We start from the raw sequence: 53121 nt of genomic DNA, 5'->3' as shown, positions 1-53121 counted from the left end.
TTGCCAGTTTTGCCGGCCATGCTTCAATCTGGCTGGGCGTCAGCACGATGGTAATGGAAAGGCACCTGAGCGGCCTGCGCGACACCCTCCAAGCGATGGAGCGCTTGCATCAGCAAAGCTACATCAGCACGGCCACCTTAAATCGCCGCAACTCTTCGCCGAGCGCCGGCATCTGCTCAGCCAGTTGGATGCCCACCTGCTGAACTCCACTCGCCTGCGTGGTCAGCCCAGCCTGGGCGATCACCCCAAACTGAAGACAGCTCTGGGTATTTCCAACCGAAGTCTGGTACATCACTGGGACAAGGCCGGTGCACCGGGACAGATACCCGGTTATGCCACGCATGTAAATGCCACCAGCCGTGCTGTTCAGTATATGAAAACAGGCGGTTATATCGGTATTGGCATTGGCGGCGTGTCCTCGGTGCTGGCTATTCAGGAGGTGTGTAACAGTGGCTCCGTAGCGGCTTGCGAGAAGATCAGGTTTACTGAAGGGGGGAAATTCGGGCTGTCCACCGCTGGTGGTTTTATTGGTGGAAGGATAGCCCAATCTGCCAGCGCTCCGATCTGCATGGCGCTTGGTGCCTCTACAGGTGTAGGGGGTGTCGCCTGTTTCGCGGCCATAATCGGGACTGGAACATGGGTGGGTACGATTGCCGGTAGTCAAAGAGGAGAGGCCGTAGGCGAGACATTGTATAAGACCGTGCAGCCATGATTAGCAATTGGCCCGTCTGGGGGTTTCTCATTTTTAACGGTGGGCCATTTCTGCTTGGAATTTTGAGTATGGGCTACAGTCTGTACCTGAGCCACCGCCACTTGGACGCTATAAAGGAAGCATTGAAGAACAGCCGTTATATTTATATTTGGGGGCCGAGCCTGGGGAATCGAGGCTGGGTTTGGTCTCTTTTGGAAATAGCAAAAATCACCGGAATGATTATGATGCCAAAATCATCCATTCGCGTCGGTGAGTTGGACCCTGTCGATCTTAAAAACTTCCCGCTTCACCTTAAACGGCTACTGAAAATTAAATCAGTGATGCTGGTGGGGAGTGCTGTTTGGCTGATGATTGCATACGTGCTGACGAAATTTGAGTAACTGGATGGAGGACTGCTCAAAATTGAAAACCGTCCGCTGAATGGCAAGGCCGACCTTGATTCCCAGTTTACTGGTCGGGCCTCAACCTGCCTGGCGCCGGCTCGAACAGCAGGGTGTCGGCGGATCAGAACAGCCGGGCGAGCAGTGCGGTGACGGCGGTCTCGACCCGCAGGATGCGTTCGCCAAGTTGGACCGGTTGCAGTCCGGCCTTGCCCAGCAGCTCGATCTCGTAGGGAATCCAGCCGCCTTCCGGACCGATGGCCAGAGTCACCGGCTCGTCCAGGCCGCGTGGGCAGGAGGGGTAATCACCGGGGTGGCCGACCAGGCCGAGGGTGCCCGCGCTGATGGCCGGTAGACGGTCTTCGACAAAGGGCTTGAAGCGCTTCTCGATGACAATTTCCGGCAGCAGGGTGTCGCGGGTCTGCTCCAGGCCGAGGATCAGTTGCTCGCGAATCGCTGCGGGCTCAAGGAAGGGCGTCTGCCAGAAGCTCTTTTCCACCCGGTAGCTGTTCACCAGCACCACTTTCGGCACACCGAGGGTGGCAACGGTCTGGAACACCCGCCGAAGCATTTTCGGGCGCGGCAGGGCGAGAATCAGGGTCAGCGGCAGTTTCGCCGGCGGCGCTCGATCCAGGATCACCCGCAGCTCGGCCTCGCTGGCGTCCAGGCGCAGCACCTCGGCGCTGCCCATCAGGCCGCCGATACGTCCGACCCGCAGGTTGTCGCCCACCGCCAGGCGATGGACCTCCTGCATATGGGTCAGGCGCCGGTCGCGCAGCACGACGAGGTCGGCCGCAATAAAATCGGCCTCCTCCAGCAGCAGCAGGTTCACGTCAGCGGGGCGGGCGGCTGGGCGTCACTGTCGGCAGGCTCTTCGTCGCTGCGTTTGCGAACCAGGCCACCGAACAGGATGCCGATCTCGAACAGCAGCCACATCGGTACCGCCAGCAAGGTCTGTGAGAACACATCCGGTGGCGTCAGGATCATGCCGACCACGAAGCAGCCGATGATCACGTAGGGGCGGATCTTCTTCAGGTATTTGACGTCGACCACGCCGATCCACACCAACAGTACCACTGCCACCGGGATCTCGAAGGCCACGCCAAAGGCGAAGAACAGGGTCATGACGAAGTCGAGGTAGCTGGTGATGTCGGTCATCATCTCCACGCCAGCCGGGGTCGCGGCGGCGAAGAACTTGAAGATCAGCGGGAACACCAGGTAGTAGGCGAAAGCCATGCCGGTGTAAAACAGGACGATGCTCGATACCAGCAACGGCACGGCGATGCGCTTTTCGTGCTTGTACAGACCCGGCGCGATAAACCCCCAGATCTGGTGCAGGATCACCGGGATCGCCAGGAACAGCGAGACCATCATGGTCAGTTTGAGCGGCGTCAGAAACGGTGACGAGACATCGGTGGCGATCATCGTCGCCCCGGCTGGCAGGTACTGGCGCAGTGGCGTGGAGACAAAGGTGTAGATCTGCTGGGTGAAGGCGAACAACCCGGCAAAGATCAGGAAGATCACCGCGACACAACGCAGCAGACGGGTGCGCAGCTCTGTGAGGTGCGAAACCAGCGGCATGTGCTGGTCGTTTTCCGGAATATCGCTCATGGGGCTCGCGGCGGCAAAGTAGGGTCATGAGAAGCTGGCGCACTGGGCGTCGGCGCGGGAGTAACGGTCTCTACCTGCGTCGGCGGATCGCCCGGCAATGGCTCGGCTGGCGGCGTCGGCATGGCCGCAGGGTGAATCGTCTGCGGGGCGACCGGCGGCAGCGGATTCGCCGGTTCCTGGAGCGGTGAGAGGATCTTGCGGGCTTCCTGCTCCAGGGACAGGATGTGTTCGTTGTGCAGTTGCCGGCGAATTTCGTCGGCACCGATTTCCCGTTCCACTTCCTGCTTGATCGCGTTGAAACTGCGTTTCAGGCGCCCGACCCACAGGCCCGCGGTGCGCGCCGCACCTGGCAGACGCTCGGGACCGAGGACCAACAGGGCGACGAGGCCGACGAGCAGCAATTCACTGAAGCTGATACCGAACATTAGGCAGTGCTCACGAGTGGTTGCGAGGCTCTTCTACTTTCTGCGCCTGCACGTCGATGGTGTGCGGCGTGTTCTGTTGGGCAGTAGCCTGTGGCTGTATCGGCGCGGTTGGCTGGGCGACCGGCGGTACTGCCGGCTCGGCAGGTTTTTCGTCGTCGTTCATGGCCTTGCGAAAGCCCTTGATCGATTCGCCGACATCGGTGCCCAGGTTCTTGAGTTTCTTGGTGCCAAACACCAGCACGACGACAACCAGGATGACGATCCAGTGTTTCCAGTCAAAAATGCCCATGGTGCTGCTCCTCTCTAAAAGTTGTTCAGGCGGACGGACGCGAGGCTTTCTCGGCGTGTCCGGACAATCCGAAGCGACGGTCCAACTCATCCAGCACGGCCTGCGGATGCTGCCCCAGTTGGGCGAGCATGACCAGGCTGTGGAACCACAGATCGGCGGTTTCGTAGATCACCTCGCTGCAATCGCCGCTGATGGCGGCGTCCTTGGCGGCAATGATGGTCTCGACCGACTCTTCGCCGACCTTCTCCAGAATTTTGTTCAAGCCCTTGTGATACAGGCTGGCGACGTAGGAGCTGTCGGCGGCGGCGCCTTTGCGCTCCTCCAGCACCTGGGCCAAGCGGGTCAGGGTGTCAGTCATGTTCAGTGTCCAGCTGTGTAGATGCTGTGTGGGTCCTTGAGGACCGGGTCGACCGTCTTCCAGCCGTGGTTTTCATAAACGCGGTAGAAGCAGCTCTGGCGGCCCGTATGGCAGGCGATATCGCCGACCTGCTCGACCATCAGGACAATCACGTCGGCATCGCAGTCCAGGCGCATTTCATGCAAATGCTGTATATGGCCGGACTCCTCGCCCTTGCGCCACAGTTTGCCACGCGAGCGTGACCAGTAGATCGCCCGGCTTTCGCGGACACTCAGTTGCAGTGCCTCGCGGTTCATCCAGGCCATCATCAGTACGCGCCCGGTCTTGTGATCCTGGGCAATGGCCGGCACCAGGCCGTCGCTGTCCCATTTAATCTCGTCCAGCCAGTCTTTCATCTTCGACTCCGACAACCGGGTCCGACCTGCGTGGTCGGGCCTCGGCGAATGAACAGTTTGCCAGCCGGCGGCCTCACTGGCTATCGGCGCACGACCAGATACAAACCAATGGCCACCATGATCGCCGCCGGCCAGTGCCCCAACTCGTGCAGCGGCCCGCCAGCGGCCAGGAATGCACCGCCGCCCAGGTGCAGTGACCCGATCAGGCGCAGCGGCCAGTCGTTCTTGCGCTTTTTCCAGGTCGGTTCGGGATCGGCGGCGTGAGGTTGCGACAGGCGTTCGAGCAGGTCGCGGGTCATGTCGGCCAGGTGCGGCAGTTGCTCGACCTGGCTGTGCAGGTTGCCCAGCAGGGCTTTGGGGCTGACCCGCTCGCGCATCCAGCGTTCGAGGAACGGTTGGGCGGTGCTCCACAGGTCCAGGTCCGGGTATAACTGGCGACCCAGGCCTTCGATATTGAGTAAGGTCTTCTGCAACAGCACCAGCTGCGGCTGAACCTCCATATTGAAGCGTCGCGCGGTTTGGAACAGTCGCATCAGCACCTGGCCGAAGGAGATGTCCTTCAGCGGCTTCTCGAAAATCGGCTCGCAGACGGTGCGGATGGCGGCTTCGAACTCGTTGAGTTTGGTGTGTGCCGGCACCCAGCCTGAATCGATGTGCAACTGGGCGACGCGCCGATAGTCACGCTTGAAGAAGGCGAACAGGTTGCGTGCCAGGTAATCCTGGTCCTGCGGGGTCAGGCTGCCGACGATGCCACAGTCGATGGCGATGTACTGCGGGCGCCACGGATTGACGGTGCTGACGAAGATGTTGCCGGGGTGCATGTCGGCGTGGAAAAAGCTGTCGCGAAACACCTGGGTGAAGAAGATCTCCACACCGCGCTCGGCGAGCATTTTCATGTCGGTGCGCTGGTCGGCGAGGGTCGCCAGGTCAGTGACCTGGATGCCGTGGATACGCTCCATTACCAAAACTTTCGGCCGGCACCAGTCCCAGTAGACCTGGGGCACGTACATCATGTCCGACCCTTCGAAGTTGCGTCGCAGTTGGCTGGCGTTGGCGGCCTCGCGCAGCAGGTCGAGTTCGTCGTAGATGGTTTTTTCGTAGTCGCTAACCACGTCCACCGGGTGTAGCAGGCGCGCGTCGGCGGAAACCCGCTCAGCGGCGCGGGCGAGGATGAACAGCCAGGCCAGGTCCTGGGCGATGATTGGCTTGAGGCCGGGGCGGATGACCTTCACCACCACTTCCTCACCGCTTTTCAGCTGGGCGGCATGCACCTGAGCCACCGAGGCCGAGGCCAGCGGTTCGATGTCGAAACGGCTGAAGACCTCACTGATCTTCTTGCCCAGTTGCGACTCGATCAGTGCCACGGCTTTTTGTGGGTCGAATGGCGGTACGCGGTCCTGCAACAGCATCAGTTCGTCGGCGATGTCCTCGGGCAGCAGGTCGCGGCGGGTCGAGAGAATCTGCCCGAACTTGATGAAGATCGGTCCCAGGTCTTGCAAGGCCAAGCGCAGCCGCGCACCTCGGCTCACTTGCGGTGGCTTGCGCGGGAACCAGCGCCACGGCAGGGTGAAGCGCAAGGCCAGGAGGAACCAGGGCAGGGGTAACTCGAACAGCAGGTCATCGAGACGGTAGCGGATCACGACGCGCTGGATGCGCAATAGACGGCGGACGGCAAGCAGCTTCATGCGTTATCGCTGGAGTCGAGGGATTGGGAGAGGCGTTCGAAGCGCGCCTCGAGTCGTTCTAAATCTAGCTTGATCTGGTCGAGTTCGGCGAAATGGGCTTCGGCTTCGTGCTTGCCGACCAGGGCGCGGGACTCTTCACTGAGGTATTCGGCGAGGTTCTGGTTGAGGCTGGCGAACCCCTGGCGGTACCAGTGGGCCCGGCTGCGCAGGTGAGCGCTGATCAATTGCGTGGCCACGGGCCCCAGCCAGCGCGAGAGTTCGTACTCCCAGTCCAGTTCCAGGTCCTGCAGCACCCCGGCGAGTTCAAGCAGCACTGCGCTGTCGCCTTCCAGGTGCACATCCGGACCGTGCAGGACCGCGCTCTTGTCCCTGCTCAGGGCCAGGTTCAACAGGCTCGTGGTCGGTGCGCGCAGAATGCAGTCGGCGTCGACGGCCCAGTGGGCGGCCAGCATCAGGCCCTCATTGCCAGGCAGGATAAACAACTTCAAGGCCGGGCTGTCGACCTCGATGACCTTGCCGGCCAGGTGCCCGAGCCGATCCAGGGCGGTGCTGTCCAGACGCAGCACCCGGTTGAGGCCGCGTTCGACACCGGCAAGCAGGCCGCTGAGCACCATCAGGGCTTGATGCCGCGATGCAAGGCGACGATGCCCGCAGTCATGTTGTGATAGGTCACGCGGTCGAAACCGGCCTCCACCATCATCGACTTCAGGGTTTCCTGGTTCGGGTGCATGCGGATCGATTCGGCCAGGTAGCGATAGCTTTCCGAGTCATTGGTGATCAGCTTGCCGGCCAGGGGCATAAAGGCGAACGAATAGGCGTCGTAGACCTTGGACATCAGCGCGTTGGTCGGCTTGGAAAACTCCAGTACCAGCAGGCGTCCGCCTGGCTTGAGTACCCGCAGCATGGAGCGCAGGGCGTCTTCCTTGTGGGTGACGTTGCGCAGGCCGAAGGCGATGGTCACGCAGTCGAAATGGTTGTCCGGGAACGGCAGCTTCTCCGCGTCGGCCTGGACGAACTCGATGTTACCGGCCACACCGAGGTCCAACAGGCGGTCACGGCCGACCTTGAGCATGGAGGCATTGATGTCAGCCAACACCACTTGGCCGGTGGGACCTATCAGGCGCGAGAATTTTTTGCTCAGGTCGCCGGTTCCGCCAGCGATATCCAGCACCCGGTTACCGGTACGCACGCCCGACAGTTCGATGGTGAAGCGCTTCCACAGGCGATGCATGCCGCCGGAGAGCACGTCGTTCATCAGGTCGTATTTGGCCGCGACCGAGTGAAACACCTCAGCGACTTTTTCCGCTTTTTGGCTTTCCGGCACGTTCTTGAAGCCGAAGTGGGTGGTGGGTTCGGCATCGCTGCCTTTGCGCTGATCAGTCATATCGCTGTCACCAGAAGAGAATGCGGGCCATTCTAATCCCGGTGGCCGGCTTTGTCTTGGCAAAGGCGGAATGTAAGTATAGTGGGCCACCGGGACCGATTGACCCAGCTTGATTCAAAACCGGCCCGGCGTATCTCTATAGAACAGGAATCAACCGATGGCCCGGATTAGTGTCGAGCGTGCCCACCACCTTGGTCTGGCAGGCGCTCGTGAGAAAACTGCAGTGTTGGTGCAAAAACTGGCCGAGCAATATGGCCTGGCGCCTCGCTGGTCGGGCGATACCGTGAGCCTCAAGCGCTCCGGCGTCAGCGGTGAAGTGCGGATCGCCGAGGATCGGATCAACGTGGATGTTGAGCTGGGCCTGTTGATGTCGGCCTTGAGCGATACTATCAAGGCCGAGATCGAGAAAGCATTGGACAAGGCGTTGGCCTGAGGCTGGCACGCCGCGCCGCCAGGGTAAGCGCACGGTTAGGGTGTCCATTCTAATTTTTCTGATTACGTTGTGCATGGCCCCCAATTTCTGTGGGCAGTTCCTCCAACCGTATTTCGCGTGAGGCGCACCATGGCCAAAGTCAGTCTGAAGAAAAAAACCGAGGTTCAGTCCAGCGCTCTGGCTGACGCGAATGTCTATGCCCGTAAGCTCTGGTTGGCGGGCCTTGGGGCCTATGTCAAGGTCGGCAGGGAAGGCGGCGAGTATTTCAGCGAGCTCGTGAAGGCCGGCCAAAACTTTGAAAAAAAAGGGAAAAAGGTTGTTGCTGCGAAGCTTGAGGCCGCCAATAGCCAGATCGACAACGTGCAACACGATGTCAGCCGTCTCAGGGGCAAGGTCGAAGTGCAACTGGACAAGGTGTCGAAAGCTTTCCACAAGCGTGCCGCCAGCGTCTTGAATCGCATTGGAATTGTGTCTAAACATGACGTGGAGACACTCTCTGCTAAGCTCGATGAGTTGGCGGCGTTGCTTCAACGTGTCTCGCGTAAACATTAAGGAGAACGGGATGGCTGGCAAAAAGAATACTGAGAAGGAAGGCAGCTCGTGGATCGGGAAGGTTGAAGAGTATTCCCGCAAAATCTGGCTGGCTGGTTTAGGTGTGTACTCGAAGATCGACAGTGACGGCAGCAAGCTCTTCGAGACCCTGGTAAAGGACGGCGAGAAGGCCGAGAAACTGACCAAGAGTGCCGTAGGTAAAACCGCCGAGGCCGCCAAGGGCTCCGCCAGTTCGGCCAAGTCGCGCATCAGCGGTGTCAAGGATCGCGCACTGGGTAAGTGGGATGAACTGGAAGAGGCTTTCGACAAGCGCCTCAATAGCGCCATTTCGCGTTTGGGCGTGCCCAGCCGCAATGAAGTGAAGGCGCTGCACAGTAAGGTCGAGACCCTGACCAAGCAAATCGAGAAGCTTACCGGTCAGGCCTTGACTGCGACCGCGTCGAAAACGACAGCCGCCAAGCCCGCGGCGAAAACGGCGGCCAAGCCACTGACCAAGGCTACGGCCAAATCTGGCGCCAAGCCTGCGGCGAAAACTGCGACGGCCAAAGCCGTGACCAAGCCGGTGGCGAAAGCGGCGACCCAGTCAGCGGCCAAAACGGTCGCTGCGAAAGCTGCCGCCAAGCCGACGTCCAAGTCAGCAGCAAAACCTGCCGCCAAGCCGGCTGCGGCAAAAAAGCCCGGCGCAGCCAAGCCGGTTGTCGCACCGACCGCGAACTCGGCAACCCCGACCGCTCCCACCGCTCCGGTTGTCGCACCGGCTCCATCAGGATCCACCCCGCAACCCTGAGTCGTGGTTCGCTGAACCAGAAACGCCCGGCCTGTGAAGGTCGGGCGTTTTCGTTTGTGCATTGCGATTTGCGTCCTCTGTCGGTCAGCCGCCGCGACCGAGCCCACGCTGTTTCTTACCGTCACTGGCGATCTTCGAGATACCGCAATGCCATCTGCTCCGTCACCTGCCTGGCCGGGGGCTGTAAATGGGGCGCCGTCAGCATCATGATCGAATACACCACCCAGCGCACCTCGCCTTCGCGTCCGAGAATCCGTTGATAGTCCAGCGAGAACAGCAGCGTCAGGGTGATTTGTTCCACCAACTGCCCCAATGCCTGGGTTTCACTGACCAGAAAGCCCTGGGCTTTCAGGCGCGCCAGCAACGAAGCCAGGGTCCGCTTGAGCGCATTGAGCAGGTTGCGGATGCCTTTGGCCAGTCTGGGCAGGCGGCCCGCAAGGTTGGAGAGGTCCTGGAACAGGAAACGGTAGTGAGCCAGGCGCTCGACGATCAGGTGCAGGAAGAACCAGTAATCCTCGGGCGCCAGTTCGACATCCGCCGGCGGGTCCAGCAATGGTGTCAGCTCTTGCTGGAAACGCTCGAACAGGCCGAGCACCAACGGCTCCTTGCCATGGAAGTGGTAGTAGAGATTGCCTGGGCTGATCCCCATTTCATTGGCAATTTCCATTGTCGAGACATTGGGTTCGCCTTTCTGGTTGAACAATTGCAGCGCACATTCAAGAATCCGATCGCGGGTTTTCATCCAGTCTTCTTAGGTCGATCCGACAGTTTTTCGCGACTGCCGGCCGCCGTGTCCAGTGATAGTCAACGCACTCGCACATAGGTGCCGGGTGCCGCTTCCATGGGGGGATAGTTCGGGTTGCCTGGCCTCATCCGAGTTTCTTCCAGGGCGCCGGAACGGGCCTGAATCCACTCTAGCCATTGCGTCCACCAGCTACCCGCTACCTGCTTGCCATCGTAGTACCAGGCCCGCGGATCGCCGCCGAGCTGCGGGTTGTCGATATAGTTGGCCTTTGGGTTATCCGGCGGATTGAGGATGCTCTGGACATGGCCGCTGTTGGACAGCACGAAGCGGCGTTCGCCACCCAGTAGCAGGGTCGAGCGATAGACCGCCGCCCATGGCGTGATGTGATCGTTAATGCCGCCGACGCTGAAGCTGTCGACCGTGACCATGCGCAGGTCGATGGGCGTGCCACAAACTTGCAGGCCGCCGGGATGACACAGCGGGTTGTGCTTGAAGAAATCCAGCAGGTCGCCGTGCAGCGCGGCTGGTAGACGGGTGTTGTCGTTGTTCCAGTAGAGAACGTCGAAGGCCGGCGGTTCCTTGCCCAGCAGGTAGTTGTTGATCCAGTAGTTCCAGATCAGGTCGTTGGGCCGCATCCAGGCGAAGACCTTGGCCATGTCCCGGCCATCGAGCACGCCTTGTTGATAGGAGCGGCGCCGGGCGGCCTCGAGAGTCTGCTCGTCGGCGAACAGCATGGGCGGGCTGTCGAGCCGGCCGTCGAGCAGGCTGACCAGATAAGTGGCGCTGGAGACCCGGTGCAACTGCCGCTTAGCCTGCAGATGACCCTGCAGGGCGGCAATGGTCAGGCCGCCCGCGCAGGCGCCCATTAGGTTGACCTCGCTGCTGGCGGTGATCGCCCGGCAAACGTTCAAGGCCGCTTGCGCCGCCTCGACATAGGTCGATAGGCCCCATTCGCGGTGTCGTGCATCCGGGTTGCGCCAACTGACCACAAAAACCTGCAAGTCATTCTTCAGGGCGTACTGCACAAAGCTGTTGGCTGGGCTGAGATCGAAGATGTAGTACTTGTTGATTTGCGGCGGCACGATCAGCAAAGGCTTCGCGTACTGCTTCCGGCTCATCGGGCGGTACTGGATCAGCTCCAGCCATTCGTTGCGAAAGACCACCGAACCCTGAGTAGTGGCCACGGTCTTGCCGACTTCGAAGGCGTGCTTGGTGACCTGGCTGGGCAGTCCGTCGTTGTGCAGCAGATCGTTTATCAGGTGGCCGAAGCCGCGCACGATACTGCTGCCGCCGGAGTTGAACAGTTCTTTGACCGCCAGCGGGTTAAGCAGAGTGTTGGACGGTGCCACCGCGTCGTTGAGCAGGGCGCAGATAAAGTGCGCCCGGGCCCGGTCGTCGTGGCTCATCTGGCTGTCGTCGATCCATTGTCGGACCTGATTCTGCCAGGCCAGGTAGGCTTGCAGGCTGCGTCGGTAGAACGGGTTCAGGCTCCATGCCGGATCGGCGAAGCGCGGGTCTCGGGGGCAGGGTTTGTGCGGCGCTTCGCCAAGCAGCACTTTGCTCAACTGGCCACCCAGGGCCAGCGCATGTCGCACGGTATGTAGCGGATTGCGCAGGCCATGGCCAGCCACGCTGCGCAGGGTAGACAGCAGGTCCCGGCCACGCAGACCGGTAATCGCCCCCTGCGCGTTGCTGAACGCGGCGAGGGTGGGTAGCGAATCCATCACTGATTTGTCTCGCATGAGGCAACACTCCTTCGTCATCAAGCTATCAACCGATACATCTCACCAGGCCAACGATAGGGTTGACCCCGGCTTCTGTTGCACGCTGCCGGCGTCCTGCCGGAGGGTTTACTGTGAGTACTAGCGCCCTGTGTGGTGGGTTCTGGGAGCCAATGTCGGTGCCACCAGCCCCTGACCCGTGTTGCTGTTGCTCGCCAAAGCAGGCTATGACTGGTCACGGCGCCCTGGCCATGGGCTGTGGTCGCCGAACTAGCCGTACAGGCCACCGGCTCCCAGGCCGACCCTAAGTGTGCTTGAACGGCGCCGGTTGCGGGTGCATGACGGCCCGCAGGCGTTCTTCCTGGAGGAATTTCATGATGATGGGCGCCACGGCTTCGGCGCGGGTGATCAGAAACAAATGACCGTCATCGATTATGTGTAGCTGGGCGTTAGGAATGCGCCAGGCCAGCAGGCGCATATTGATCAGCGGAATCAGCGGATCGTCGTCGCCGGCCAGCACCAGGGTCGGCTGATGGATCTTGTGCAGCCAGTGAATGCTGGTCCAGCCCAGGCCGGCGAACAGTTGCCAGTAGTAGCCCAGTTTGCCCGCCGAACGCACCTGGGCCGCGTGTTCGGCGGCCAGGCGCGGGTCACGACGGAAGGCGCCGCCATACAGAGTCGGGGCGATGCGAATGACGTGGGACGGCTGGAGGTAGCGACGTGGGCTGGCCATATTCCACAGCACCTTGGGCTTGCCCGGAACCATGAAGGCGCCGGCGGCGGTGGCGGCGAGGATCAATTTTTTGCAACGCTCCGGGTAGTCGTAGGCGAACTGCTGGGCCAGGGCGCCACCCCAGGACACGCCCACCGCACTGACCTGGCCATAATCCAGATAGTCGAGCATGCGGGCGCTGAGTTTGGCCAGGCCGGGAAAGCGATAGGGGCGGCTCGGGGTGGAAGATCCGCCGACGCCGGGGACGTCGAAGGAAATCACTTCCAAGTCCGGGTCCAAGGCGTGGACGAACGGAAACACCAGCTCCAGGTTGGCGCCGATACCGTTGAAAATCAACAAGGGCGTCAGATGAGGCTTGCCAGGGCGAACCGCAGTGCGGATGGTTTGGCCATCCAGCTCGATGGTTCTGAAGATGAACGGTTGCGGCATGTTTGAAGCCCTGTGATGGAAGCTGCTTGGCTGATCCGACGCGGCCTCGGGTGATGGGGGCCACACCGTCCCTGTACCCTTAACGTTCGTGCACGTAGGTCCCCGGTGCCGCCTCGGCCGAAGGGTAGGCGTTGCTGCCCAGGCTGGTCGGTGGCTTCTTCAGCTTGCCCGAGCGCTCGGCCAGCCATGTCTGCCAGTAGAGCCACCAGGAGTCGGTGTGCTTGGTGGCATTTTCCTGCCAGTCCTCGGCCTGGACCGGCATTTCTTCGCTGGTCATGTAGCGTGACTTCGGATTGCCCGGTGGGTTGAGAATACTCTGAATATGCCCGCTGCTTGACAGCACGAACTCGACCTTGCCGCCGAATAGCTGAGCCGACTTGTAGCAGGACTTCCAGGGCGTGATGTGGTCGTTGGTGCCGGCCAGGGAGAAGATGTCGGCGGTGACTTTCTTCAGGTCGATCGGGGTACCGCACACTTCCAGGGCATCGGCGCGCACCAGCGGGTTGTTCTTGAACATCTCGATCAGGTCGCCATGGAACGCGGCTGGCAGACGGGTGGTGTCGTTGTTCCAGAACAGAATATCGAACACCGGTGGTTCATTGCCGAGCAGGTAGTTGTTGACCCAGTAGTTCCAGATCAGATCGTTGGGGCGCATCCAGGCGAAGACTTTCGCCATGTCACTGCCTTCCAGCACGCCGGCCTGGTAGGAATGGCGCTTGGCGGCTTCCAGGGTCTGTTCGTCGACGAACAATGCAACCTGGGTGTCGAGCGTGGTGTCGAGCACGCTGACCAGCAGGGTCAGGGAGCGGACCTTCTGTTCGCCGAGGGCGGCATAGTGGCCGAGCAGGGCGGTGCAGGTGATACCGCCGGAGCAGGCGCCGAGCATGTTGACGTCCTTGCTGCCGGTGATGGCGATGACCACCTCGACGGCTTCCTTCAGTGCCTCGATATAGGTCGACAGGCCCCACTCGCGCTGAGCCTTGGTCGGATTGCGCCAACTGACGATAAAGGTCTGCTGGCGACTGCGTAAGCAGAAGCGCGCCAGGCTCTTGTCCGGGCTGAGGTCGAAGACATAGAACTTGTTGATCTGTGGTGGGACCACCAGCAGTGGACGCTCATGCACCTGTTCGGTGGTCGGTCCGTATTGGATCAGTTCCAGCACGTCGTTGCGAAACACCACCGCGCCTTCGGTGGTCCCCAGGCTTTTGCCGACCTCGAAGGCGCCCATGTTCACCTGGCTCGGCATGCCGCCGTTATGTATCAGATCCTTGGCCAGATTCGCCAAGCCGTCGAGCAGGCTCTTGCCGCCGGTCTCGAAGAAGCGCTTGACTGCCGCAGGGTTGGCTACGGTGTTGGTCGGCGCCATGGCCTCGGTCAGCAGGTTGATGACGAAGTGCCCGCGGCTGATGTCTTGGGGCGAGAGTGAGCTGTCACCTATCCAGTCATGGAGCTCCTTGCGCCAGGCCAGGTAGGTTTGCAGGTAGCGTTTGTAGAGCGGGTTCTGGCTCCAGGCCGGATCGCGGAAGCGGCGGTCATCGCTGTCTGGCTGCAGGCTCGATTTGCCGAGCAGCACATGCTGGAGTTCGAGGCCGAAATGGGCGATGTGCCTGGCGCTATGGACGGGTTGCCTGATGGCTTGGGCTAACACCATGCGTGCGGAAGTCAGCAGGCCCTTTCTACGCAAACCGACGACGGGGTTCAGGCCCAGGGTGTTTTCCAAGGCTTGGCGCTTGAGGTCATCGCTATTTTTGTCACTCATCTAGACGCTCCATTGTCCTGAGACGAGTACCGGCTAAAGCTGTGCAACTGGGCACAACGAATGCCAGGTACTACTGCTGCTCGGGCGACCGGTTGGTTGCACATCGTTAGCGATGCGCAATGGGTCAGCTCCATGGGTTACCCGAGTGTATTTTTTTGCAGGCGGGGCGAATGTCAGTGGACTAACGCAACTCGCCACACGGGCCACTAGCCCGCCAGCGGGTATTGAATCAGATCAAATTAGAAAATACGCCCCAAACGGCAAAATGCCCGTACAGGCCACTAGTGGCCTGTGTGGTGAGTTCTATGAGTCCATTTCGGCGCCCTAAATCCCTGGCCTGCGTTGCTGTTGCTCGCCATAGCCCGGCTATGACTCGTCACAGCGCCTTGGCCAGGGACTTATGGCATCCGAACTTGAGCTAACGAACTCACCGTACAGGCCACTAGAGCATGAGGCGTACAATCGACTCGGCCGGGTCGCGGGATTTTCCGGCGACTTTGAGTTCGGCAAGATAATCGGCCCACAAGTCATCCTGGCGACAGGCCAATTGGTAGAGGTAGTCCCAGGTGAACAGCCCGCTGTCATGACCGTCGTCGAAGGTCAGTTTCAGGGCGTACTGGCCGGCGGGTTCGATCTTGCTCAGGCCCACACCGAGCTTGCCGGATTGCAGGATCGGCTTGCCGTGGCCCTGGACCTCGGCGGAAGGGGAATGCACCCGCAGGAATTCGGCGGGCAGATGGTACTCCTCGCCCGGCCCGTAGGTGAGGGTCAGGGTTTTCGAGGCCTTGTGCAGGTTGATGGCGCTGGGGAGTCGAATGGTCATGGCTGAACGCTAACCTGTCTAGGTAAGAGCCTCCTGCGGGAGCCGGCTGGCTCCCGCAGGTCGAGGATTACAGGATATACCGCGACAGGTCTTCGTTCTGCGCCAATTCACCGAGGTGGCTGTCGACATAGGCAGCGTCGATGCGAATCGGCTCGACGCCCTGGGCACTCGCCAGGTCGCCGGCACTGAACGAGACCTCTTCGAGCAGGCGTTCGAGCAGCGTGTGCAGGCGCCGGGCGCCGATGTTTTCGGTCTTCTCGTTGACCTGCCAGGCGATCTCGGCGAGACGCTTGATGCCATCCGGCTGAAACTCGATGCTCAGGCCTTCGGTTTTCAGCAACTCGCGATACTGCTCGGTCAACGAGGCGTGTGGTTCGCTGAGAATGCGTTCAAAATCTCCCGGGCTCAAGGCCTTGAGTTCGACACGGATTGGCAGGCGGCCTTGCAGCTCGGGCACCAGGTCGCTCGGCTTGCTCAGGTGGAACGCCCCGGAAGCGATAAACAGGATGTGGTCAGTCTTGACCATGCCCAGCTTGGTGTTGACGGTGCAGCCTTCGATCAGCGGCAGCAGGTCGCGTTGTACGCCCTCACGAGAGACGTCGGCGCCGCCGACATTGCCGCGCTTGGCCACTTTGTCGATCTCGTCGATGAAGACGATGCCGTGCTGCTCGACCGCTTCCAGGGCCTTGGCCTTCAACTCTTCGTCGTTGACCAGGCGCCCGGCCTCTTCATCGCGCACCAGCTTAAGCGCCTCCTTGACCTTGAGCTTACGGTTCTTACGCTTGCCCTTGCCCATGTTGGCGAACAGGCTCTGCAGTTGGTTGGTCATTTCTTCCATGCCCGGCGGCGCGGAGATATCAACGCCGGCGTGTTCCGCGACCTCGATTTCAATCTCCTTGTCATCCAACTGGCCTTCCCGCAAGCGCTTGCGAAATAGCTGGCGGGTATTGGAGTCCTGGCTGGGCGCCGCCTCCTCATTGAAGCCCATGCGTGCCGGCGGCAGCAGGGCGTCGAGAATGCGTTCCTCGGCGGCGTCTTCGGCGCGGTGGCGAACTTTGACCATCTCCTGCTCGCGCAGCAGCTTGATCGCGGCGTCGGCCAGATCGCGGATAATCGATTCGACGTCACGCCCGACATAGCCGACTTCAGTGAACTTGGTCGCTTCGACCTTGATGAACGGTGCGTTGGCCAGCTTGGCCAGGCGTCGGGCAATTTCGGTCTTGCCGACGCCGGTCGGGCCAATCATCAAGATGTTCTTGGGGGTGACTTCAACGCGCAGTTCTTCGGGCAATTGCATGCGGCGCCAACGGTTACGCAGTGCAATGGCAACGGCGCGCTTAGCATCGTCCTGGCCAATGATATGGCGATTGAGTTCGTGGACGATTTCGCGGGGGGTCATGGACATGGTATGTGGGATCCTCAAGCAGTAGTGATCAGCGTAGACAAGGGTCTGGCACTGCTTTATTCCGCGAGGTCCTGTTCCTCAATAGTGAAGTTGTGATTAGTGAATACGCAAATATCACCGGCGATCCCGAGGGCGGTCTCGACGATTTCCCGGGCTGACAGCTCGGTCTTCTTCAACAGGGCACTGGCCGCAGCCTGGGCATAGCCACCCCCGGAACCCATGGCGATCAAGCCCTCTTCCGGCTCAACGACATCGCCGTTGCCGGTGATGATCAGCGAAGCGTCCTTGTTGGCGACCGCCAGCATGGCTTCCAGGCGGCTCAGGGAGCGATCGGTGCGCCATTCCTTGGCCAATTCGACGGCGGCTCGAACCAGGTGGCCCTGGTGCTTTTCCAACTGGCCTTCAAAACGCTCGAACAAGGTGAAGGCGTCGGCGGTGGCGCCGGCGAAACCGGCGAGCACCTGGCCGTGGTAGAGGCGACGGACTTTTTTCGCGTTGCCCTTCATGACGGTGTTGCCTAGGGAAACCTGGCCGTCGCCACCCATGACGACTTTGCCGTGGCGACGAACTGAAACGATGGTGGTCAAGGGAGAGTCTCCACGCAGGTAGGCGAAAATGTCTGATGAAAACTGATATGGGGATTGCGCAGGGATTTTCAACCGAAAGTAAGGCTGAGGGACGAGCGGTGTAGGAAGAGGAAAGCGTCTGTTGTCATGCAGTTCAGCTGTGGGAGCCGAATGGCCGGCTCCCACAGGGGCGGGTTTCAGCGGCTCTGGCGCTGTTGTAACAATAGATTACTGAAGCCGCTGCCGGCGAGTTGTTTTTGCGCCGTGGTCAATTGTTCGCGGTTGCTGAACGGACCGACCAGCACCCGGTACCAAGTCTCTTCCTTGACTGTTCCCGACTCAATCGACACTGCCTGACCGAGCAGGATGATCTGTGCGCGGACCTTGTCGGCATCGGCTTCCTTGCGGAACGAGCCGGCCTGCAGGAAGAACTGCGTTACAGCCGCCGGTGCCGGCTTGGCCACGGGGGGCGGCGGTGGCGGGGTCATTCCGGCCAGCGCCGCCTGGGCACGTGCGGTATCGATCTTCGCCGCTTCGGCCGGGGTGACTGGCGTGGTCGGCACGGTCTGTGGCGTCGGCAGGGTTTTTTCCGGCACGGCTTCCGGTGGCACGATGACTTCCGATTCCGGCAGCAAGGTGTAGAAGTCGTACTTCGGTTTCACCGGCAGGGTAGGGCTCGGTGGGGTCTTGTTGGCTTCGGCGATCTTGGTCGCTTTCTGCTGTTCCTGTCTGACCCGCTTGACGTCATCGCCCTTGCCCGGCTCAAGTTTCATCAGAAACACGATAAAAGCCCCCACGCCAAGCCCGATGGCCAGCCACAACCAGCCCGGAATCGGCTTTTTTGCAGGAGCTTGGTAACGGCTGGCGCCTCGTTTGGGTGCGGGTTTTTTCTTGGCGGCCAACTTACATACGCTCCAGAGTTTCCAGGCCCAGCAGCTCCAGGCCTTGCTTGAGGGTGCGACCGGTCAGCGCGGCGAGACGCAGGCGGCTCTGCATCTGCGCCGGACTGTCGGCGGTCAGGATCGGGCAGTTCTCGTAGAAGCTGGAGAACAGGCCGGCGACATCGTACAGGTAGGCGCAGAGGAGGTGCGGCGTACCTTTTTCGGCGACGCTGTTGAGGACCTCGCCGAACTGCGCCAGCCTGGCCGCCAGTTCCTGCTCATGGGCGGCGTCGAGCACGATCTGGCCATCCGCTGCGCTGAAATCCTTGTCCAGCTTGCGGAACACGCCGGCCACGCGGGTGTAGGCGTACAGGAGGTACGGCGCGGTGTTGCCTTCGAAGTTGAGCATCAGGTCGAAGTTGAAACTGTAGTCGCTGGTGCGGTGCTTGGACAGGTCGGCGTACTTCACCGCGCCGATACCGACGACCTCGGCGATTTCGCGCAGGTCGCTCTCGGGCAGTTGCGGGTTCTTTTCCTTGACCAGCTTGTAGGCGCGCTCGCGGGCCTCGGTCAGCAGGTCGATGAGCTTCACGGTGCCGCCGTCGCGGGTCTTGAATGGTCGACCGTCGGCGCCGTTCATGGTGCCGAAGCCCATGTGCTCCATGTCCATCGGATGGTTCACGAAGCCGGCTTTGTGCGCCACGGCGAATACTTGCTGGAAGTGCAGGGCCTGGCGCTGGTCGACGAAGTACAGCGCACGATCGGCTTTGAGCACGTTGCTGCGGTAGCGCACGGCGGCCAGGTCGGTGGTGGCGTAGAGATAGCCGCCGTCGGCCTTGACGATAATCACTGGCAGCGGCTCGCCGTCGGCGTTCTTGAACTCGTCGAGGAACACGCACTGGGCACCGTTACTCTCGACCAGCATGCCTTTGGCCTTGAGGTCATTGACTACATTGATCAGATCGTCGTTGTAGGCACTTTCACCCATGACGTCGGCCATGGTCAGCTTGACGTTGAGCAACTCGTAGATTTTCTGGCAGTGGGACAGCGAGATGTCCTTGAAACGTGCCCATAGCGCCAGGCAATCCGCGTCGCCAGCCTGCAGCTTGACCACCAGGCTACGGGCGCGGTCGGCGAATTCGTTGGACTCGTCGAAGCGTTGCTTGGCGGCGCGGTAGAAGTTCTCCAGGTCCGACAGCTCGTTGCTACTGATCGGGTTTTCCTGCAGGTAGGCCATCAGCATGCCGAACTGCGTGCCCCAGTCGCCGACATGGTTCTGGCGGATCACGGTGTCGCCGAGAAACTCCAGGACCCGCGCCACGCCGTCACCAAGGATGGTCGAGCGCAGGTGGCCGACGTGCATTTCCTTGGCGAGGTTGGGGGCCGACAGGTCGACCACGGTGCGTTGCGCCGGGCCTGCCTTGCGCACGCCCAGGTTGGCGTCGGTCAGCGCGGCATCGAGGCGCGCGGCCAGGGCCTGAGTGTTCTGGAAGAAGTTGATGAAGCCAGGGCCGGCGATTTGCGCCTTACTGACGTTGTCATCGGTCGGCAGCGCGGCGATCAATTTTTCCGCCAGGTCGCGCGGCTTCAGACCCGCAGGTTTGGCCAGCATCATGGCGATGTTGCTGGCGAAGTCACCATGGCTCTTGTCTCGGGTGTTTTCGACCTGGATCGCCGGCGTCAGGCCTTCAGGCAACACACCTTCGTCAACGAGTTGGGTGAGGGCTTGCTGGATCAACTGGCGAATGGTGTTTTTCATGCTGTTCTCTTTCGACCGCAAGCGCGGCGGCGCTTCGATGCGCAGGTGGAAAAACTGGATATTATCCGTTGCCGGGGTGAGCTTGCCAACAGGTTATAGACTGGTGGCGCCAGCTCGGCTCAATACAAATCCACCGGATCGACATCCAGCGACCAGCGTACCTGCCGCCCGCCGGGCATCTGCTCCAGTACCCGCCGCCAACTGCCGAGCAATCGGTGCAACGGTGCCCGGGCATTGGCCTGTAGCAGTAGCTGCGCCCGATAACGTCCGGCCCGACGCTCCATGGGGGCTGGCACCGGCCCGAGCAACTCGATGCCGCCCAGGTTCATTTGCGCCAGCAGGCGTTCGGCCTCGCTGCAGGCTTCATCGAGAAAACCTTCGGCCTGTCCGGGCTTATGGGCTTCGGCACGCAACAGCGCCAAGTGGGCAAAGGGCGGTAATCCGGCGGCGCGGCGCTCGCTCAAGGCTTGTTCGGCAAAGGCGAAATAACCTTGCTCGGTGAGCTGGATCAACAATGGGTGGTCTGCCAGATGGGTCTGGATGATGACCTTGCCCGGCTCTTCCGCGCGCCCGGCCCGGCCCGCCACCTGGACGATCAATTGTGCCATGCGCTCGCTGGCGCGGAAGTCACCGGAAAACAGCCCGCCATCGGCGTCGAGGATCGAAACCAGCGTCACCCTGGGGAAATGATGCCCTTTGGCAAGCATCTGCGTGCCCACCAGGATACAGGGCTGGCCTTTCTGGATCGTCGCGAACAGTTGGTTCATCGCGTCCTTTCGCGAGGTGCTGTCGCGGTCGACCCGCAGTACCGGGTAATCGGGAAATAGGATGCCCAGTCGCTCTTCGGCGCGCTCGGTGCCCGCGCCTACCGGACGCAGGTCGACCTTGGCGCATTGCGGACAGTTGCGTGGGGTGCGTTCGACATGGCCGCAGTGGTGGCAACGCAGTTCGCCATGGCGCTGGTGCACCGTCATGCGGGCATCGCAACGCACGCATTCGGACATCCAGCCGCAGTCGTGGCACAGCAGGGTCGGGGCGAAGCCACGGCGGTTGAGAAACACCAGGACTTGCTGGCCTGCCGCCAGGGTCTGGCCGATGGCCTGCTGCATCGGTCCGCAAATGCCACTGTCCAGTGGCCGGCTTTTTACGTCCAGGCGAAGGAAGCGTGGCTGCTTGGCACCGCCGGCCCGCTCGTTCAGCCGTAGCAAGCCGTAGCGACCCATGTAGGCGTTGTGCAGGCTTTCCAGGGACGGGGTGGCCGAACCCAGGACGATTGGGATGTTTTCTTGCCGGGCGCGTACCAACGCCAGGTCGCGAGCGTGATAGCGCAGGCCTTCCTGTTGTTTATAGGAGCCATCGTGCTCTTCATCGATGATGATCAGCCCAGGGTGCTTCATTGGTGTAAACAGCGCCGAACGGGTGCCGATAATGATATCGGCCTCGCCATCCCGTGCCGCGAGCCAGGCATCCAGGCGCTCGCGATCATTGACCGCGGAATGCAGCAGGGCGATCCGTGCGTTGAAGCGTTGTTCGAAACGCGCCAGGGTCTGCGGTCCGAGGTTGATCTCGGGGATCAGCACCAGAGCCTGTTTGCCGGCTTCGAGGGTTTCGCGGATCAGTTGCAGGTAGACCTCGGTTTTGCCGCTGCCGGTGACGCCAGCCAGCAGAAATGCCTGAAAGCTGCCGAAACCGGCGCGAATCGCCGTGCAGGCGGCACGTTGTTCGTCGTTGAGTGGCAGCTCCGGTTGCGCCAGCCAGTGTTCGTGGCGTTGGCCAGGGGCATGACGGCGGATCTCCACCTGTACCAGTTCCTTGGCCAGCAATAGGTCAAGGCTGTCCTTGTTCAGCATCAGTTTGCTCAATAACGGATGAGCCACACCGTGCGGATGCTGAGCCAGGGTGGCCAGGGCTTCGCGCTGGCGCGGTGCGCGAGCGATGCGTGGGTCGTCGAGCCTGGCGCCCGGAGCGATCGACCAGAACCGCTCCTGACGCGCCTCGGCCAGCTCGCCCTGGCGCAGCAATACCGGCAAGGCCCAGCTCAGCGTGTCGCCCAGGCTGTGCTGGTAATACTGGGCTGTCCACAGGCACAGTTTGAGCAGCGCCGGCGGCAAGGGTGGCGTAGCATCGAGCAGGGCGAGCGCCGGCTTGAGCTTTTCTGCCGGGACTTCGCTGTGGTCGGTGATTTCCACCAGGATACCGATCATTTCCCGCCGGCCAAACGGTACCCGCAAGCGCATGCCGGGATGCAGCTCGCTGCGCAACACACCTTGGGGCGCGCGGTAATCAAACAGGCGGCGCAGAGGTGAAGGCAGGGCAAGGCGCAGAATGGCATCGGGCACGCGGTTTTCCCAGGTAGTGTAATGAACCAGGGCGCGAGCCTAGCAGACGGTCGGTGTACGTGACAGCTTGCTTCATTTTGCAAGGCTGGTATTATCGCCAGCCAAATTACGTGCGGTGTTCAACAATAGTGTTGGGCGGCGGCACGCTAGCCGAGGAAGTCCCCATGAAAGCTGATATCCATCCAGAATACCCAGCAGTTGCCGTGACTTGCAGCTGCGGCAACAAGTTTGAAACTCGTTCGACTTTCGCCAAGCCACTGGCCATCGACGTGTGCAACGAGTGCCACCCGTTCTACACCGGTAAGCAAAAGACCCTGGACACCGGCGGCCGCGTTCAGAAGTTCGCCGATCGTTTCGGTACATTCGGTGCGAAGAAGGCCTAAGGCTTTTTTCCCTGGACAGCCTGAAAGGCCGTTCCACGCTGATAAAAAAGGCGCTCCTTATGAGCGCCTTTTTTGTCGGTGCAATTTGCCAGGAACAGGTGATGGCGTTCTGCCCGATGGTGCCTGGCGCTGGACGAGTTGAGGTACAGCGAGTCATCGACGGTGACACTGTTCGTCTGAAAGATGGCCGCAATGTCCGGCTGATCGGAATCAATGCACCGGAGCTGGGACGTAAGGGGCGGGCCGGTGAACCCTTTGCCGAGGCCGCGCGCCGACGTCTCCAGGCTCTGGTAATGGAAAGCGGCGGCCATGTTGGAGTGGTGGCAGGTCGCGAACGCCATGACCGGTATGGGCGGACCCTGGCCCATTTGTACGGCAGCGATGGCATGAACCTCGAAGCGCGCTTGCTCGCCGAGGGCTTGGCTTATCAGGTGGCCGTAGCGCCCAACGGCGATTTGTTCGAATGTCAGCAACTTGCCGAGCGCCAGGCCCGCCAGCTCCGGCTAGGGCTCTGGAAACGCCCATCGGTACTGAGGGCGGATCAGATCGGCAAACCCGGTTTTGTTCTGCTGAATGGTCATGTGAGCACTATTCGACACAATCGTGGCGGGTTATGGATCGAGTTGCGGGGGTCGGTTGTATTGCATGTCGCGCCCGGTCGGCTGGAGCAATTCGACGCCCTGTGGATTAGCGGGCTCAAAGGCAAACAGGTCGAAGCCCGTGGCTGGGTGGTCGAGCGTGGCGGTCGAAGCGTGGTGCGCCAGCGGGGAGAGCGCTGGTTGTTATCGTTGAGTCACCCTGGAATGCTTCAGGCGGCACGCTGAGAAAAAATTGTAGACATTTTTTGGATAGATTGTGATCATTTTAGCCTTTGTGTTTCGTGGCCCTTGGGCCAAAGTCGTAGGACATGGCCCTTGACACCGCTGGCTGGTCAGTCTTGTGAGGACTTGACGACACGCGTATCCTCGGCGGTCCGTCAGTCCCACAGTAAAAAGCGGAATGCCCACATGTCAGATTTGAAAACTGCCGCTCTCGAATATCACGCCAATCCTCGTCCAGGGAAGCTGAGCGTCGAGCTCACCAAGGCCACGGCTACCGCTCGCGACCTGTCGCTGGCCTACAGCCCTGGCGTGGCCGAACCAGTGCGTGAAATCGCCCGCGATCCTGAGCTGGCCTACAAGTACACTGGCAAGGGCAATCTGGTTGCAGTCATTTCCGATGGCACTGCGATTCTCGGCCTGGGTAACCTCGGCCCATTGGCCTCCAAGCCGGTAATGGAAGGCAAGGGCGTGCTGTTCAAGCGTTTCGCCGGTATCGACGTGTTCGACATCGAAGTCGACTCGGAAAGCCCGCAAGCCTTTATCGACACCGTCAAGCGTATCTCCATTACCTTCGGTGGTATCAACCTGGAAGACATCAAGGCCCCTGAGTGTTTTGAGATCGAGCGCGCGCTGATCGAGCAGTGCGATATCCCGGTATTCCATGACGACCAGCACGGTACCGCGATCGTGACCGCCGCCGGCATGATCAACGCCCTGGAAATCGCTGGCAAAACCTTGCCTGAAGCGAAGATTGTCTGCCTGGGCGCCGGTGCCGCCGCGATCTCCTGCATGAAGCTGCTGGTGAGCATGGGTGCCAAGATCGAGAACATCTTCATGGTTGACCGTACTGGTGTGATCCACGCTGGCCGTGACGACCTGAACCAGTACAAGGCTGTCTTCGCCCACGCGACCGACAAGCGCAGCCTGGCTGATGCCTTGAAGGGGGCTGACGTGTTCGTCGGCCTGTCCGGTCCGAACCTGCTGGATGCCGAAGGCCTGCTGTCCATGGCAGCTAACCCCATCGTGTTCGCCTGCTCGAACCCGGACCCGGAAATCTCCCCGGAACTGGCTCACGCTACCCGTAGCGACGTGATCATGGCCACTGGCCGTTCGGACTACCCGAACCAGGTCAACAACGTCCTGGGTTTCCCGTTCATCTTCCGTGGTGCCCTGGACGTTCGTGCCAAGCGCATCAACGAAGAAATGAAAGTGGCCGCGGCCAACGCTCTGCGCGAACTGGCCAAGCTGCCGGTGCCTCAGGAAGTGTGCGAGGCCTATGGCGGTATCAAGCTGGAGTTCGGTCGTGAGTACATCATTCCCAAGCCGATGGATGCCCGCCTGATCACCCTGATCTCCGACGCCGTGGCCAAGGCGGCGATCGAGACTGGTGTAGCGACCCTGCCGTATCCGAAGAACTACCCGCTGAAAAGCGTGGATGACGTGTTCAACGGCTAAGTTGTTGTAGCACCAAAAAAGCCCTGGCTCGAAAGAGTCAGGGCTTTTTTGTTGGGGGTGTCCAGGTTCTTATGGCGCAGCGGTGTCTGTGGCGAGCGGGCTTGTCAGGCAACCCGCTCTCCGTCAAGGCGCAGGTCAGAACAGGTCGATCGGCGCCGCTTCGTCCGCTGGCAGCGGGCTGCCCGGAGCGCTGCCGCCATTGCCCAGCTCGTTGACCGATGGCGGCGTGTCTTCGCTCTTGAACAGCTCGAAGTAGGCGTTGGGTGTGCCCGGCGTCGCCGCACGGCCACTGACCGGGTCGACCCGCAGACTGAGGATGCCTTCCGGTTCCGCCTGAGTGTGCAGTGGCATGCCCTTGAGCGCGGCCCCCATGTAGTCCATCCAGATCGGCAGTGCTACGGTGCCGCCGAACTCGCGGCGACCGAGACTCTCCGGTTGATCGAAGCCGGTCCAGACAGTGGTGATGTAGTCGGCGTTGTAGCCGGTGAACCAGGCGTCCTTTGATTCGTTAGTCGTGCCGGTCTTGCCCGCCAGGTCGCCGCGCCCCAAGGCCAGGGCCCGACGGCCGGTGCCGAGCTTGATCACGTCCTCAAGCATGCTGTTGAGGATGTAGGTGGTACGCCCGTCGATGATGCGTTCGGCGATAGCCGGAGCCTGGGCTGTGGGAGCCGGTGCCTCGCCGGTATTGTTGACGGTAAACGTTGGCTGGCTCGGCGCCGCGATGCCGCTGCTGGCTACCTTGCCAGTCGGCACGCTCGGTGGGTTGGCGATGAACAGGGTATCGCCATTGCGGCTTTCGATCTTGTCGATCAGGTACGGCGTGATCTTGTAACCACCGTTGGCGAAGGTGCTCCAGCCGGTGGCGATCTCCATCGGCGTCAGGGTAGCGGTACCCAGAGCCAGGGACAGGTTGCGTGGCAGGTCCTGTTTGTTGAAGCCGAACCTGGCAATGTAGTCAATCGTCTTGTCGACGCCCAGGCTTTGCAGTAGGCGAATCGAAACCAGATTACGCGACTTGTACAGCGCCTCGCGCATGCGGATCGGGCCGAGGAAGGTGTTGGTGTCGTTCTTCGGGCGCCAGACCTTGTCCAGATACTCGTCGACGAACACGATTGGGGCGTCGTTGACCAGGCTGGCCGGGGTGTAGCCGTTGTCCAGGGCCGCGCTGTAGATGAACGGCTTGAAGCTCGATCCCGGCTGGCGCTTGGCCTGCATGGCGCGGTTGTAGTTGCTTTGCTCGAAGGCGAAGCCGCCGACCAGGGCGCGAATCGCGCCGTTTTGCGGGTCAAGGGATACCAGCGCGCTTTGGGCTGCCGGGACCTGGCTGAATTTCAGGCTGTTGTCGGCCTGGCGCTGGACGCGGATCAGGTCGCCGACCTGAGCGACATCGGCAGGTTGTTTTGGCACGGCGCCCAGGCTATTGGTGTTGAGGTATGGCCGCGCCCATTTCAGGGTGTCCCAGGCGACGATTTCCGGGCCGTTGCGGGTCAGCACGTGCAGGCTGTTCTTGTCCACTTGGGTGACAATCGCCGGTTCCAGACCACTGATGGGACGTTGTTTGCCCAGTTCCGCGATCCAGGCATCGCGGGTCTTGCCTGGCAGGCGGGACTCGGGGCCGCGATAGCCGTGGCGCTGGTCATAGGTGATCAAGCCTTCCTGAACCGCATGGGTGGCCAGTTCCTGGAGGTTGCTCGGTACCGTGGTGGTCACGCGAAAACCTTCGGTGTAGGCCTCGCCACCATAGCGGCCGACCATTTCGGCACGGGCCATCTCGGCGATATACGGCGCGTTCACTTCCGGCGTCGGCACATGGTAGCTGGCGTTGATCGGCTCGACGATGGAGGCCTGATAGGTAGCTTCGTCGATCTTACCGAGTTTATACATGCGCCCCAGGATCCAGTCGCGACGTTCTTTGGCTCGGACCGGGTTGGCCAGTGGGTTGAAGCGTGACGGGGCTTTTGGCAGGCCGGCAATCATCGCCATCTGGGCCAGGGTGATATCACGGATCGATTTACCGTAATACACCTGCGCCGCGGCTTCGATACCGTAGGCGCGGTTGCCCAGGTAGATCTTGTTCACATACAGCTCAAGGATTTCATCCTTGGTCAGTTGGCGTTCGATCTGCAGGGCGAGAAGAATCTCGTTGGTCTTGCGCGAGAAGCTACGCTCGCTGGACAGGAAGAAATTCTTCGCCACCTGCATGGTGATGGTACTGCCGCCGGACTGGATATGTCCGCTCTTGATCAGTTGGGTCGCGGCGCGCATCAGGCTGCTGGGGTCGACCCCGTAGTGATTGGCGAAATTATCGTCTTCGGCACTCAGCAAGGCATTGATGAAATTCGGCGGAATGTCGGCGAAACGGATGGGCGAGCGGCGCATCTCACCGAATTCGGCGATCAGCTTGCCATCGCTGGTGTAGACCCTGAGCGGAATCTGCAACTGGATGCTTCTCAAGGTCTCCACGGACGGCAAGCCCGGACTAAGATAAAGAAATGCACCGCTCAGGACGAGCAACAGCCCGCAGAATACGGCGACGAAAGACCACCCGAAAAACTTCAGCAGACGAATCAAGGCTTGTGGATTTCCAGATAAAAAATGGATTGGGCGTCAGGCTAAATTCACAGCAAGCGCTGGTTCGACGGCTCGGAAAAAACGTGGGCATTATAAGCTTTTTTTGGCAGCGGGCGTTATTTGCGCTTATGTCAAGACTGCTATTAAATGCCCCTTATCATAAAGGGTCCGTAAGTCGCGGATAGCAATAGGGAATCGGTAGTGCTTGGACTCTTTGGTAAAAAAGCGCATTCGCTCCTGGGGATCGACATCAGCTCCACTTCGGTAAAACTCCTCGAATTGAGCCGTTCAGGCAATCGATATCGAGTCGAGTCCTATGCCGTGGAACCGTTGCCACCTAACGCCGTGGTCGAGAAAAACATCGCCGAGCTCGAAGGCGTCGGTCAGGCGCTGGGGCGGGTGCTGCTCAAGGCCAAAACCAGCGCGCGCCATGTCGCGGTCGCCGTGGCCGGCTCCGCAGTGATCACCAAGACCATCGAAATGGACGCTGGGCTTTCCGATGACGACATGGAGAACCAGCTAAAAATAGAGGCCGACCAATACATTCCCTATCCTCTCGAAGAAGTAGCCATCGACTTCGAAGTCCAGGGGTATTCGGCGCGCAATCCCGAGCGTGTCGAGGTGCTGCTGGCCGCCTGTCGGAAAGAAAACGTCGAGGTGCGCGAGGCGGCGCTGGCGCTGGCCGGGCTCGTTGCCCGAGTGGTGGATGTCGAAGCCTACGCCCTTGAACGCTCCTTTGGGCTGCTCGCGGCACAATTGGCCAACGACCAGGACCGATTGACGGTCGCGGTGGTCGATATCGGCGCGACCATGACTACCCTGAGTGTCCTGCACAATGGCCGGATCATCTATACCCGTGAGCAATTGTTCGGCGGGCGCCAGCTCACCGAGGAAATCCAGCGGCGCTATGGCCTGTCCCACGAAGAGGCTGGTCTGGCGAAAAAACAGGGTGGCCTGCCCGACGACTATATCGCCGAGGTCCTGCTGCCCTTCAAGGATGCCGTGGTTCATCAGGTGTCGCGTTCCCTGCAGTTCTTCTTCGCCTCAGGCCAATACAACGAGGTTGACTACATTCTGCTGGCGGGTGGCACCGCCTCGATTGCCGGGCTCGATCAGCTCATCGAGCAACGGCTCGGTACGCCGACCCTGGTGGCCAACCCTTTCGCCGACATGGCGTTGAGCAGCAAGGTCAATGCCGGGGCTCTGGCCGGTGATGCGCCGGCCCTGATGATCGCCTGTGGCCTGGCCTTGAGGAGTTTCGACTGATGGCGCGGATCAACCTTCTCCCCTGGCGCGAGCAACTGCGCGAAGAGCGGCGCAAGCGCTTCCTGACAGCCCTGGTCGGGGTGCTGGTGGCGGCTGTTGGCCTGGTCCTGATGACGGACCAGTACATCAGTAACTCGATCAATCAGCAGGCCGCGCGCAATGCTTATATGAACAAGGAGATTGCCCAGCTCGATACGCGGATCAAACAGATCAGCGAGCTCAAGGCGCGTCGCCAGCAATTGATCGAGCGGATGAAGATCATCCAGGACTTGCAAGGCAACCGGCCAATCAGTGGGCGGATCTTCGATCAGTTGGCGCGGACTCTGCCTGATGGCGTGTATTTCACGGAAGTGAAGATGACCGGCAAGAGCATTGCACTCAGCGGCGCGGCGGAGTCCAACAATCGAGTCTCGGACTTGATGCGTAACCTCGATGCCTCCGAGTGGCTCGAAGCACCGAGCCTGACCGAGGTCAAGGCGACAACGGCCGGTGCGCTGGACCAGGCGAATGTGTTCCAACTGAACGTGCGGCAGACTCAGCCCCCCGTTCCGGGAAGCACCCAATGAATGTCTCCGAGTGGTTGGGAAACCTGCGCCAGATCGACCTTGCCGATCTCGACATGCAGAACATTGGTTCCTGGCCCACGGCGGTTAAGGGCGCCTGCGGTGTCATCGTCGCGGTCGTGGTGCTGACGCTGGGCTATAACTTCTATGTCAAGGACCTGATCGACCGGTTGGACCAGCAGCGGGCCGCGGAGATCACGTCTAAGGAGCAATTCGCGACCAAGGCGCACCTGGCGGCTAACCTGGAGGCCTACACTCAGCAGATGCTCGATATGGAAGCGTCTTTCGGTGCACTGCTCAAGCAATTGCCTAGCGATACCGAGGTCCCGGGATTGCTGGAAGACATCACCCGTACCGGGCTTGGCAGTGGGCTGGAGTTCGAAGAGATCAAGCTGTTGCCCGAGGTGGCGCAGCAGTTCTATATCGAGCTACCGATCCAGATCACCGTGACCGGCGCTTACCATGACCTGGCAACCTTTGTCAGTGGCGTGGCCAGCCTGCCGCGAATCGTCACTCTGCACGATTTCCAAATCAAACCGGTCGCGCCGAATAATGGCAATAAGCTACGCATGAGCATTCTCGCCAAGACCTATCGCTATAACGACAAGGGGCTGCACAAATGAGCGGCTGGCGTGGCGGATGCGTAGCAATGGTCGCGGTGCTGCTGGCCGGCTGTGGCAACAGTAACGACTTCAGTGACTTGGATGCCTACATGCGTGAAGTGCGCGCGCGTCCGGTCGGCAATATCGAGCCAACACCGAAGTTTATTTCCTATGAGGCATTTACCTACAACGCCGCATCGTTGCGCAGTCCGTTCCAGCCACCGGTCAAGATCGATCTGACGAGCCGCCAGAAAGGTACTCGCGAGGTCAAGCCGGATCCGAACCGGATCAAGCAGTTTCTCGAAGGCTTCAATATCGAACAGTTCGAGATGGTCGGCACACTTTCCAATGCCAGCGGTACCTACGCCTTGCTGCGTGGAGCCGATGGTGTTCATCGATTGAAAGTAGGTGATTACCTGGGGCGCAACGAGGGTCGGATCGTGGCCATCACCGACTCCCAGGTCGAAGTGATCGAAATCGTTCCAGACGGTGAAGGCGGCTGGCTGGAACGACCGCGCACCCTGCCTTTGAAAGAGCACTCATAGTGGAACTCGATATGAACAGGATTATTTGTACCTTCGGCATTTCGCTATGGATGGCGTTGGTGTCGTCGATGGTGCTGGCCGCCGACCTGAAGACCCTCGATATAGCGGCGCTGCCGGGGGACCGGGTTGAGCTGAAGCTGGCGTTCGACAGCCCGCCCTCCGCTCCCCATGGCTATACCACCGATCAGCCGGCGCGGATTGCCCTGGACCTGACCGGAGTGGCCAGCCGATTGACCACCAAGACCCGTGACCTGGGCGTGGGCAACGCGCGCAGCGTAACCGTGGTGGAGGCCAAGGATCGTACCCGGCTGATCATCAATCTGAGCAAGCTGGTGCCCTACAGCACCCGCATCGAGGGCAACAACCTGTTCGTGGTGGTTGGCCAGGACACTGTGCCCAGCGCTCACGACCAGGCCGGCGCCGTCCGACCGGTGGCGGTGGCGCGCCCGACGCGTGCGGCCCAAAAGCCCTACGTGCCGGCGGCAAAGGCCATTCGCAATATTGACTTCCAGCGTGGCGAACAGGGCGAAGGCAACGTGGTCATTGAACTCTCTGACCCGTCCATCAGCCCGGATATCCAGGAAAAAGGCGGCAAGATCAGCGTGGAGTTCCCTCGCACCCAACTGCCCGATCCCTTGCGTGTGCGCCTGGACGTGAAGGATTTCGCCACGCCGGTGCAATTCGTCAATGCCAGCGCGTCTGCCGAGCGGGCAAGTATTTCCATCGAGCCGAGCGGCGCTTTCGACTACTCGACGTACCAGACCGATAACAAGCTGACGATCAGTGTTCGCCCGCTGACCGTCGACGACCTGCAGCGGCGTAATGCCGAACGGTTTGTCTACAGCGGCGAAAAGCTCTCGCTGAACTTCCAGGACATCGAGGTGCGTTCGGTGCTGCAACTGATCGCCGACTTCACCCACCTGAACCTGGTGGCCAGCGACACGGTGCAGGGCGGGATTACCCTGCGCTTGCAGAACGTGCCGTGGGATCAGGCGCTGGACCTGGTGCTTAAGACCAAGGGCCTGGACAAGCGCAAGATCGGTAACGTCTTGCTGGTGGCGCCGGCGGACGAGATCGCGGCGCGTGAACGCCAGGAGTTGGAGTCGCAAAAACAGATTGCCGAACTGGCCCCGCTGCGTCGCGAGCTGTTGCAAGTCAATTACGCGAAGGCGGCGGATATCGCCAAGCTGTTCCAGTCGGTGACCAGTGCCGAGGCCAAGGGCGAGGAGCGTGGCTCGATCACCGTGGATGACCGCACCAACAACATCATTGCCTACCAGACCCAGGACCGCCTCGACGAGCTGCGGCGGATCGTGGCGCAGTTGGATATTCCGGTGCGCCAGGTGATGATCGAGGCGCGCATCGTTGAGGCCAATGTGGGCTATGACAAGCAACTGGGCGCCCGTTGGGGCGGCAGCGTCTCTGGCGGCAACTGGAGCGGCAGTGGCGGTGCGCCGACGCTGTCCAGGTTGACCGGCCAGAGCAACAGTACGCCGTTCGTCGACTTGGGCGCCACCACGGCGACTTCCGGTATCGGCATCGGCTTCGTGACCGACAACACGATCCTCGACCTGGAGTTGAGCGCGATGGAGAAGACCGGCAACGGTGAAGTCGTATCACAGCCCAAGGTGGTCACTTCCGACAAGGAAACCGCGAAGATCCTCAAGGGCACGGAGATTCCGTACCAGGAGTCGAGCTCAAGCGGTGCGACCTCAGTGTCCTTCAAGGAAGCCTCGCTGTCCCTTGAGGTCACGCCGCAGATCACCCCGGACAACCGCATCATCATGGAAGTAAAGGTCACCAAGGATGAGCCGGACTACCAGAATGTGCTGAACAACGTACCGCCGATCAAGAAGAACGAAGTCAACGCCAAGGTGCTGGTCAACGACGGCGAAACCGTGGTGATCGGTGGCGTGTTCTCCAATACCCAGAGCAAAACCGAAGAGAAGGTGCCATTTCTCGGCGATGTGCCGTATGTTGGCCGCCTTTTCCGCCGAGACATTGTCTCGGAAGCAAAATCCGAGCTGCTGGTATTCCTGACTCCGCGTATCATGAATAACCAGGCGATTGCTGTGAGTCGTTGATTCTGTGCGAAATTTGATTCTTGTTGGGCCTATGGGGGCTGGAAAGAGCACCATAGGTCGCTTGCTGGCCAAAGAGCTGCGTCTGCCTTTCAAAGATTCCGATAAGGAAATTGAACTGCGCACAGGCGCCAATATCCCGTGGATCTTCGATAAGGAAGGCGAACCGGGCTTTCGCGATCGCGAGCAAGCGATGATTGCCGAGTTGTGCGCGGCTGACGGTGTGGTCCTGGCCACGGGTGGCGGTGCGGTCATGCGTGATGAAAATCGCCAGGCGCTGCACGCTGGCGGGCGAGTGGTCTATCTGCATGCTTCGGTGGAGCAGCAAGTGGGACGTACCGCGCGTGATCGCAACCGTCCGTTGTTGCGTACCGCCGATCCGGCCAAGACATTGCGCGACCTATTGGCGATCCGTGATCCGCTTTATCGGGAAATTGCCGATCTGGTGGTGGAAACCGATGAGCGACCGCCGCGCATGGTGGTACTGGATATTCTGGAACGCTTGCAGCAGCTACCTCCCCGTTAAAGCGCGGGGCGAAATGCGCTATCCTCGACGCCCGCCACGCTCGGTGTGGGTTGTGGCTTAGGGCCATTGTCGGGCGTCGGAAACCAACGACGCCATCAATTGTTAATCCTGAGACTGGGCGCTCGCGTCCATCTTCACTGTGGGGACACATGCAGACACTTAAGGTCGATCTTGGCGAGCGTAGCTACCCGATTCATATTGGTGAAGGGCTGCTGGACACGCCTGAGTTATTGACGCCGCACATTGCCGGTCGCCAAGTCGCCATTATCTCCAACGACACTGTCGCTCCGCTCTATCTCGAACGCCTGAGCCGCAGCCTGGCGGCCTATTCGGTGATCTCGGTGATATTGCCCGACGGCGAAGCCTTCAAGACCTGGGAAACCCTGCAACTGATTTTCGATGGCCTGCTGAACGCTCGACACGACCGTCGGACCACGATCATCGCCCTGGGTGGTGGCGTTATCGGTGACATGGCCGGTTTCGCGGCGGCCTGCTATCAGCGCGGAGTGGACTTTATCCAGGTTCCGACTACCTTGTTGTCTCAAGTTGATTCGTCGGTGGGCGGCAAGACCGGTATCAATCATCCGTTGGGCAAGAACATGGTCGGTGCCTTCTATCAGCCCAATGTGGTGCTGATCGATACCGCGACCCTGAACACTCTGCCGGCGCGCGAGCTTTCGGCGGGCCTGGCCGAAGTCATCAAATACGGCCTGATCCGCGACGAGCCGTTCCTGACTTGGTTGGAAGAGCATGTCGATGCGCTGCGCGGCCTCGACCAGGCGGCGCTGAGCGCGGCCATCGAACGCTCCTGCGCGGCCAAGGCGGCCGTGGTCGGTGCCGATGAGCGCGAGTCTGGGGTGCGCGCTACCCTCAACCTCGGACATACTTTTGGCCATGCCATCGAAACCCATATGGGCTACGGTGTCTGGCTGCATGGTGAAGCCGTGGCCGCCGGAACGGTGATGGCGTTGGAGATGTCTGCGCGTCTGGGCTGGATTACCGACGCCGAGCGCGATCGCGGTATTCGCCTGTTTCAGCGTGCGGGTTTGCCGGTGATTCCTCCGGAGGCGATGACCGAGGCTGATTTTCTCGAACACATGGCCATTGATAAAAAAGTGATCGACGGTCGTTTACGTCTGGTGTTGTTGCGCCGCCTGGGCGAAGCCGTAGTGACCGACGATTATCCGAAAGAGGTTCTACAGGCCACGCTGGGGGCGGATTACCGCGCTCTGGCCCAGCTTAAAGGTTGATAAGATCCCGATGACTAGTTTACATGCCGACGAGGCTTTCCTCGGCCATTATCAGTTGCATCACGACCCTTTTGCTCCACGGGTGCCTGGCTTCAAGTTTTTCCCGGCCCAGCGCAAGCCGGTGTTGGGGCAGTTGCATCACCTGGCCCGCTACAGCCAGTTGCTGCTGGTGGTGACCGGGCCGCAGGGCAGCGGCAAGACCCTGTTGCGCCAGGCGCTGGTGGCGAGCACCAACAAGCAGTCAGTGCAAAGCGTGGTGGTGTCAGCTCGTGGCGCTGGCGAGGCGGTTGGCGTGTTGCGCCAGATCGCCCAGGCACTGAATGTGGCTCAGGCCGATATCGGCTCGATCCTGGCGCAGGTGGTGCAGTTGGCGTTGACCGGCCAGGAAGTCTATCTGCTGGTGGACGACGCTGAACAACTGGATGATTCAGCGATCGAAGCCTTGCTGGCATTGGCGGCAGGCGCGCCGGAAGGTCGTCCACACGTCTTTCTGTTTGGCGAGTCGTCGATGATTGCCGGCTTGGAACAGCAGGAGGCGCAGGAAGAGCGCTTCCACGTGATCGAATTACAGCCCTACACCGAAGAAGAAACGCGCGAGTACCTAGCGCAGCGTCTTGAAGGCGCGGGCCGGGGAATCGAACTTTTTTCCGCTGAGCAGATCACTGAGATTCACCAAAGCGCCGAGGGTTGGCCTGGCAACATTAACCAGGTCGCCCGTGACGCCATGATCGAAGCCATGATTGCCAGCCGCTCCGCGGTCAAGCGACCAAGTATGGGGTTCAAGATGTCGAAGAAATATGTGTTGGCATTGTCTGGGGTAGTGGTGGTCGCTGTCGCTGCGGCCTGGATGAGTTCCGGTCGCAGCAAGGCGCCGGTGACGGCGGGTGCGCCAGCCGGTGAGCAGGCCCAGTTACCGCTGGGGCAAACACCGAAGCCGAATGCCGTGGGTGGCCCGGCGGTCGAATTCGCCGGTAATTCGCAACCGATGCCGCTGCCGTTGGTCGGCCAGTCGCAGCCGGTGATGCGTGGCCCGCTCGCCGAAGCCGCGGGTGGCATGAGCGAAGGTGACGACGGCGCTGCGCCAGTGGTCGATGGCGGTGTGGCTCAGCCTCCGACTGTCACCACCACGGCACCGCCTCTGGGTGTGCCGGCCGGTCCTGCTCCCACTCCTGCCGCCCGCCCGGCGGCTCCAGCCCAGGTGGCCGTGGCCAAGCCGGCAAGCCCGGTCGCCAAACCCGCGCCAGCCCCAGCGCCCGCCAAGCCCGCGGTCAAGACCGAGAAGCCGGTAGCGGCCAAGCCTGGCGCTGGTGGCAACTGGTACGCCGGTCAAGCACCGAGCCACTACGTGGTGCAGATTCTCGGTACCAGCTCGGAAGCCACGGCCCAGAACTTCGTCAAGGAGCAGGGTGGCGAGTACCGTTATTTCAAGAAAGTGCTCAACGGCAAGCCACTGTATGTGATTACTTATGGCAGCTTCCCGAGCCGCGATGCGGCAGTTACTGCTATCAAGGCCTTGCCAGCGAAGGTTCAGGCTGGTAAACCTTGGCCTCGGACTGTCGCCAGCGTCCAACAGGACCTCGCCACAACTCGCTGATGATTCGGCGGCCTTACCCAGGCCGCGCTCCCGGCACCTCAAAACTTCCACTTGAGCGCGCAGCTTTAAAGCTGCGTGCCTTGTGGTGTCTGCGTCACAGTAGATTTGAGTCGTAGCGGTCAAAATTCAAAAAATATTTTGACTAGCACGAGATATCCCTTTAAACCTTTCATAAATGCGACATAGATTTGCGACATTTCGTCGCCAAATTTGTGAGCGTCTGTGTCGGTGTGTACAATGACCTCCCTTTTGCCCCTGCAAAGCCGGCATACGTTCGGCGTGGATGGTAAGCGGTTGAATTAAAAAGAAATTTGTCTCTATAAGAGGCAGCCTGGTGAGAAAGTGTCTATGAAAGCAGGTCTGTATCAACCCGATGAATTCAAGGATAACTGCGGTTTCGGCCTGATTGCCCACATGCAGGGCGAGCCCAGTCATCACCTGTTGCAGACGGCCATTGAGGCCCTGACGTGCATGACCCACCGCGGTGGGATCAACGCCGACGGCAAGACCGGTGACGGTTGCGGCCTGTTGATTCAAAAGCCGGACCAGTTCCTGCGTGCTGTCGCCAAAGCGCAGTTTGGTAGCGATCTGCCCAAGCAGTATGCGGTTGGCATGGTGTTCTTCAATCAGGACCCCGTCAAAGCCGAAGCGGCTCGTGAACACATGAATCGTGAAATCCTCGCCGCGGGCCTGCAGTTGGTGGGCTGGCGCAAGGTGCCGATCGATACCCGCGTCCTCGGTCGTCTGGCCCTGGAGCGCCTGCCGCAGATCGAACAGGTATTCATCGGCGGCGAGGGCCTGAGTGACCAGGCGTTCGCTATCAAGCTGTTCAGTGCCCGTCGTCGCTCGTCGGTGGCCAACGCCGCCGATACCGATCACTACATCTGCAGCTTTTCGCACAAGACCATCATCTATAAAGGCCTGATGATGCCGGCGGACCTGACCGCCTTTTATCCAGACCTCAACGATCCGACGCTGCAGACCGCTATCTGCGTGTTCCACCAGCGTTTCTCCACCAACACCCTGCCAAAATGGCCGCTGGCGCAACCGTTCCGCTTCCTGGCGCACAACGGCGAGATCAACACCATCACCGGCAACCGCAACTGGGCGCAGGCCCGGCGCACCAAGTTCGCCAACGACCTGATCCCCGATCTCGATGAACTGGGGCCGTTGGTCAACCGTGTCGGTTCCGACTCCTCCAGCATGGACAACATGCTCGAATTAATGGTGACAGGTGGTATCGACCTGTTCCGTGGCGTGCGCATGCTGATTCCACCGGCGTGGCAGAACGTCGAGACCATGGACGCCGATCTGCGCGCGTTCTATGAATTCAACTCGATGCACATGGAACCCTGGGACGGTCCGGCGGGGGTGGTCATGACCGAAGGCCGCCACGCGGTCTGCCTGCTCGACCGTAACGGCCTGCGCCCAGCGCGCTGGGTCACCACCAAGAACGGCTATATCACCCTGGCATCGGAAATCGGCGTGTGGAACTACCAGCCGGAAGATGTCATCGCCAAGGGCCGTGTAGGGCCTGGGCAGATCTTCGCCGTGGACACCGAGACCGGCCAGATCCTCGACACCGACTCCATCGACAATCGCCTGAAGTCGCGTCATCCGTATAAGCAGTGGCTGCGCAGGCACGCCTTGCGCATCCAGGCGACCATGGACGACAACGACCATGGTTCGGCGTTCTACAACGTTGAGCAGCTCAAGCAATACATGAAAATGTACCAGGTCACGTTCGAAGAGCGCGATCAGGTGTTGCGGCCGTTGGGCGAGCAGGGCTATGAGGCGGTCGGCTCCATGGGCGACGACACGCCGATGGCGGTCCTCTCCCAGCGTGTGCGCACCCCATACGATTACTTCCGCCAGCAGTTCGCGCAGGTGACCAACCCGCCGATCGATCCGCTGCGCGAAGCCATCGTCATGTCGCTGGAGATTTGTCTCGGTGCCGAGCGCAACATCTTCGAAGAGTCGCCGGAACATGCCTCGCGAGTGATTCTCAGCTCACCGGTGATTTCTCCCGCCAAGTGGCGTTCTTTGATGAACCTCGAGCGTCCGGGCTTCGAACGCCAGATCATTGACCTGAACTACGAAGAAAGCGTCGGCTTGGAAGCCGCCGTGCGCAACATCGCCGACCAGGCCGAGGAAGCCGTGCGTGCCGGACGGACCCAGATTGTCCTTAGTGACCGCCATATAGCACCCGGTAAGCTGCCAGTGCATGCGTCCCTGGCAACGGGTGCCGTACACCACCGCCTGACCGAGAAAGGCCTGCGTTGCGACAGCAACATCCTGGTCGAAACCGCTACTGCCCGCGACCCGCATCACTTTGCGGTGCTGATCGGCTTCGGTGCGTCGGCGGTCTATCCGTTCCTCGCCTATGAAGTGCTCGGCGACCTGATCCGTACCGGCGAAGTGCTCGGCGATCTGTACGAAGTCTTCAAGAACTACCGCAAGGGCATCACCAAGGGGCTGCTGAAGATTCTCTCGAAAATGGGTATCTCTACCATTGCCTCGTATCGTGGTGCGCAGTTGTTCGAGGCCATCGGCCTGTCCGAGGAAGTGGTGGGCCTGAGCTTTCGTGGCGTGCCGAGTCGGATCAAGGGTGCCCGTTTCGTCGACCTCGAAGCCGAGCAGAAATTGCTGGCGAGCGAAGCCTGGAGTGCGCGCAAGCCGATCCAGCAAGGTGGCCTGCTGAAGTTCGTCTACGGTGGCGAATACCACGCCTACAACCCGGATGTGGTCAGTACCCTGCAAGCCGCCGTGCAGCAGGGCGACTATGCCAAATTCAAGGAATACACCGCGCTGGTGGACAACCGTCCGGTGTCGATGATCCGCGACCTGTTCAAGGTAAAGACCCTGGACACGCCGCTGCCGATCAGCGATATCGAGCCGCTGGAGTCGATCCTCAAGCGTTTCGACTCGGCCGGTATTTCCTTGGGCGCCTTGTCGCCGGAGGCCCATGAAGCCCTGGCCGAAGCCATGAACCGCCTGGGCGCGCGCTCCAACTCCGGCGAAGGCGGCGAAGACCCGGCGCGCTATGGCACGCTCAAGAGCTCGAAGATCAAGCAGGTCGCGACCGGCCGTTTCGGCGTGACCCCCGAATACCTGGTCAACGCCGAAGTCCTGCAGATCAAAGTGGCCCAGGGCGCCAAGCCCGGCGAGGGCGGCCAGTTGCCTGGCGGCAAGGTCAATGGCCTGATCGCCAAGTTGCGTTATGCGGTACCCGGCGTGACCCTGATCTCGCCACCGCCGCACCACGACATCTACTCCATCGAAGACTTGTCACAGTTGATCTTCGACCTGAAGCAGGTCAATCCACAAGCGCTGGTCTCGGTGAAGCTGGTGGCGGAAGCCGGTGTCGGCACCATCGCCGCCGGCGTGGCGAAAGCCTATGCCGACCTGATCACCATTTCCGGCTACGATGGTGGTACCGGCGCATCGCCCCTGACCTCGATCAAGTACGCCGGTGCGCCCTGGGAACTCGGCCTCGCCGAAACCCACCAGACCCTGCGCGGCAACGACCTGCGCGGCAAGGTCCGGGTACAGACCGACGGCGGCCTGAAAACCGGCCTCGATGTGATCAAGGCCGCCATCCTTGGCGCCGAGAGCTTCGGTTTCGGCACCGCGCCGATGATCGCCCTGGGCTGCAAGTACCTGCGCATCTGCCACCTGAACAACTGCGCCACCGGCGTGGCGACGCAGAACGAGAAGCTGCGCAAGGATCACTACATCGGCACTGTGGACATGGTGGTGAACTTCTTCACCTACGTCGCCGAGGAAACCCGTGAGTGGCTGGCCAAACTTGGCGTGCGCCGCCTCGAAGAGCTGATTGGGCGTACCGATCTGCTGGAAATCCTCGAAGGCGAGACGGCCAAGCAGAACCATCTGGACCTGACCCCGCTGCTCGGCAGCGATCACATTCCGGTGGACAAGCCGCAGTTCTGCCAGGTTGACCGCAACCCGCCGTTCGACAAGGGTTTGTTGGCCGAGAAGATGGTCGAGATGGCCAAATCGTCGATCAACGACCTGAGCGGTGCCGATTTTTCCCTGGATATCTGTAACTGCGACCGTTCCATCGGTGCGCGGATCTCCGGCGAGATCGCCCGTGCCCACGGCAACCAGGGCATGGCCAAGGCGCCGATCAGCTTCCGCTTCAAAGGGACCGCCGGGCAGAGCTTCGGCGTATGGAACGCAGGCGGCCTGAACCTGTACCTCGAAGGTGACGCCAACGACTACGTCGGCAAGGGCATGACCGGTGGCAAACTGGTGATCGTGCCGCCCAAAGGCAGCGCCTATAAAACCCAGGACAGCGCCATTATCGGCAACACCTGCCTGTATGGTGCCACCGGTGGCAAGTTGTTCGCCGCCGGTACTGCGGGCGAGCGTTTCGCGGTGCGTAACTCCGGCGCCCACACGGTCGTTGAAGGCACGGGCGATCACTGCTGCGAGTACATGACCGGCGGTTTTGTCTGTGTACTGGGCAAGACCGGCTACAACTTCGGCTCGGGCATGACCGGCGGTTTCGCCTACGTGTTGGACCAGGACAATACGTTTGTCGACAAGGTGAACCACGAGTTGGTCGAGATCCAGCGGATCAGCGGCGAAGCGATGGAAGCCTATCGCAGCCACCTGCAACGCGTGCTGGACGAGTATGTCGAGGAGACCGACAGCGAGTGGGGTCGTAACCTCGCCGAAAACCTGGACGACTACCTGCGGCGCTTTTGGCTGGTCAAGCCGAAGGCAGCCACCTTGAAGTCGTTGCTTTCCAGCACCCGTGCCAACCCGCAGTGATGCGCCTGAAGAGTTTGATGAGGTTTTTGTAATGGCTGAACGTCTGAGTAACGACTTCCAGTTCATCGATGTCGGGCGCAAGGATCCGAAGAAGAAACTGTTGCGTCAGCGCAAGAAAGAGTTCGTGGAAATCTACGAACCCTTCAAACCCCAGCAGTCGGCCGATCAGGCCCACCGTTGCCTGGGTTGCGGTAACCCGTATTGCGAATGGAAGTGCCCGGTGCACAACTTCATTCCCAACTGGCTCAAGCTGGTGGCCGAGGGCAATATCCTCGCCGCCGCCGAGCTGTCCCATCAGACCAACACTTTGCCGGAAGTCTGCGGCCGGGTGTGCCCGCAGGACCGCCTGTGCGAGGGTGCCTGCACCCTCAACGACGGTTTCGGCGCGGTGACCATCGGTTCGGTGGAGAAATACATCACTGATACCGCCTTTGCCATGGGCTGGCGTCCGGACATGTCCAAGGTCAAGCCGACCGGCAAGCGGGTCGCGATCGTCGGTGCTGGCCCTGCGGGCCTGGGTTGTGCTGACGTGCTGGTGCGCGGTGGAGTGACCCCGGTGGTCTTCGATAAGAACCCGGAAATCGGCGGCCTGCTGACCTTCGGTATCCCCGAGTTCAAGTTGGAAAAGACCGTGCTGAGCAATCGTCGCGAAGTCTTCAGCGGCATGGGCATCGAGTTCCGCCTCAATACCGAGGTCGGCAAGGATGTGACCATGGAGCAACTGCTCGGCGAATACGACGCGGTGTTCATGGGCATGGGCACCTACACCTACATGAAGGGCGGCTTTGCCGGCGAAGACCTGCCAGGCGTGTATGACGCCCTGGATTTCCTCGTCGCCAACGTCAATCGCAACCTCGGCTTTGAAAAGTCGCCGGAAGATTTCGTCGACATGAAGGGCAAGAAGGTCGTGGTACTCGGTGGTGGCGATACGGCGATGGACTGCAACCGCACCTCGATTCGCCAGAGCGCCAAGTCGGTGACCTGTGCCTATCGTCGTGACGAGGCGAACATGCCCGGTTCGCGCAAAGAGGTGAAGAACGCCAAGGAAGAAGGCGTGAAGTTCCTCTACAACCGCCAGCCGATCGCGATTGTCGGTGAAGACAAGGTCGAAGGTGTGAAGGTGGTCGAGACCCGTCTCGGCGAGCCGGATGCCCGTGGCCGTCGCAGCCCCGAGCCGATCCCGGGTTCCGAAGAGATCATTGCGGCGGATGCCGTGGTTATCGCGTTCGGTTTCCGCCCGAGCCCGGCGCCGTGGTTCGAGCAGTTCAACATTCAGACCGACAGCCAGGGCCGGGTGGTGGCGCCGGAGCAGGGGCAGTTCAAGCACCAGACCAGCCATCCGAAGATCTTTGCCGGTGGCGATATGGTGCGCGGTTCCGACCTGGTGGTGACGGCGATCTTCGAGGGGCGCAATGCCGCCGAAGGAATCCTCGACTACCTGGGTCTTTAAGCGCTGCTGCGCTCGGCTATGCGGCGTTGCGACGCTTAAAGGACTGTCATCGTCCGCGACAAATTCAACCGATAAAACAAAAGGCACGGCTCTTTCCGTGCCTTTTGTGTCGCGCTCTGAGAAAATGCCCACACATTTTTTCCGGATGCCGATATGACTGCCCTGAAGAACGACCGTTTTCTGCGTGCTCTGCTCAAGCAACCCGTGGACGTCACTCCCGTGTGGATGATGCGTCAGGCCGGTCGCTACCTGCCTGAATACCGCGCCAGTCGCGCCAAGGCCGGCGACTTCATGAGCCTGTGCATGAACCCGTCATTCGCCTGCGAAGTCACCCTGCAGCCGTTGGATCGTTATCCGGGGCTGGATGCCGCCATCTTGTTCTCCGACATCCTGACCATTCCTGATGCCATGGGTCAGGGCCTGTATTTCGAGAGTGGCGAGGGCCCACGCTTCAAGAAAGTCGTCAGCACCCTGGCGGATATCGAAGCGCTGCCGATCCCCGATCCACAGAAGGACCTGGGTTATGTCATGGACGCAGTCAGCACCATTCGCCGTGAACTCAACGGTCGGGTGCCGCTGATCGGTTTCTCGGGCAGCCCCTGGACCCTGGCCACTTATATGGTCGAAGGCGGCTCGTCGAAAGACTTCCGCAAGACCAAGGCCATGCTCTACGACAACCCGCAGGCCTTGCACCTGCTGCTGGACAAGTTGGCCCAATCGGTCACCGCGTACCTCAACGGGCAGATCCTGGCGGGCGCCCAGGCGGTGCAGATCTTCGACACCTGGGGCGGCAACCTGTCGGCGGCTGCCTATCAGGCGTTCTCCCTGGCGTACATGCGCAAGATCGTCAGCGGGCTGATCCGCGAACATGAAGGGCGCCAGGTGCCGGTGATCCTGTTCACCAAGAACGGTGGCTTGTGGCTGGAAAGCATTGCCGAGGCGGGTGCCGACGCCCTCGGGCTCGACTGGACCTGCGATCTGGGCGAGGCCCGTCGCCGGGTGGGCGCCAAGGTCGCGCTGCAAGGCAACATGGATCCGACCGTGCTGTATGCCAAACCTGAAGCGATCCGTGCCGAAGTGGCGCGGATCCTCGCCAGCTACGGTGACGGCTCGGGCCATGTGTTCAACTTGGGCCATGGCATCACCCCGGAAGTCGACCCGGAACATGCCGGGGCGTTTATCCACGCCGTGCACGAGTTTTCCGCGCGCTACCATCACTGAGCCAGCGCTCAAAGCCCCGTTTCGGCGGGGCTGTCAGTCGTTCTTTCGATCTGCTCTGGTTTGTTCTGTCGGGTATCTTTTTTTTGGAAATCGGGTTTCCAGGGGAGCCTGGATCAGATGCGAAATTGCCCGACCAGCTTGCCCAGGCGTTGACCCAGGTCTGCCAGGCTGCGCGAAGTTTGGGCGCTTTGCTGCGTCTGATCGGCGACACTGTCCGCTGCCTCGGCGATCTGATGCATGTTACGGTTGATCTCTTCGGCCACGGCGGTCTGTTCTTCGGCGGCGCTGGCGATTTGTGCGTTCATCGAGTTGATGGTGCTCATCAGCCGCGCAATGGTATCCAGTGATGCCCCTGCTTCATTGGCTTGCACTGACGTATCGTCACCGGCCTGGCTGGAGCGGCGCATGGCCTCTACTGCACCCTGTGTACCCTGTTGCAGGCGATCAATCATACTCTGGATCTCCTGGGTACTCTGCTGAGTGCGGCTGGCCAGTGCGCGCACCTCGTCAGCCACGACCGCAAAACCACGTCCGGCTTCCCCCGCCCGTGCCGCCTCAATGGCGGCGTTGAGTGCCAGCAAGTTAGTCTGGTCGGCGATGGAGCGAATTACCCCAAGCACGCTGACAATCGACGAAACGTCTTTTTGCAGGCTGTCCAGAGAAGTGCCGCTGTTACGAATATCGTCAACCAAGGCGTGAATCTGCTTGATGTTGCCGTTGACCACGCGCTTGGCCGCCTGACCTTCCGCGTCGGTTTGTTGGGCTGCCACTGCTGCCCCTTGTGCGTTTTTTGCCACTTCGTGGGCGGCGGCGGACATTTGGTTGATGGCGGTCGCCACCTGATCGGTCTCGTGGCGCTGGCGCTCCATCGCCTGTCCCGAACGATCGACCTGGTCAGACACTGCGCTGACCAGCCCGGTCAATTGCAGGGTCATTTCGGCAATTTGCCGGACCAGACCATGAATTTTGTCGACAAAACGGTTGAACGAGGCGGCTAAGTCGCCTAATTCATCGCCACTGGTGACGGTCAAGCGGCGAGTAAGATCGCCTTCACCTGCCGCGATGTCGTCCAGATTGGCTTTCATCAAGTGCAGCGGACGCACAATCGTACCCGCCAGAACGGCACCGACAATACCGATCACCACCAACAGCAGCAAAGCGATGCCAACGATACTGAGCAGCATGTCTTGCAGGCGTGTGTGGGCCTTCGTTTGGATCTCGAGGACTTGCCGCTCAATGCCGTCCAGATTAATCGAGGTGCCGATCATCAGGTCCCATTTGGGTAGCCATTGGCTGTAACCCAGTTTCGGCAACAGCTCGGTTTTGCCCAGTAATGTTGAGTTGTACTGGGTGTAATGCGTGCCGGCCTTCGCGACCGCGACCAGGTCCTGAATAAAATAGAGGCCGTTGGGGTCCCTGGCGTCCTTGAAGCTTTTACCGATGTCTTGCGGGCTGCTGCCCTTGAAGAGACGCACCGCTTCAGAGTCATAACCGAAGAAATAACTTTCCTTGTCATAGGTGATGGCCGAAAGCATCTTTATCACTTGCGCCCGTGTGCTCATGTCTCCTGGCGCCGAAGCTTCGTAGATTGGTTTGATCATGCCCATCGCCACCGCGACATAGTTTTGCAAGGTGATTTTGGCATCGGCCAGAAGGCGCTCGCGTGTTTCCTGGACCTCTTGCTGCTCCTGGCTCTGGAGCATGAATACCGTCGCGATGCTGATGACTACCGCAAAGGTCAACACCGGGAGCACTGCCAAGAACAGCATTTTGGTCTTTAGATTAAGACGCATAAATTTTCACTCTTGTTGGTTTTCAGTGTTGAGTTACCAGGTTTGACTGGCTGGTGGGCTGCGCGCTTAGTCCGTGAGTTCAAGTTCGGATGCCATAAGTCCATGGCCAAGGCGCTGTGACGAGTCATAGCCGGGCTATGGCGATGCTGATTGAGCACGAGCACTCGCAGCTCAGGTTATACCCAGTGTTGAGCTCTAGCGGGCGCTAACCCATAAATAGTCGGATGTTTCTATCGAGCGCTTATCGTTGCGCCGCTGATGGGTGATGCAGCATGACTGGTTTCGCGACTGTCGACTGGCGGGTTGGCATCATACTCAGCATTGCTGGTGATAATGAAATTGCGCCGCATCGGCGCCAGGACAAAGCGTGAGGCAATGGCCGACAACACGGCAATGATCGAGCAAAACACGAACACCGCATCCCAGGTACCGGTGATTTCTCGCAGTAGACTGCCGAACGGCACAATCAGCGCGGCGAAGCCTTTGGTGGTGAACAATGCACCGGCGTTAGCGGTCGCGTTTCGACTACCGTAGGTGTCGCCGATCATGGCAGACGAGATTGCGTAGATTTCACCCCAGCACAGGTAAATGAGCGGCGCGAAAATCAAGAACAAATATGGGTTATGGCCAAACTTGATGATTCCCAACAACGCCAAACCTTCGCCCAGGAAGACGAAGAACATCGTGTTTTCACGACCGAAGCGATCCGACAGCAGGCCGCACAATGGTCGGGTGAGACCGTTGACCAGGTTGTCGATCGACAGGGTCAGGGTCAGCAGCGGGATGACCGTCTGGAAGATCGACATGGGTATCGAGGCAATACCAAAGTCACGGGCAATCGAGGCAATTTGTGCCGTGGCAATGAGACCGCCTGCGGACATTGCGGTGAAAATCAGATAAGAGACCCAGAACACCGGCGTTTTCATCATCTGTACCGTGGTGTAATCGCGCTTGCCTTGCACGTTACGCGCAGACTTGGCGACTCGATCCGATTTGACCGGTTTGATCATAAGCATCGAAACCAGGAACACCGCGCCGCCGAGCAACAGACCGAACTTCAGGAATGCATGCTGGTAACCACTCAGTGTGATTTCGTTGGCAATCGGAATAATCGTCAATGCCGCACCGACCCCGAATCCGGCGGCTGCCAGGCCACCGGCAAAACCGCGCCGATCCGGAAACCATTTGAGCGCGATGCCCACGCAGGTGCCGTAGACACAGCCCGCGCCGGTGCCAGCCAATAGGGAATCCAGGTACAACATGTAAAGGGAACTGGTGTAAGCGTTCAGGACCCAGGCAATCATGATCAGGAGCGCGCCGCCCGCGATCACGGGGCGAGGGCCGAAGCGGTCCACCAGCATGCCTTCCAGGGGCACCAGCCAGGTTTCCGCCATGATGAATAGGGTGAATGCCACTTGGATGCTGAGTTCGGACCACCCCGTGGTTTCGTGAATAGGCCGTACAAACAGGGTCCAACTGTATTGCACGTTGGCGACAAGCCCCATACAGATAATCGCCAGTAGTAACTGTATCCAACGGTTGCCCAGGTTGAATCCAGTCGGTATCCCGCCTTTGCTGCTCATTTTCTATCCTCTTTATTGTTGTATTTGAGAGCTGTTCGGTAGAGCCCACTTCCTTTATCCGTGGCCGCCGCCGTGGCCGGTGCTGATGGTCGAGCACAGCAGAACGGCGCCGGCTTCCCTTGGCGTACACGGGTCTGAGGTAGATGGGGAGTGAAGCGTCAGTGTGTTTCGGCTAGCAGCTCAGCGCGAATCGCCGGACCATGTTCGTCGACCGAAGGCGCTCGCTGGCTTTGTGCTGCTTCTTCTTTTGCGAGTTGGCGCACCGGAGTGCGAACCGCTTTGAAGGAATAGCCGCTGTCGCTGGTGACATCGACGAACAATCCACGGGCTTCGAGTTGCGGGCTGGTAGCGATGTCGGCAATGGTGTTGATCGGCCCACAAGGAACCCCGGCATCGCCGATGACCTTGAGCCAATGGCTGCGTGGCTGGGTGCGAAACAGCGTCTCGAACTCGTTCTTCATCGCGACTTCGTTTTCGAGTCGCTTGGCGGGTGTGCAAAAGCGCTCGTCGTCGATCAGGTCCGGACGACCCAGTGCCTCGACCAGTTGGCGATAGAGCCCGTCGCCCACGGTGCAGACCACCATATAGCTGTCGGCGCAGGCATAAGCATCGAAGGGCACGATCAGTGGATGGCGCGAGCCCACGCGGCCTGGCACTTCGCCGGTCACGCTGTAGCGCATAAAATGGCTTTCAAGCAGTGCGACCTGGCAATCGAGCATGGACATGTCGACCCGCCCGCCGAGCCCTGTGCGATGGCGTTCATTGATCGCCGACACCACGCTCAGCGCAGCATAGACGCCGGCACCGAGGTCGCCGATTGAAGTGCCGACTCGTGTCGGCGGGCCGTCGGCCTGGCCATTGATGCTCATCATGCCGCTCAGGGCCTGCACCACGAGGTCGTAGGCGGGCAGGTTGCGCCATGGACCGGTCTGGCCGAAACCTGAGATCGAGGCGTATACCAGTCGTGGGTAACGTTCGGCGAGCATCTCGGCCGAATAGCCCAGCTTGTCCATGATGCCGGGACGGAAGTTCTCGATCAGGATGTCCGCTTGTTCCAGCATAGTCGCCAACACGGCACGGTCATCGTCGTTTTTCAGGTCCAGGGCAATCGATTCCTTGCCGCGGTTGATCGACATGAAATACGGTGAATCCTTACCCATAATCGGTGGCACCGTGCGTGATTCATCTCCCTTGCCTGGGCTCTCGATCTTGATGACCCGAGCGCCAAGGTCGGCCAGTAGCAGCGAGCAATAAGGCCCCGACAGGAATCGGGTCAGATCGACAACGATAAGATCTTTGAGCGGGCCGTGCCCAAGGGAAGCTGAAAGCGCCATGCGGTATCTCCGGTGGTGTCATGTAGTTCGGTCGGAGTCGGCGAGACTCTCGTCCGGAAGCGTCATTACAAATTCGGCAAACGACTGGCCCGCTACGGCAATGTGATCGACGGCTGCCCGGAAAGCGCCGTTCTCATCGTTGGTGGCGATGAACTCGACGATTTGCCGGTGTTCGGCGGCCGATTTCGCCATGCGCCCTGGCTGGTGAAAGATGTTGCGTCGGTACAGCTGAGAGCGCCGACGCAACGCCATCACTTGCTGGGCTAATGGCGCGTTGCGGGTACTGGCATACAAGATCCTGTGAAACTCCGCGTTAGCCGTGGCGAAGGTTTCGCGATCATTTTGTCGTGCCGCGTCTTCGCAGGCTTCGACCATCATCATCATTTCGGCCACTGTTTCGGTAGGCGAACGGCGCGCCGACAACATCGCGCACAGACCTTCCATATAAGAGAGCATCTCGACCAAGGCGAGCAGCTCCTTGGATGACAACTTCGAAACGAATGCCCCCTGGCGAGCGACCTTGTACACAAGGCCCTGTGCCAACAACTGCTGAATAGCCTCCCGAACTGGAGTGCGGGAGACGCCATAGCGCTCCGCGAGCGCTTTCTCGTCGAGCAGGTCACCTGGCAGGTAGCGGCCCTCGCTCATCTCAATCTCAATTTTTTCTCGAATCGTCGAAGCGAAATTCGGATGCAGCTTGCTTGCACTCATGTACTTCTTTCCTCTTCCGTAATCATACGTTAGGATTCTGTAATTACAACAACCATATTGGTAATTTTATGAGCCCTGTAGATCTAGCTCTCCCACCGCTGCTCAGCATCGATCGATCAATTGCTCGAATCACGTTGCAACGCCCGAAGCAGGCGAACCGCATTGAACATGACGACCTGGCTGTATTGCTGGAGCATTTTACGCACTTGTCCGGCAACAGCGCTGTACGGGCGGTAGTGCTGCAGTCGCAAGGGCGCCATTTCAGTTCCGGATACGACATCGGCAGTATCCAGAACATTGCGCTGAGCCAGCCTGATGGAATCATCGAAAACCCCTTCGAACCGGTGATCGAAGCCCTTGAGCGCTTGCCGCAGGTGACTATTGCCCGGCTGCATGGCGGTGTTTATGGTGGCTCCATCGACCTGGCGCTGGCCTGCGATTTCCGTGTGGGTGTGGCCGCCAGCGAGATGTTCATGCCGGCGGCGGCACTCGGGCTTCTTTATTACCCGTCTGGGATCAAGCGCTTTGTATCGCGGTTAGGTGTCGACCGGACCAAGCAACTGTTCCTGCTCGCCGAAAAGGTTTATGCCGAAGAAATGTTGCGCATTGGCTTCCTCACCGACCTGGTCGATGCCGACGCCCTGGATGCGCATGTCACAGCGCTAGCAAACTGTGTCAGTAGCCTGGCGCCGCTGGCCCTGAAAGAAACCAAGCGTGCGATCAATGCCCTTGCCCGAGGCGACTTCGATCTCGACGATTTCAAGCGCTGCGAAGCCCGCTTACTGCGCTCCAATGACTTGAAAGAAGGCCAGGCCGCCTGGCATGAGAAACGCCCGGCGAACTTTTCCGGTCATTGAGTCGAGTCTTCAGAGGGGTATCCATGAATCTTTCCTTTGCGCCACCGATACGACTCCATGGCGCTGTCGCGTTCTCTGTGCCGCAATCCCTGCGCTTGCACACACCCAGTGCATGGGCCAACGCAAATGCGGGTGGGGCGCAGCTGCACTCATTTCTGGAAGGGCCGGTGTTCGATGCTGCCGGCAATCTATATGTGACGGACATTCCCCACGGGCGGATTTTTCGCATCTCACCCGCAGGCGACTGGACCTGCGCCGTCGAGTATGACGGTTGGCCCAATGGAATGGCTTTTGCGCCTGACGGTCGGATGCTGATCTGCGACTACAAGCTGGGCCTGTTGAGCCTGAATGTGGATACAGGGACAGTCGAGCCGGTGTTGATCGGTCGCTATTCGGAGAGCTTTAAAGGCATCAACGACCTGTGTGTTTCGGCTTGCGGTGACGTCTATTTCACCGATCAAGGCCAAACCGGCATGCACGACCCGAGCGGACGGGTATTCCGGTTGTCGGTCGAAGGCCGGCTGGATTGCCTGCTGTCCAATGTCCCGAGTCCGAATGGCATTGTCCTGACACCTGACGAGACCGCCTTGTTCGTGTCGGCGACGCGGGCCAATGCGGTCTGGCGCGTGCCGTTGATGGCCGATGGCGGAGTGTCGAAAGTCGGCGTGTTCTGCTCGCAATTCGGTCCCGGCGGTCCGGATGGCATGTGCATGGACGAGGCGCACAACCTGTTCGTCGCGCATGTCGGCTTGGGTTGCGTCTTCGTTTATTCGCGACTGGGGGAACTGACGCACATCATCGAAAGCACGGTGGGTGCGCAGACTACCAATGTCGCGCTCGGTGCCGCCGCCGCCGATGGCACGCGCCTGCTTTATATCACCGAGGCGCAGAGTGGTTCAGTGCTCACCGTGCCCTGGAACCGCGGTTGATCGCACGGACTTGATGGCCGGCATAACCAGTGACTGGTTATGCCGCTTTAAATCTTCGCGGATCAAGCGTTGTTTAGCAGCCTATCGGCAATCATCTCACCGATTGGAATCGCGCAAGTGGCGGCCGGTGAGGGCGCATTGCACACATGCAACATGCGCGGGGTGTCGACAAACAGGAAGTCGTGCACCAAGGTACCGTCGCGCATGACTGCCTGGGCACGGATACCGGCTTCGTAAGGCTGCAGGTCCTCGACACTCAGCTCGGGACAGTATTTTCTGCACTGCTCCAGATAACCCCGTTTCCACAGCGAGTTCTTCATCTCCGTCATGCCTGATGACAGGTTTTCGCGCATGACCTTCCAAAAACCGGGGAAACGTAGGAATTCGATGATGTCGGCCAGGTTGACCGATGCTTTCGGATAACCCTCGCGCGCGAAGCCCAGCACGGCGTTAGGACCCACGGTGACGCTGCCATCGATCATGCGCGTCAGGTGTACGCCAAGGAACGGCAATTGCGGGTCCGGCACCGGATAAATCAGATGTTTCACCACTTCATTTTTCGACGGTGGCAGGCGGTAGTACTCGCCACGAAAGGGCACGATCTGATGATCGATGCGCAGCCCCGCCATCTTCGCCAGGCGATCGGACTGCAATCCGGCGCAGACGACCAACTGTTTGGCCTGCCATTGTTGTTCGGTCGAACCGATCTGCACCTCATCGCCGCGCTCGACAATCGAATTGACCTTGATCCCCATTCGGATCTCGCCACCCGCTGCCTCGATCAACCGTGCCATCACGTTGCAAATGGCCTTGTAGTCAACGATGCCGGTACTGTCGATCAGCAATGCACCGATACCGACGATATTAGGTTCCAGTGCAGAAAGATCCTGACCGTCGATCCGTTGCGGTGTCAGGCCATTCAATTGCGCGCGTTCGTGCAACGCTTCCATCCGCGTCATTTCCAGCGTGTTGGTGGCCACCACCAGCTTTCCGCACACATCGAAAGCGATGCCATGTTCGGTGCAGAAATCCTTCGTCGCCTGCGCGCCACGGCGGCATAGATCTGCCTTGAGACTGCCCGGCGCGTAATATACCCCGGCGTGAATCACACCACTGTTATGCCCCGTCTGATGCCGTGCGAGCGAGGTTTCTTTCTCCAGTAGGATGATCGATGCGCCAGGCCGGCGACGTGTCAATTCCAGCGCCGTAGACATTCCGACGATGCCGCCACCAATGATGCAAAAGTCATACTTCATAGAGGTCTCTCACGTAGTGAACCGGGTCAGATGGGCCTAGTGTTCTGAAAAGGTCATATTATCAGGTTGTCAGACAAGCTAGCTTAAACAACGCTGCGATAAAAGCGCCGATTTGCAGCCGCTATCGTGGTTTCAGCGATGGCATATCAATCGAGATCCGAAGCCGAGCCGCTGCCGCGATCAAATGGCGTTCCGAGCATTCAGCGGCGGCAACGCTATCGCGTGCCTTGATCGCCTCGAAAATCGCCTGGTGCTCAAGATGTGCGTCGCTCGGACCGCTGGGCTTGGTCGCCGAATTCGCCCAGGCGGCACGTCGGGCGGCGGCCAGTTGCCCGCGCAGAAAATCATGAAACGCCACGAAATAGGTATTTTGCGTCGCCGCGACAATCCCCCGGTGAAACGCCACGTCCGCTGCCGCCGCTGCATTTAGCTCCGCGCTCTTGGACTGCATTGTCGACAAGGCATTGCCGAGACACTTCAAATCGGCAACGGTACGCCGTTGCGCTGCTGCGGCTGCCGCTTGTGTTTCCAGCCAGACTCTCATCTCAAACAACCGACCGAGGTCCAGTACACCGTCCGCCTCGCCCGGAAACCGAAAGACCTTACCTTCAGGATGTTCGGAGACATACGAGCCCAAACCGCGCCGGGTAGTGAGTACACCGTCGGCTTTCAATTGAGAAACGGCTTCGCGAATGACCGAGCGACTGACCTGGAGCTGCTCGGCGAGCTCATGCTCGGTTGGCATCCGCGTAGAGGCGGCGAACCGGCCAGAGTCGATTTCAGCACGGATGGCCGAGACAGTGCGTTGAACCAGGGATTCGGAACGTTGAAGGACGAGCATTGAGTGAGATCTATTAGTCAGGTTGTCTGATAATAGAGAGCGAGAGTGGGGAGTCAAGAAGGTTGTGAAGGAGAGCGCTGACAAAAGATCCGCAGGCACACCCAGGACAGTTCGCCGCGCGCTTGACGCTCAACCGCGAGGCGGGATAAACACGCTTTTCCTCCGGGGCATCGCAGAGCCGATGCCGGGTCTTTATGTCTCAGGTGGCTTCGGTATCACCACGAACCATAGGGAATTCCGTATTTCTCGATGTATTCCTTGGCGGCTGGCTTCAGAGGCAATGCGTACCGGCCATCATTTTTACCGCCCGAAGGCCCCACTTTCACCACCCAGCCCTGCACCCGTGCCACGTCGATGGGTTTCAGGCATGCGCCCCCAAGCCAGACCCTGGCGATGCCCCCAGGGGCCAGGCCGACCGTCAGCATGTTCCGATAATCCGTGATCCATTTACCGTCAAATGCGCAGTAGGTTTTCTCGCCCTTGAGCATGGCCTGCCGGGTGGTCTCGGGAATAACGATATA

At 60.2% G+C, this 53121-nt stretch carries 48 protein-coding genes and 2 pseudogenes; 22 read left to right on the top strand and 28 right to left on the bottom strand.

Translation table 11 applies throughout. The features are described from left to right. The 3 genes and pseudogenes from AWM79_RS25680 to AWM79_RS17495 all read left to right on the top strand — a co-directional run. Positions 1–203 (top strand): annotated as a pseudogene (locus AWM79_RS25680) (hypothetical protein); the annotation flags it as partial. Next, positions 185–712, top strand: a complete 528-nt coding sequence (locus AWM79_RS25420; protein ID WP_244159571.1) for a hypothetical protein — start codon at positions 185–187, stop codon at positions 710–712. The pseudogene AWM79_RS25680 and the gene AWM79_RS25420, both read left to right, overlap by 19 nt. Beyond that, positions 709–1092: a hypothetical protein gene (locus tag AWM79_RS17495; RefSeq protein WP_060783394.1), complete on the top strand. Its 384-nt coding sequence runs from the start codon at positions 709–711 to the stop codon at positions 1090–1092. Before AWM79_RS25420 ends, AWM79_RS17495 begins: the two co-directional genes overlap by 4 nt. 124 nt (positions 1093–1216) lie before the next feature. Here AWM79_RS17495 and AWM79_RS17490 read toward each other — a convergent pair whose 3' ends face one another. From AWM79_RS17490 to ubiE, 9 genes are all read right to left on the bottom strand, one after another. Then, positions 1217–1924, bottom strand: coding sequence for a 16S rRNA (uracil(1498)-N(3))-methyltransferase (locus AWM79_RS17490; protein WP_017132783.1), 708 nt, complete (start codon positions 1922–1924; stop codon positions 1217–1219). Beyond that, positions 1921–2703, bottom strand: coding sequence for a twin-arginine translocase subunit TatC (gene tatC / locus AWM79_RS17485; RefSeq protein ID WP_017132782.1), 783 nt, complete (start codon positions 2701–2703; stop codon positions 1921–1923). The genes AWM79_RS17490 and tatC overlap by 4 nt, the downstream gene beginning before the upstream one ends. Continuing rightward, positions 2700–3128, bottom strand: a complete 429-nt coding sequence (gene tatB / locus AWM79_RS17480) for a Sec-independent protein translocase protein TatB (RefSeq protein WP_060783393.1) — start codon at positions 3126–3128, stop codon at positions 2700–2702. Before tatB ends, tatC begins: the two co-directional genes overlap by 4 nt. A 10-nt stretch (positions 3129–3138) precedes the next feature. Continuing rightward, positions 3139–3417 (bottom strand): twin-arginine translocase TatA/TatE family subunit, encoded by a 279-nt coding sequence (locus AWM79_RS17475; protein ID WP_017132780.1) that lies wholly within the window; start codon positions 3415–3417, stop codon positions 3139–3141. A 25-nt stretch (positions 3418–3442) separates the two neighbouring features. Then, a complete protein-coding gene (locus tag AWM79_RS17470) occupies positions 3443–3775 on the bottom strand; it encodes a phosphoribosyl-ATP diphosphatase (protein WP_017132779.1) in 333 nt (110 codons plus the stop codon). Positions 3776–3777: 2 nt separating this feature from the next. After that, a complete protein-coding gene (hisI, locus tag AWM79_RS17465; protein WP_017132778.1) occupies positions 3778–4170 on the bottom strand; it encodes a phosphoribosyl-AMP cyclohydrolase in 393 nt (130 codons plus the stop codon). Between the two features lie 80 nt (positions 4171–4250). Beyond that, positions 4251–5855, bottom strand: coding sequence for a ubiquinone biosynthesis regulatory protein kinase UbiB (ubiB, locus tag AWM79_RS17460; RefSeq protein ID WP_060783392.1), 1605 nt, complete (start codon positions 5853–5855; stop codon positions 4251–4253). Next, positions 5852–6469: a ubiquinone biosynthesis accessory factor UbiJ gene (locus AWM79_RS17455; protein ID WP_060783391.1), complete on the bottom strand. Its 618-nt coding sequence runs from the start codon at positions 6467–6469 to the stop codon at positions 5852–5854. Before AWM79_RS17455 ends, ubiB begins: the two co-directional genes overlap by 4 nt. Next, positions 6469–7239, bottom strand: coding sequence for a bifunctional demethylmenaquinone methyltransferase/2-methoxy-6-polyprenyl-1,4-benzoquinol methylase UbiE (gene ubiE / locus AWM79_RS17450; RefSeq protein ID WP_060783390.1), 771 nt, complete (start codon positions 7237–7239; stop codon positions 6469–6471). The genes AWM79_RS17455 and ubiE overlap by 1 nt, the downstream gene beginning before the upstream one ends. Before the next feature lie 157 nt (positions 7240–7396). Between ubiE and AWM79_RS17445 the strand changes: the two genes are divergently transcribed. From AWM79_RS17445 to AWM79_RS17435, 3 genes are all read left to right on the top strand, one after another. Then, positions 7397–7672 (top strand): polyhydroxyalkanoic acid system family protein, encoded by a 276-nt coding sequence (locus AWM79_RS17445; protein WP_017132774.1) that lies wholly within the window; start codon positions 7397–7399, stop codon positions 7670–7672. Positions 7673–7801: 129 nt separating this feature from the next. Next, positions 7802–8224: a phasin family protein gene (locus AWM79_RS17440; protein ID WP_060783389.1), complete on the top strand. Its 423-nt coding sequence runs from the start codon at positions 7802–7804 to the stop codon at positions 8222–8224. Between the two features lie 10 nt (positions 8225–8234). Next, positions 8235–9011 carry a phasin family protein gene (locus AWM79_RS17435; RefSeq protein WP_017132772.1) on the top strand — a complete coding sequence of 259 codons (777 nt, stop codon included), beginning with the start codon at positions 8235–8237 and terminating at the stop codon, positions 9009–9011. A gap of 121 nt (positions 9012–9132) precedes the next feature. On the opposite strand, the gene AWM79_RS17430 is transcribed toward AWM79_RS17435, so the two are convergent. From AWM79_RS17430 to AWM79_RS17385, 10 genes are all read right to left on the bottom strand, one after another. Continuing rightward, complete coding sequence (locus tag AWM79_RS17430; protein WP_017132771.1) at positions 9133–9753, bottom strand: TetR/AcrR family transcriptional regulator; 621 nt, start codon at positions 9751–9753, stop codon at positions 9133–9135. Between the two features lie 62 nt (positions 9754–9815). Further along, a complete protein-coding gene (gene phaC, locus AWM79_RS17425; protein ID WP_060783388.1) occupies positions 9816–11498 on the bottom strand; it encodes a class II poly(R)-hydroxyalkanoic acid synthase in 1683 nt (560 codons plus the stop codon). Positions 11499–11781: 283 nt separating this feature from the next. Further along, entirely contained in the window at positions 11782–12639 is an 858-nt protein-coding gene (gene phaZ / locus AWM79_RS17420; RefSeq protein ID WP_017132768.1) for a poly(3-hydroxyalkanoate) depolymerase, read from the bottom strand. Between the two features lie 79 nt (positions 12640–12718). Further along, complete coding sequence (gene phaC / locus AWM79_RS17415; RefSeq protein WP_060783387.1) at positions 12719–14398, bottom strand: class II poly(R)-hydroxyalkanoic acid synthase; 1680 nt, start codon at positions 14396–14398, stop codon at positions 12719–12721. A 442-nt stretch (positions 14399–14840) separates the two neighbouring features. Further along, positions 14841–15215: a gamma-butyrobetaine hydroxylase family protein gene (locus AWM79_RS17410; RefSeq protein ID WP_208599954.1), complete on the bottom strand. Its 375-nt coding sequence runs from the start codon at positions 15213–15215 to the stop codon at positions 14841–14843. Positions 15216–15288: 73 nt separating this feature from the next. Beyond that, positions 15289–16626, bottom strand: a complete 1338-nt coding sequence (gene hslU / locus AWM79_RS17405) for an ATP-dependent protease ATPase subunit HslU (protein WP_060783385.1) — start codon at positions 16624–16626, stop codon at positions 15289–15291. 56 nt (positions 16627–16682) lie between these two features. Then, positions 16683–17213 (bottom strand): ATP-dependent protease subunit HslV, encoded by a 531-nt coding sequence (gene hslV, locus AWM79_RS17400; RefSeq protein ID WP_060783384.1) that lies wholly within the window; start codon positions 17211–17213, stop codon positions 16683–16685. 176 nt (positions 17214–17389) lie between these two features. Then, positions 17390–18094 (bottom strand): SPOR domain-containing protein, encoded by a 705-nt coding sequence (locus AWM79_RS17395; RefSeq protein ID WP_017132764.1) that lies wholly within the window; start codon positions 18092–18094, stop codon positions 17390–17392. A gap of 1 nt (position 18095) precedes the next feature. Beyond that, the gene (gene argS / locus AWM79_RS17390) at positions 18096–19832 is read right to left on the bottom strand and encodes an arginine--tRNA ligase (RefSeq protein WP_017132763.1); all 1737 of its coding nucleotides are present in this window, start codon (positions 19830–19832) and stop codon (positions 18096–18098) included. 119 nt (positions 19833–19951) lie between these two features. Beyond that, complete coding sequence (locus tag AWM79_RS17385; protein WP_060783383.1) at positions 19952–22171, bottom strand: primosomal protein N'; 2220 nt, start codon at positions 22169–22171, stop codon at positions 19952–19954. Between the two features lie 164 nt (positions 22172–22335). On the opposite strand from AWM79_RS17385, the gene rpmE reads away from it, so the two are divergent. From rpmE to AWM79_RS17370, 3 genes are all read left to right on the top strand, one after another. Further along, positions 22336–22554, top strand: coding sequence for a 50S ribosomal protein L31 (gene rpmE / locus AWM79_RS17380; RefSeq protein WP_017132761.1), 219 nt, complete (start codon positions 22336–22338; stop codon positions 22552–22554). A 59-nt stretch (positions 22555–22613) separates the two neighbouring features. Then, positions 22614–23378, top strand: coding sequence for a thermonuclease family protein (locus AWM79_RS17375; RefSeq protein WP_082712638.1), 765 nt, complete (start codon positions 22614–22616; stop codon positions 23376–23378). Between the two features lie 183 nt (positions 23379–23561). After that, positions 23562–24830 (top strand): malic enzyme-like NAD(P)-binding protein, encoded by a 1269-nt coding sequence (locus AWM79_RS17370; protein ID WP_060783381.1) that lies wholly within the window; start codon positions 23562–23564, stop codon positions 24828–24830. A 135-nt stretch (positions 24831–24965) separates the two neighbouring features. Here the strand turns inward: AWM79_RS17370 and AWM79_RS17365 are convergent, their stop codons facing one another. Next, positions 24966–27401, bottom strand: coding sequence for a penicillin-binding protein 1A (locus AWM79_RS17365; RefSeq protein ID WP_060783380.1), 2436 nt, complete (start codon positions 27399–27401; stop codon positions 24966–24968). A gap of 201 nt (positions 27402–27602) precedes the next feature. Between AWM79_RS17365 and AWM79_RS17360 the strand changes: the two genes are divergently transcribed. The 11 genes from AWM79_RS17360 to hemE all read left to right on the top strand — a co-directional run bounded on the left by AWM79_RS17360 (position 27603) and on the right by hemE (position 43296). Beyond that, on the top strand, positions 27603–28667 hold the full coding sequence (locus tag AWM79_RS17360; RefSeq protein ID WP_060783379.1) for a pilus assembly protein PilM: 1065 nt from the start codon (positions 27603–27605) through the stop codon (positions 28665–28667). Next, a complete protein-coding gene (locus AWM79_RS17355; protein WP_060783378.1) occupies positions 28667–29233 on the top strand; it encodes a PilN domain-containing protein in 567 nt (188 codons plus the stop codon). Before AWM79_RS17360 ends, AWM79_RS17355 begins: the two co-directional genes overlap by 1 nt. Beyond that, the gene (gene pilO / locus AWM79_RS17350) at positions 29230–29853 is read left to right on the top strand and encodes a type 4a pilus biogenesis protein PilO (RefSeq protein ID WP_060783377.1); all 624 of its coding nucleotides are present in this window, start codon (positions 29230–29232) and stop codon (positions 29851–29853) included. The genes AWM79_RS17355 and pilO overlap by 4 nt, the downstream gene beginning before the upstream one ends. After that, a complete protein-coding gene (gene pilP / locus AWM79_RS17345) occupies positions 29850–30377 on the top strand; it encodes a type 4a pilus biogenesis lipoprotein PilP (protein WP_026013259.1) in 528 nt (175 codons plus the stop codon). Before pilO ends, pilP begins: the two co-directional genes overlap by 4 nt. A gap of 11 nt (positions 30378–30388) precedes the next feature. Further along, entirely contained in the window at positions 30389–32461 is a 2073-nt protein-coding gene (locus AWM79_RS17340) for a type IV pilus secretin PilQ (RefSeq protein ID WP_060784006.1), read from the top strand. Between the two features lie 4 nt (positions 32462–32465). Further along, positions 32466–32984, top strand: coding sequence for a shikimate kinase AroK (gene aroK, locus AWM79_RS17335; protein WP_042935610.1), 519 nt, complete (start codon positions 32466–32468; stop codon positions 32982–32984). A 149-nt stretch (positions 32985–33133) separates the two neighbouring features. Beyond that, the gene (gene aroB / locus AWM79_RS17330) at positions 33134–34234 is read left to right on the top strand and encodes a 3-dehydroquinate synthase (protein WP_060783376.1); all 1101 of its coding nucleotides are present in this window, start codon (positions 33134–33136) and stop codon (positions 34232–34234) included. A gap of 10 nt (positions 34235–34244) precedes the next feature. Next, a complete protein-coding gene (locus AWM79_RS17325; RefSeq protein WP_060783375.1) occupies positions 34245–35828 on the top strand; it encodes an AAA family ATPase in 1584 nt (527 codons plus the stop codon). 348 nt (positions 35829–36176) lie between these two features. Beyond that, the gene (gltB, locus tag AWM79_RS17320; protein ID WP_060783374.1) at positions 36177–40625 is read left to right on the top strand and encodes a glutamate synthase large subunit; all 4449 of its coding nucleotides are present in this window, start codon (positions 36177–36179) and stop codon (positions 40623–40625) included. 31 nt (positions 40626–40656) lie between these two features. Further along, positions 40657–42075 carry an FAD-dependent oxidoreductase gene (locus AWM79_RS17315; protein WP_060783373.1) on the top strand — a complete coding sequence of 473 codons (1419 nt, stop codon included), beginning with the start codon at positions 40657–40659 and terminating at the stop codon, positions 42073–42075. Between the two features lie 153 nt (positions 42076–42228). Further along, positions 42229–43296 carry a uroporphyrinogen decarboxylase gene (hemE, locus tag AWM79_RS17310; RefSeq protein ID WP_017132748.1) on the top strand — a complete coding sequence of 356 codons (1068 nt, stop codon included), beginning with the start codon at positions 42229–42231 and terminating at the stop codon, positions 43294–43296. Positions 43297–43409: 113 nt separating this feature from the next. Here hemE and AWM79_RS26120 read toward each other — a convergent pair whose 3' ends face one another. The 5 genes and pseudogenes from AWM79_RS26120 to AWM79_RS17290 all read right to left on the bottom strand — a co-directional run bounded on the left by AWM79_RS26120 (position 43410) and on the right by AWM79_RS17290 (position 48717). Continuing rightward, positions 43410–44165, bottom strand: coding sequence for a methyl-accepting chemotaxis protein (locus tag AWM79_RS26120; RefSeq protein WP_425262059.1), 756 nt, complete (start codon positions 44163–44165; stop codon positions 43410–43412). Positions 44166–44267: 102 nt separating this feature from the next. Further along, positions 44268–44999: pseudogene (locus AWM79_RS26115) on the bottom strand (cache domain-containing protein); the annotation flags it as partial. A gap of 320 nt (positions 45000–45319) precedes the next feature. Continuing rightward, complete coding sequence (oxlT, locus tag AWM79_RS17300; RefSeq protein ID WP_060783372.1) at positions 45320–46672, bottom strand: oxalate/formate MFS antiporter; 1353 nt, start codon at positions 46670–46672, stop codon at positions 45320–45322. Between the two features lie 158 nt (positions 46673–46830). Beyond that, on the bottom strand, positions 46831–48006 hold the full coding sequence (locus tag AWM79_RS17295) for a CaiB/BaiF CoA transferase family protein (RefSeq protein WP_060783371.1): 1176 nt from the start codon (positions 48004–48006) through the stop codon (positions 46831–46833). 18 nt (positions 48007–48024) lie between these two features. Beyond that, positions 48025–48717 (bottom strand): GntR family transcriptional regulator, encoded by a 693-nt coding sequence (locus AWM79_RS17290; RefSeq protein ID WP_060783370.1) that lies wholly within the window; start codon positions 48715–48717, stop codon positions 48025–48027. Between the two features lie 68 nt (positions 48718–48785). Here AWM79_RS17290 and AWM79_RS17285 point away from each other — a divergent pair, with 68 nt between their 5' ends. Together AWM79_RS17285 and AWM79_RS17280 are read left to right on the top strand one after the other, a co-directional pair. Next, on the top strand, positions 48786–49574 hold the full coding sequence (locus tag AWM79_RS17285) for an enoyl-CoA hydratase/isomerase family protein (protein ID WP_060783369.1): 789 nt from the start codon (positions 48786–48788) through the stop codon (positions 49572–49574). Between the two features lie 23 nt (positions 49575–49597). Further along, positions 49598–50503, top strand: a complete 906-nt coding sequence (locus AWM79_RS17280) for an SMP-30/gluconolactonase/LRE family protein (RefSeq protein WP_060783368.1) — start codon at positions 49598–49600, stop codon at positions 50501–50503. 62 nt (positions 50504–50565) lie between these two features. Here AWM79_RS17280 and lhgO read toward each other — a convergent pair whose 3' ends face one another. The 3 genes from lhgO to AWM79_RS17265 form a co-directional block, all read right to left on the bottom strand. Continuing rightward, positions 50566–51759, bottom strand: coding sequence for an L-2-hydroxyglutarate oxidase (gene lhgO / locus AWM79_RS17275; RefSeq protein WP_017132741.1), 1194 nt, complete (start codon positions 51757–51759; stop codon positions 50566–50568). A gap of 121 nt (positions 51760–51880) precedes the next feature. Further along, positions 51881–52600: a FadR/GntR family transcriptional regulator gene (locus AWM79_RS17270; protein ID WP_017132740.1), complete on the bottom strand. Its 720-nt coding sequence runs from the start codon at positions 52598–52600 to the stop codon at positions 51881–51883. A 215-nt stretch (positions 52601–52815) separates the two neighbouring features. Then, a partial coding sequence (locus AWM79_RS17265; protein WP_156430180.1) for a DUF2931 family protein occupies positions 52816–53121 on the bottom strand: 306 nt, incomplete at its 5' end.

The organism is Pseudomonas agarici (assembly GCF_001543125.1).
Classification (GTDB): Bacteria; Pseudomonadota; Gammaproteobacteria; order Pseudomonadales; family Pseudomonadaceae; genus Aquipseudomonas; species Aquipseudomonas agarici.
This window is presented reverse-complemented; position numbering and strand designations above follow the sequence as displayed.

Excerpts from the sequence above, each read along its gene's own strand:
- aroB (WP_060783376.1), top strand. The coding sequence starts at position 33,134 with ATGCAGACACTTAAGGTCGATCTTGGCGAGCGTAGCTACCCGATTCAT.
- hemE (WP_017132748.1), top strand. The coding sequence starts at position 42,229 with ATGACTGCCCTGAAGAACGACCGTTTTCTGCGTGCTCTGCTCAAGCAA.
- AWM79_RS17295 (WP_060783371.1), bottom strand. The coding sequence starts at position 48,006 with ATGGCGCTTTCAGCTTCCCTTGGGCACGGCCCGCTCAAAGATCTTATC.
- phaZ (WP_017132768.1), bottom strand. The coding sequence starts at position 12,639 with ATGCCGCAACCGTTCATCTTCAGAACCATCGAGCTGGATGGCCAAACC.
- AWM79_RS17435 (WP_017132772.1), top strand. The coding sequence starts at position 8,235 with ATGGCTGGCAAAAAGAATACTGAGAAGGAAGGCAGCTCGTGGATCGGG.
- AWM79_RS17370 (WP_060783381.1), top strand. The coding sequence starts at position 23,562 with ATGTCAGATTTGAAAACTGCCGCTCTCGAATATCACGCCAATCCTCGT.
- AWM79_RS17470 (WP_017132779.1), bottom strand. The coding sequence starts at position 3,775 with ATGACTGACACCCTGACCCGCTTGGCCCAGGTGCTGGAGGAGCGCAAA.
- phaC (WP_060783388.1), bottom strand. The coding sequence starts at position 11,498 with ATGCGAGACAAATCAGTGATGGATTCGCTACCCACCCTCGCCGCGTTC.
- AWM79_RS17325 (WP_060783375.1), top strand. The coding sequence starts at position 34,245 with ATGACTAGTTTACATGCCGACGAGGCTTTCCTCGGCCATTATCAGTTG.
- tatB (WP_060783393.1), bottom strand. The coding sequence starts at position 3,128 with ATGTTCGGTATCAGCTTCAGTGAATTGCTGCTCGTCGGCCTCGTCGCC.
- AWM79_RS17270 (WP_017132740.1), bottom strand. The coding sequence starts at position 52,600 with ATGCTCGTCCTTCAACGTTCCGAATCCCTGGTTCAACGCACTGTCTCG.
- AWM79_RS17285 (WP_060783369.1), top strand. The coding sequence starts at position 48,786 with ATGAGCCCTGTAGATCTAGCTCTCCCACCGCTGCTCAGCATCGATCGA.
- AWM79_RS17280 (WP_060783368.1), top strand. The coding sequence starts at position 49,598 with ATGAATCTTTCCTTTGCGCCACCGATACGACTCCATGGCGCTGTCGCG.
- AWM79_RS17290 (WP_060783370.1), bottom strand. The coding sequence starts at position 48,717 with ATGAGTGCAAGCAAGCTGCATCCGAATTTCGCTTCGACGATTCGAGAA.
- ubiB (WP_060783392.1), bottom strand. The coding sequence starts at position 5,855 with ATGAAGCTGCTTGCCGTCCGCCGTCTATTGCGCATCCAGCGCGTCGTG.
- AWM79_RS26120 (WP_425262059.1), bottom strand. The coding sequence starts at position 44,165 with ATGGAGCGCCAGCGCCACGAGACCGATCAGGTGGCGACCGCCATCAAC.
- pilO (WP_060783377.1), top strand. The coding sequence starts at position 29,230 with ATGAATGTCTCCGAGTGGTTGGGAAACCTGCGCCAGATCGACCTTGCC.
- AWM79_RS17475 (WP_017132780.1), bottom strand. The coding sequence starts at position 3,417 with ATGGGCATTTTTGACTGGAAACACTGGATCGTCATCCTGGTTGTCGTC.
- AWM79_RS17430 (WP_017132771.1), bottom strand. The coding sequence starts at position 9,753 with ATGAAAACCCGCGATCGGATTCTTGAATGTGCGCTGCAATTGTTCAAC.
- hisI (WP_017132778.1), bottom strand. The coding sequence starts at position 4,170 with ATGAAAGACTGGCTGGACGAGATTAAATGGGACAGCGACGGCCTGGTG.
- argS (WP_017132763.1), bottom strand. The coding sequence starts at position 19,832 with ATGAAAAACACCATTCGCCAGTTGATCCAGCAAGCCCTCACCCAACTC.
- gltB (WP_060783374.1), top strand. The coding sequence starts at position 36,177 with ATGAAAGCAGGTCTGTATCAACCCGATGAATTCAAGGATAACTGCGGT.
- AWM79_RS17375 (WP_082712638.1), top strand. The coding sequence starts at position 22,614 with ATGAGCGCCTTTTTTGTCGGTGCAATTTGCCAGGAACAGGTGATGGCG.
- hslU (WP_060783385.1), bottom strand. The coding sequence starts at position 16,626 with ATGTCCATGACCCCCCGCGAAATCGTCCACGAACTCAATCGCCATATC.
- AWM79_RS17440 (WP_060783389.1), top strand. The coding sequence starts at position 7,802 with ATGGCCAAAGTCAGTCTGAAGAAAAAAACCGAGGTTCAGTCCAGCGCT.
- AWM79_RS17455 (WP_060783391.1), bottom strand. The coding sequence starts at position 6,469 with ATGGTGCTCAGCGGCCTGCTTGCCGGTGTCGAACGCGGCCTCAACCGG.
- AWM79_RS17445 (WP_017132774.1), top strand. The coding sequence starts at position 7,397 with ATGGCCCGGATTAGTGTCGAGCGTGCCCACCACCTTGGTCTGGCAGGC.
- phaC (WP_060783387.1), bottom strand. The coding sequence starts at position 14,398 with ATGAGTGACAAAAATAGCGATGACCTCAAGCGCCAAGCCTTGGAAAAC.
- ubiE (WP_060783390.1), bottom strand. The coding sequence starts at position 7,239 with ATGACTGATCAGCGCAAAGGCAGCGATGCCGAACCCACCACCCACTTC.
- pilP (WP_026013259.1), top strand. The coding sequence starts at position 29,850 with ATGAGCGGCTGGCGTGGCGGATGCGTAGCAATGGTCGCGGTGCTGCTG.
- oxlT (WP_060783372.1), bottom strand. The coding sequence starts at position 46,672 with ATGAGCAGCAAAGGCGGGATACCGACTGGATTCAACCTGGGCAACCGT.
- AWM79_RS17340 (WP_060784006.1), top strand. The coding sequence starts at position 30,389 with ATGAACAGGATTATTTGTACCTTCGGCATTTCGCTATGGATGGCGTTG.
- rpmE (WP_017132761.1), top strand. The coding sequence starts at position 22,336 with ATGAAAGCTGATATCCATCCAGAATACCCAGCAGTTGCCGTGACTTGC.
- AWM79_RS17315 (WP_060783373.1), top strand. The coding sequence starts at position 40,657 with ATGGCTGAACGTCTGAGTAACGACTTCCAGTTCATCGATGTCGGGCGC.
- AWM79_RS17495 (WP_060783394.1), top strand. The coding sequence starts at position 709 with ATGATTAGCAATTGGCCCGTCTGGGGGTTTCTCATTTTTAACGGTGGG.
- lhgO (WP_017132741.1), bottom strand. The coding sequence starts at position 51,759 with ATGAAGTATGACTTTTGCATCATTGGTGGCGGCATCGTCGGAATGTCT.
- AWM79_RS17355 (WP_060783378.1), top strand. The coding sequence starts at position 28,667 with ATGGCGCGGATCAACCTTCTCCCCTGGCGCGAGCAACTGCGCGAAGAG.
- tatC (WP_017132782.1), bottom strand. The coding sequence starts at position 2,703 with ATGAGCGATATTCCGGAAAACGACCAGCACATGCCGCTGGTTTCGCAC.